General features: G+C 58.8%; 44 protein-coding genes and 1 tRNA gene (2 of these 45 running past the window's edge). 36 read left to right on the top strand and 9 right to left on the bottom strand.

From position 1 onward, the window contains the following. Positions 1-258, top strand: the end of a protein-coding gene (locus H7B67_RS25150; RefSeq protein ID WP_185122628.1) for an acyl-CoA dehydrogenase family protein. It extends 810 nt beyond the left edge of the window; the window shows 258 of its 1,068 coding nt (coding positions 811-1,068); its start codon lies beyond the left edge, outside the window; it ends in the stop codon at positions 256-258. Between the two features lie 65 nt (positions 259-323). Here the strand turns inward: H7B67_RS25150 and H7B67_RS25145 are convergent, their stop codons facing one another. Further along, positions 324-1,601, bottom strand: coding sequence for an S-layer homology domain-containing protein (locus H7B67_RS25145; protein ID WP_185122627.1), 1,278 nt, complete (start codon positions 1,599-1,601; stop codon positions 324-326). A gap of 271 nt (positions 1,602-1,872) precedes the next feature. Next, complete coding sequence (locus H7B67_RS25140) at positions 1,873-5,136, bottom strand: DEAD/DEAH box helicase (protein ID WP_185122626.1); 3,264 nt, start codon at positions 5,134-5,136, stop codon at positions 1,873-1,875. A 228-nt stretch (positions 5,137-5,364) separates the two neighbouring features. On the opposite strand from H7B67_RS25140, the gene H7B67_RS31010 reads away from it, so the two are divergent. The 10 genes from H7B67_RS31010 (at position 5,365) to H7B67_RS25090 (ending at position 18,166) form a co-directional block, all read left to right on the top strand. Continuing rightward, positions 5,365-7,527, top strand: coding sequence for a LuxR C-terminal-related transcriptional regulator (locus H7B67_RS31010; protein WP_245364008.1), 2,163 nt, complete (start codon positions 5,365-5,367; stop codon positions 7,525-7,527). Between the two features lie 181 nt (positions 7,528-7,708). Further along, a complete protein-coding gene (locus H7B67_RS25130) occupies positions 7,709-10,282 on the top strand; it encodes a chemotaxis protein CheW (RefSeq protein ID WP_185122625.1) in 2,574 nt (857 codons plus the stop codon). 45 nt (positions 10,283-10,327) lie between these two features. Next, positions 10,328-11,905, top strand: coding sequence for a methyl-accepting chemotaxis protein (locus H7B67_RS25125; RefSeq protein WP_185122624.1), 1,578 nt, complete (start codon positions 10,328-10,330; stop codon positions 11,903-11,905). Between the two features lie 21 nt (positions 11,906-11,926). Continuing rightward, positions 11,927-12,367: a chemotaxis protein CheW gene (locus H7B67_RS25120; RefSeq protein ID WP_185122623.1), complete on the top strand. Its 441-nt coding sequence runs from the start codon at positions 11,927-11,929 to the stop codon at positions 12,365-12,367. Continuing rightward, the gene (locus tag H7B67_RS25115) at positions 12,352-12,744 is read left to right on the top strand and encodes a response regulator (protein WP_185122622.1); all 393 of its coding nucleotides are present in this window, start codon (positions 12,352-12,354) and stop codon (positions 12,742-12,744) included. Before H7B67_RS25120 ends, H7B67_RS25115 begins: the two co-directional genes overlap by 16 nt. A gap of 136 nt (positions 12,745-12,880) precedes the next feature. Next, the gene (locus H7B67_RS25110) at positions 12,881-13,975 is read left to right on the top strand and encodes a GerAB/ArcD/ProY family transporter (protein WP_245364006.1); all 1,095 of its coding nucleotides are present in this window, start codon (positions 12,881-12,883) and stop codon (positions 13,973-13,975) included. Positions 13,976-13,978: 3 nt separating this feature from the next. Next, the gene (locus tag H7B67_RS25105; RefSeq protein WP_245364005.1) at positions 13,979-15,598 is read left to right on the top strand and encodes a spore germination protein; all 1,620 of its coding nucleotides are present in this window, start codon (positions 13,979-13,981) and stop codon (positions 15,596-15,598) included. After that, entirely contained in the window at positions 15,595-16,704 is a 1,110-nt protein-coding gene (locus H7B67_RS25100) for an endospore germination permease (protein WP_185122621.1), read from the top strand. The genes H7B67_RS25105 and H7B67_RS25100 overlap by 4 nt, the downstream gene beginning before the upstream one ends. Further along, a complete protein-coding gene (locus H7B67_RS25095) occupies positions 16,701-17,930 on the top strand; it encodes a Ger(x)C family spore germination protein (RefSeq protein WP_185122620.1) in 1,230 nt (409 codons plus the stop codon). Before H7B67_RS25100 ends, H7B67_RS25095 begins: the two co-directional genes overlap by 4 nt. Further along, positions 17,927-18,166: a hypothetical protein gene (locus H7B67_RS25090; protein ID WP_185122619.1), complete on the top strand. Its 240-nt coding sequence runs from the start codon at positions 17,927-17,929 to the stop codon at positions 18,164-18,166. The genes H7B67_RS25095 and H7B67_RS25090 overlap by 4 nt, the downstream gene beginning before the upstream one ends. A 5-nt stretch (positions 18,167-18,171) precedes the next feature. Here H7B67_RS25090 and H7B67_RS25085 read toward each other — a convergent pair whose 3' ends face one another. Further along, positions 18,172-18,465 (bottom strand): hypothetical protein, encoded by a 294-nt coding sequence (locus tag H7B67_RS25085; protein ID WP_185122618.1) that lies wholly within the window; start codon positions 18,463-18,465, stop codon positions 18,172-18,174. Positions 18,466-18,628: 163 nt separating this feature from the next. On the opposite strand from H7B67_RS25085, the gene H7B67_RS25080 reads away from it, so the two are divergent. Next, a complete protein-coding gene (locus tag H7B67_RS25080) occupies positions 18,629-20,497 on the top strand; it encodes an LTA synthase family protein (protein ID WP_185122617.1) in 1,869 nt (622 codons plus the stop codon). Positions 20,498-21,066: 569 nt separating this feature from the next. Here H7B67_RS25080 and H7B67_RS25075 read toward each other — a convergent pair. After that, on the bottom strand, positions 21,067-21,654 hold the full coding sequence (locus H7B67_RS25075) for a TetR/AcrR family transcriptional regulator (protein WP_185122616.1): 588 nt from the start codon (positions 21,652-21,654) through the stop codon (positions 21,067-21,069). 234 nt (positions 21,655-21,888) lie between these two features. On the opposite strand from H7B67_RS25075, the gene H7B67_RS25070 reads away from it, so the two are divergent. Continuing rightward, positions 21,889-23,361, top strand: coding sequence for a DHA2 family efflux MFS transporter permease subunit (locus H7B67_RS25070; RefSeq protein WP_185122615.1), 1,473 nt, complete (start codon positions 21,889-21,891; stop codon positions 23,359-23,361). 293 nt (positions 23,362-23,654) lie between these two features. On the opposite strand, the gene H7B67_RS25065 is transcribed toward H7B67_RS25070, so the two are convergent. Genes H7B67_RS25065 through H7B67_RS25055 form a run of 3 tightly spaced genes read right to left on the bottom strand, consistent with a single transcriptional unit; the run spans position 23,655 to position 25,920 of the window. Further along, positions 23,655-24,719 (bottom strand): PAS domain-containing sensor histidine kinase, encoded by a 1,065-nt coding sequence (locus H7B67_RS25065; RefSeq protein ID WP_425353918.1) that lies wholly within the window; start codon positions 24,717-24,719, stop codon positions 23,655-23,657. Between the two features lie 25 nt (positions 24,720-24,744). Then, positions 24,745-25,401: a response regulator transcription factor gene (locus H7B67_RS25060; protein ID WP_185122614.1), complete on the bottom strand. Its 657-nt coding sequence runs from the start codon at positions 25,399-25,401 to the stop codon at positions 24,745-24,747. Positions 25,402-25,440: 39 nt separating this feature from the next. Continuing rightward, positions 25,441-25,920, bottom strand: coding sequence for a GAF domain-containing protein (locus H7B67_RS25055; protein WP_185122613.1), 480 nt, complete (start codon positions 25,918-25,920; stop codon positions 25,441-25,443). A gap of 214 nt (positions 25,921-26,134) precedes the next feature. Between H7B67_RS25055 and H7B67_RS25050 the strand changes: the two genes are divergently transcribed. From H7B67_RS25050 to H7B67_RS24990, 13 genes are all read left to right on the top strand, one after another. Next, positions 26,135-26,704 (top strand): TQO small subunit DoxD, encoded by a 570-nt coding sequence (locus H7B67_RS25050; RefSeq protein WP_185122612.1) that lies wholly within the window; start codon positions 26,135-26,137, stop codon positions 26,702-26,704. A 155-nt stretch (positions 26,705-26,859) separates the two neighbouring features. After that, the gene (locus tag H7B67_RS25045; RefSeq protein ID WP_185122611.1) at positions 26,860-27,294 is read left to right on the top strand and encodes a hypothetical protein; all 435 of its coding nucleotides are present in this window, start codon (positions 26,860-26,862) and stop codon (positions 27,292-27,294) included. Positions 27,295-27,412: 118 nt separating this feature from the next. Further along, positions 27,413-28,453, top strand: a complete 1,041-nt coding sequence (locus H7B67_RS25040) for a substrate-binding domain-containing protein (protein ID WP_185122610.1) — start codon at positions 27,413-27,415, stop codon at positions 28,451-28,453. Positions 28,454-28,580: 127 nt separating this feature from the next. Continuing rightward, entirely contained in the window at positions 28,581-29,282 is a 702-nt protein-coding gene (locus tag H7B67_RS25035) for an SDR family oxidoreductase (protein ID WP_185122609.1), read from the top strand. Positions 29,283-29,478: 196 nt separating this feature from the next. After that, positions 29,479-31,236: a sensor histidine kinase gene (locus H7B67_RS25030; protein WP_185122608.1), complete on the top strand. Its 1,758-nt coding sequence runs from the start codon at positions 29,479-29,481 to the stop codon at positions 31,234-31,236. A 39-nt stretch (positions 31,237-31,275) separates the two neighbouring features. Beyond that, on the top strand, positions 31,276-32,772 hold the full coding sequence (locus tag H7B67_RS25025; RefSeq protein WP_185122607.1) for a response regulator: 1,497 nt from the start codon (positions 31,276-31,278) through the stop codon (positions 32,770-32,772). A 254-nt stretch (positions 32,773-33,026) separates the two neighbouring features. Beyond that, entirely contained in the window at positions 33,027-34,328 is a 1,302-nt protein-coding gene (locus H7B67_RS25020) for an ABC transporter substrate-binding protein (RefSeq protein ID WP_185122606.1), read from the top strand. Positions 34,329-34,344: 16 nt separating this feature from the next. After that, on the top strand, positions 34,345-35,286 hold the full coding sequence (locus H7B67_RS25015) for a carbohydrate ABC transporter permease (RefSeq protein WP_342592620.1): 942 nt from the start codon (positions 34,345-34,347) through the stop codon (positions 35,284-35,286). Beyond that, a complete protein-coding gene (locus H7B67_RS25010) occupies positions 35,271-36,104 on the top strand; it encodes a carbohydrate ABC transporter permease (protein ID WP_185122605.1) in 834 nt (277 codons plus the stop codon). The genes H7B67_RS25015 and H7B67_RS25010 overlap by 16 nt, the downstream gene beginning before the upstream one ends. Positions 36,105-36,111: 7 nt before the next feature. Further along, positions 36,112-37,320: a glycoside hydrolase family 88 protein gene (locus tag H7B67_RS25005; protein ID WP_185122604.1), complete on the top strand. Its 1,209-nt coding sequence runs from the start codon at positions 36,112-36,114 to the stop codon at positions 37,318-37,320. 42 nt (positions 37,321-37,362) lie between these two features. Next, entirely contained in the window at positions 37,363-41,937 is a 4,575-nt protein-coding gene (locus tag H7B67_RS25000) for a polysaccharide lyase family 8 super-sandwich domain-containing protein (RefSeq protein ID WP_185122603.1), read from the top strand. 334 nt (positions 41,938-42,271) lie between these two features. Then, on the top strand, positions 42,272-45,310 hold the full coding sequence (locus H7B67_RS24995; RefSeq protein WP_185122602.1) for an efflux RND transporter permease subunit: 3,039 nt from the start codon (positions 42,272-42,274) through the stop codon (positions 45,308-45,310). A 61-nt stretch (positions 45,311-45,371) separates the two neighbouring features. Then, the gene (locus H7B67_RS24990; RefSeq protein WP_185122601.1) at positions 45,372-46,268 is read left to right on the top strand and encodes a TetR/AcrR family transcriptional regulator; all 897 of its coding nucleotides are present in this window, start codon (positions 45,372-45,374) and stop codon (positions 46,266-46,268) included. Between the two features lie 64 nt (positions 46,269-46,332). Here H7B67_RS24990 and H7B67_RS24985 read toward each other — a convergent pair whose 3' ends face one another. Continuing rightward, the gene (locus tag H7B67_RS24985) at positions 46,333-47,211 is read right to left on the bottom strand and encodes an aldose epimerase family protein (protein ID WP_185122600.1); all 879 of its coding nucleotides are present in this window, start codon (positions 47,209-47,211) and stop codon (positions 46,333-46,335) included. 242 nt (positions 47,212-47,453) lie between these two features. Here H7B67_RS24985 and H7B67_RS24980 point away from each other — a divergent pair, with 242 nt between their 5' ends. Then, positions 47,454-48,632, top strand: a complete 1,179-nt coding sequence (locus H7B67_RS24980) for a phosphodiester glycosidase family protein (protein ID WP_185122599.1) — start codon at positions 47,454-47,456, stop codon at positions 48,630-48,632. Between the two features lie 93 nt (positions 48,633-48,725). On the opposite strand, the gene H7B67_RS24975 is transcribed toward H7B67_RS24980, so the two are convergent. Next, on the bottom strand, positions 48,726-49,334 hold the full coding sequence (locus H7B67_RS24975; RefSeq protein WP_185122598.1) for a DUF3298 and DUF4163 domain-containing protein: 609 nt from the start codon (positions 49,332-49,334) through the stop codon (positions 48,726-48,728). A 161-nt stretch (positions 49,335-49,495) separates the two neighbouring features. Between H7B67_RS24975 and H7B67_RS24970 the strand changes: the two genes are divergently transcribed. From H7B67_RS24970 to H7B67_RS24930, 9 genes are all read left to right on the top strand, one after another. Next, positions 49,496-49,571: transfer RNA gene (locus tag H7B67_RS24970), tRNA-Thr, on the top strand. A 91-nt stretch (positions 49,572-49,662) separates the two neighbouring features. Next, positions 49,663-49,992: a chaperone CsaA gene (gene csaA, locus H7B67_RS24965; protein ID WP_185122597.1), complete on the top strand. Its 330-nt coding sequence runs from the start codon at positions 49,663-49,665 to the stop codon at positions 49,990-49,992. A 173-nt stretch (positions 49,993-50,165) separates the two neighbouring features. Next, positions 50,166-51,974: a cache domain-containing sensor histidine kinase gene (locus tag H7B67_RS24960; protein WP_185122596.1), complete on the top strand. Its 1,809-nt coding sequence runs from the start codon at positions 50,166-50,168 to the stop codon at positions 51,972-51,974. Continuing rightward, positions 51,952-52,707, top strand: a complete 756-nt coding sequence (locus H7B67_RS24955; protein ID WP_185122595.1) for a response regulator — start codon at positions 51,952-51,954, stop codon at positions 52,705-52,707. Before H7B67_RS24960 ends, H7B67_RS24955 begins: the two co-directional genes overlap by 23 nt. Before the next feature lie 130 nt (positions 52,708-52,837). Beyond that, positions 52,838-54,160, top strand: coding sequence for an ABC transporter substrate-binding protein (locus tag H7B67_RS24950; protein ID WP_185122594.1), 1,323 nt, complete (start codon positions 52,838-52,840; stop codon positions 54,158-54,160). Positions 54,161-54,224: 64 nt separating this feature from the next. After that, positions 54,225-54,938: a hypothetical protein gene (locus tag H7B67_RS24945; protein ID WP_185122593.1), complete on the top strand. Its 714-nt coding sequence runs from the start codon at positions 54,225-54,227 to the stop codon at positions 54,936-54,938. Beyond that, positions 54,928-55,836, top strand: a complete 909-nt coding sequence (locus H7B67_RS24940) for a carbohydrate ABC transporter permease (RefSeq protein WP_185122592.1) — start codon at positions 54,928-54,930, stop codon at positions 55,834-55,836. The genes H7B67_RS24945 and H7B67_RS24940 overlap by 11 nt, the downstream gene beginning before the upstream one ends. A gap of 4 nt (positions 55,837-55,840) precedes the next feature. Next, positions 55,841-56,692, top strand: coding sequence for a carbohydrate ABC transporter permease (locus H7B67_RS24935; protein WP_245364030.1), 852 nt, complete (start codon positions 55,841-55,843; stop codon positions 56,690-56,692). A gap of 43 nt (positions 56,693-56,735) precedes the next feature. Continuing rightward, on the top strand, positions 56,736-57,671 hold the 5' portion of the coding sequence (locus H7B67_RS24930; RefSeq protein WP_185122590.1) for an FAD-dependent oxidoreductase. Its footprint extends 405 nt past the window's final position; only the first 936 of its 1,341 coding nucleotides appear in the window; the start codon lies at positions 56,736-56,738; its stop codon lies off the right edge, out of view.

The following is a 57,671-nucleotide window of genomic DNA, read 5'->3' as shown; positions in this document are numbered from 1 at the left end:
GAAGCGTCGGAGGCTTTCTATCATGCGGTGGATTCCGCGTGGGCGGAATTCGAGTCGGCCCGGGAGCTTCCGGAGGAGAGGTGGAAGGAGGTCGGCCGGGTCAGCCAAGAGGCTGCGGCTGTCGCGAGAAGCGGCTCGGAAGCGATATTCCCTCTGCTCGGAATGACCGCCCTTCAGCACGATCATCCGCTCAACCGTACCTGGCGCGATCTGCATACGGTGACGCAGCACTCGCTGCTGCTGCCGTTGGAGGAATAAGAACAGAGAAGGGAAGCGTTGGCGGAGGTCCCGCCCGGCGCTTCCCTTTCTTATTCGGAGACCGATTATTTCTTCTTGGCTATGGAGAAAATGACCGTCTTGTTGGCGTTGTCGATCTGAATGTCCACGTTGTCCTCTCCGATAACGGTTTTCCTCGATTCGATCGTTTTGCCGGCCGCGACCTTCGTACAGATATCCGAGAACAGCTGGTTGAACGTGGAGGCGTTGTAGCCGAACAGATAGTTGCCGAACGCCTGCACCGCTTCCCGGTTGCGAGCGAACGCGCCCTCCCGCAGCCGGATGGTGATGCCGTACGTGTCGTACTGCGGATCCAGCCAGAGCGTCGTCTCCTCGGCCGGTTCCTTCGCGCCGGAGGGCCGATCGAGCACGGCGGCCTTCTCGTCGGCGTCCTTGAACAGGCGCAGCGTCGTTTCGAAGAGATCGTGGTTCGTTCCGCGCAGGGAGCCCGCTTGAGCCAGGACGTCGTAGGCGTCGTACATCCGCTGGTCGGGGAAGACGACGACCTTGCTGCCGCCGCCCGAGGTCGGCACGGACCGCTCCAGGTTGTCCGCCGAGACCGGCACCGCGATTCGGTTGGCCGGATCGGTCAATCGGTTCAGAATGACGAGCGCCTGGGCTCTCGTGACGATGTCGCCCACGCCGAAGTAGCCGTTCGGGTAGCCTTGGATGATGCCTTTGGCGAGAGCCTCTCCGATAAATTTCTGCTCGCGGTCGCTTGCGCTGCGAATATCTCCGTAGGAAGAGGCGAGCTTCTGGCCGAACTGCTCGTCCTCCAGAAACTCCGTTTCTTTGAGAGTATAATAGATGACCTCGGCAACGTTCTGGCGGGTCATATCCGTCTGGAAGTCGGAATAGCGGCTTTTGTTCAGGAAGTTCAGGTCGCTGGCTACGTCGATGAAGGGTTTGGCCCAGTAGCCGGACGTGGAAGACTTGAAGTCGAAGTACCGGTAATCCTGCTTCAGGATCGTTTGGTTGTCGGCGCTGAGCGAATTCAGGAACTTCTGGCTCCAGCTGCGCTCGCCGTTATCGTAGAGATCCGACTCGGAGACGATCAGCATCTTGATGAATTGATCCACCTGTACCGGAGCGTCCGGCCGGAAGGTCCCGTCGGGATAGCCGTCCAGAACTCCTCGCCGCAGCATCTCGTCGATCGTTTTCTCGGCCCAATGGCCCTTGATGTCTTTGAATGACGTCGCGCTTGCCAATGTCTTGGAAGCGGTTGTCGCCGCGGCGGCCGTTCCCGCCCGGGGAACTAGTCCGTTCGCCGATAATCCGGCCCCTAATAGCGCGCATACCATGATTGCCGCCGGTAATCTTCGCATGTCTTTCCTCCCGTATGATGTAAGCGTTTCTAGTCGACATTTAATAGCTAATCATACTTGGAGCGGGATGAAATCGGGCGGAACGCCTATACGGCCGGATTCCGAAAGTCTTGATTCGAATAGGCCTAAAGGACCTGGGTCCGCGTGAGGCAAGGGGTTCGCCTTTGGCTTCGTTGAGGCGTTCATTTGAGGGACTCGCGTCGGAGCGGGGCATCGCTGCAAGAAAAAGGCAAAGCCGAGGTCATCCGTCGACCCGGGCTTTGCCTTTTCTTTATATCATCAACAGTTCGCGAATCTCCTGCTCCGTGATCGTGGACAGCGCTTCTTCGCCCGGCTGGATGACCTCCGCGATCAGATCCATCTTGCGTTTCTGCAGCTCCACCATTTTCTCCTCGATCGTGCCCTGCGTGACAAGCCGGATAACCTGCACGACGTTCTTCTGGCCGATCCGGTGGGCGCGGTCGGCGGCTTGCTGCTCGACGGCGGGGTTCCACCAGAGGTCGTAGAGGATCACCGTATCCGCGCCGGTCAGATTAAGGCCGGTTCCTCCCGCGCGCAGGGAGATAAGGAAGATGTCCTGCTCGCCGGCGTTGTAGCGTTCGCACAGCTCGACTCTCTCCTGCGAAGGAGTGGAGCCGTCCAGGTAGAAGCAGCTTAACCCTCTCAGCGCGATCTCCTCGCGGATGATATGGAGCATCGAAGTGAACTGCGAGAAGATGAGCATCCTTTTCCCGGCGCCCAGAGCTTCCTCGACGATCTCGAGCAGCTGCTCCAGCTTGCCGGAATCGCCCTCGTAGTTCTCTACGAACAAGGCGGGATGGCAGCAGAGCTGGCGAAGCCGGGTGAGTCCCGCGAGAATCTTCATGCGGCTCTTCTGGAAGCCTTCCGTCTGCAGGTGCATCAGAGTCTCCGCTTGCAGCCGCGCCAGATAGGCGACATAGAGCTTCTTCTGCTCGTCGGTAAGCTCCGACATCTGCAGGGTCTCGATCTTGTCCGGCAGCTCCTTCAGGACGTCGCTCTTCATCCGGCGAAGAATGAACGGCTTGACCCGCTTGGCGATCGCCTCCCGCGACAGCTCCGCGAATGCCCGCTTGCTTCCGAACAGCTCGGGGAACACGGCGTCGAACAGCGACCACAGCTCGTCGAGGGAATTCTCGATCGGGGTTCCGGTCAGGGCGAAGCGGTACTTGGCTTTGAGCAGCTTGACGGCTTGGGCCGTCTGGGTCGCATGATTCTTGATCATCTGCGCCTCGTCGAGAATGAGGCAGTGGAAGCGCTGCTTCGCATAGAGCTCCATATCCCGCCGCAGCAAGGGGTAGGAGGTGATCAGCACGTCTACCTGCTCCAGATCGTCCAGAATCCCGCTTCTCTCCTGTTTCGCCCCGGCGGCGATGACGGCGTTCAGGCCGGGCGCGAACTTGGCGATCTCGTTCTTCCAATTGTAGATGAGCGATGCCGGCGATACGATCAGCACCGGCAGGCCCGATTCGCGGATGGCGGTCCTCTCGGATTCGATGAAGGCGATTCCTTGCAAGGTTTTGCCCAATCCCATGTCGTCGGCGAGAATGCCTCCGAAGTGATAATAAGCGAGCGTCTTCATCCATTGGAAGCCAAGCTTCTGGTATTCGCGCAGAATGGAGCCGAGCTCCTCGGGCACGGCAAAGTCGAGATTGTCCGGGTTGCGCATGTTCTCCAGAAGCTGGCGGAGCGAGCGGCCGAACTTCACGTAATTTCCCCTGGGCTTCGCATCCATCAAGGAGAGCCCGCGCACGACGGAGAGATCGAGCCTCGATCCCTTGATCTCGGAGGCGCGAAGCTCCATCTCGTCCATAAGGCTGGCGATGTCCCGGAAGCTCTCGTCCTCCAAGGACAGGAAGCCGCCTCCGGACAGGCGGTAATAGGATTTCTTCTCGACGAGATTCCGAAGGATGGCTTGGATCTCTTGCTCGTCGATTCCCTCCATGTCGAAGCGAACCTCCAGCCACCTTGTCATCGGGTCCACGTCGAGCATCAGCTTCGGCGGAGAGAGCGGCTGCTGAAGAGCCTCTCTCATGACCGAGGTGGACGCGACCTCCGTCAGCTTCTCGAGCTGGGGAAGGAGACGGAACTGGAAGCGGTAGATCTCGTCCTCGTCGTCGAGATAGAGCTCGCTCCCGTTGTATTTGAAGTCCGCCATCTCGATCAGGCTCATGATGCGGCTCTCCGTCTCGACGTCCCGGAGCAGTATACGGTCCTCGCTCGTCTGCCGGCCCCGCTCCGGCCGCATCGGATCGATCGTAATATCGCCGTATTCGTAGGTCAGCCGGGCGAGCAGCCGTTCGTTCACCCAGTCCAGATCGAGCTTAGGGCGCAGGCGCGGGCTGATGATCCGGTCCGAGACGGCTTGCGCGATGACGACCTCTCCCATCCGCCTTAGTCCTGGAATGACCCGGTCCATGAACGGCTCGATCTGGGCGGGAGGGATGAGCACTTGCTTCGCCGATTTATAGGCGAACATCTTCTTCAGCTCATCCAACCTGCGCATGGTGGAATCGTCCACCCGGTATAAGACCGCATCCGCCGCCACATAGCCGTAGGTGTCCATGACCTGAACGCGGTCGAGCCCGTGAATATCGAGCTGGTAGCCGTCCCCGGCCGAAGGGTTGATCTGGAATTCCATCGGAAGGGGAGAATCGGCGATGACGATTCTCTCCGCTTCCCGCATCCCCTGCTCGAACCGGACGTTCGTTTGTTCGAACAAGGGGAGCAGCTCCTCCCAGGCCATCGGCGGAAGAATAAGAGCCCTATCCTGTTGCAAGGCGAAGGCGGCTCCGACATGGCGATAAGCTTCCCGATAAGCGGCCTCGCTCCGGGCGATGCTGATCAATCGGCGCACGATCGCCTCGTCTTCCGGACGGAAGAGGTGAACGCCCGGATCGTAAGTGAACAGCTTGGCGAAGGCATAGGGGAGCTGCTGCTCGATTTTGCCGAGGAAGTCCTTGATCTTCTGCACGATGTACAGCCGCTTGGGGCCTACCTTCATCTCTATGGCGAAGAGCGGGGACCGGCTGTGCTCCGAGACGATTCGGCAAGTGAACTCCGCGTCCAGGTAGACGGGCTCCGCAGCCAGCTCCCCAAGCTCCCCGGAGGAGGAGAGGGGGGTGTCGAATAACGAGATCATGTTCTTCGTGAACTGAATGTCGCGGCTGCTGAAGGCGGGGGGCTCCGCCGGACGGACGGCCGGCGCGCTCGTTTCTTGAGGCTCGCGCGCCAATTGCTCGTTATAAAGATGGATCAGGACGGCGGCGATATGCTTGCAGAAGTACTGCGAGTGACGGGCTTCGCAATCGCACCGCGCGTCTTCGATGCCGGAATCGTCCATGATGATTCGTACGGTATATCTCGCGCTGCCCCATACGTAAGCCTCGTACCTTCTGTCGGCCTCGTTGAAGTTCACCTCCATGACCCGGTGAGCTTCGTAATACTTGAGTCCTCGTTCATAAGCAATCTGGCCGCACAGCAGCTTGATCTGCTGAAGCGATAACGAACGGCTCATTCGGAGGTTCCTTCCTCGCCCGCTGAAATAAAGCGAATGTTATTAATATTTCATTATACCACAGAGTCGGTGGGATAAACGAAAGCGGCACCGGAGCGTACTCCCGCAAAATCGTATAGGACATTCCGTCTAGGAATTCCCATAACGGGTCCTTTAGGGCTATCGAATCAAAAGTTAGGTCTGTTGTATCATGGAAATAACTACCGAACAGGCAGGGAATCGGACAACATGGATAGAGCCAAACAGGGCGTTCTTCAGAATCTGCAAGATACCTATTGCGCAGCGCATAAGCTGAGCATCGCGATGGCCGATTGCCAGGGCAAGCCCTTGACGAGGCCTTCTCTGACCGAGAGCGGGGAGGCCTTGTCGCGCTTGATGCTCCAATTGGACGGGTGCGATATTTATGCCGCGCTGGAGAGACAGGCTCCTTACGTAAGGGAGATCCAGGCGGTGACGAGATACGATTACGGGACCTTCCTCAACATGAAATACATCGTCGCTCCTCTTAAGATTCCCGGCGAACCGAACGGAACGGTCTGGGCAGGACCATGGCTCGATGACGGATGGCGGGAATCCGAGCGATCGGGGGCGGATTCGTTCAGGGGGCTGGAACTGGGGCTTTCGATCTCTAACGCGCTCGAAGCCATTCCTTCGGCCCAAAGCTCGCATTCCTCCGAGATCATGAGCAGGATCGGGGAATTCGCGGAGGTGGCGGCGGCCGTTCTAAGGGATAGCGAGGAATCGGATCTCCGCGCCGCCCGCGAGTTGAGTCTTCTGCAGACGATGAACCGGTGGACTTCTTCCGCTGCCGACGCGAACGAAGAGGAAGCGCTGCGTCTGATGCTCCTGACGGCCGATTTCGAGGTTGCCGGATACGCTAGGAAAATGGAGCACGAACGGTTCGAGATCGTGTCCGCGATCGGCGAGGATCGGGGCTTGCTGCTCTTGGGACAGTCCTTTCATTCGGGGGAAGGCTGCCTGGGTCATGCCGCTCTGATCCGGAAAAGAACGATCTGGGAACAGGCCTCCGGCAAATCGGGAGGAGCTCTGTTCTCTCGATCCGGCTGCGAGCTGGAGTGGGCGGCGTGCTATCCGATCTTCGTCAAGGAGGAGGTGCAAGGCGTGCTCTTCGGCGGGATGGCAACGGCGCGGCGGCCGAGTCCGTTCGTTCTGGAGCTTGTGCAGAGCCTGGCTAACCATTGGGGGAGCCGCTTGCATGGCGCCGGGTTGCAGGCGACTCAGAAGCGGCAAGCGCTGCTGCTGTCGATGCTGAGCGAAATTCACCATTCCATCGACGCCATGCAGGATCCGAAACGAATTCTATCGATTATGGTGGAGTCGATGCATAAGCTGATCGGCGGCTCCTTCAGCGGAATCGTTCTATTCGGAGAGCCGGGGCGAACGGTAGAAGCCCAGGCGGTATCCAAGGGGCTAAGCTCGGAGCATGTCGCCCGCTATGCGGGAGAGCTCTCGGAACGTTACCTTCGTTTCGCATCCGGAGCGGGCGGACCGAAGGAGCGAAGCCCTTGCTATCGGAGGACTAGCTGGGGAGTGCCGGCGCTGGAGATTCCTCTCTACTATGGGAGCAGGGTCGCGGGGGTCCTGTCCGTCGGAATGCCGGATAGAAGGACCGAGGAGGTGGATCGGTTCTTCCTCTCTTCCCTGGCCATCATCGGGGAGATGAGATTGTTCGAGCTTTGGCAGCGGGAGGCGACTCCCAATCGAAGCAATCTCGAGCTGCTGGGCTATTCTCTCTCCTATTGGGATCCGGAAGGCTATCCCGTCCTTCTTAGGAACCGGGAGCTTCTGGACGCTCTATCGAGACGAATGGGCTTCGCTCCGGAGGCGAGGGAGCGTATCGATCAAGCCTATATGGTCAGTCGATATGAGACGAGCTTCCTATGGGAAACGATTCCTTGGCATGCCGATGCCATCGGGCTTCTGGAGGAGGCGAAGGCCGTGATCGAGCATCGCGGACAGGCGGATGCCTATCTCGCGTACGGTTACAGCCAGGAAGCGCAGGCTCTCGCCTTGGTTCTCAACCGGTCGCAGGCGGATTCGCCGATCGGGCCGGGGGGCGACTTGCAGTCCGTCGCTATCGGCGTGAGGGCGGCGTTCGAGGAGCTCCTGGAGGAGCAAGCTCCCAGCGTGAATCGGATTGCCATCGGTCCCGCGAGACTGCTTCGCGAGGACGAGGAGCGAAGTCTATCGTCCCTTACTCTGCGGGAGAGAGAGGTTCTGGAGCTTCTCATCCAGGGCTGTACGAATCAGGAGATCGCGGAGCATATGTTCATCAGCGCCCATACGGTAAAAAATCACCTGACGAAAATCTATACGAAGCTAGGCGTCGCGGACCGAACGTCCGCCATGGTCAAGCTGCTTAAGACCTGATACCGATAAAAAAGCCCTATTCCTAGAGGAAAGGCTTCCCATCCCGGAATCGAGGAAATAAGAAGGGACGAGGATAGGAAGCCGCGCCGCTTTATTTGCATAATTAATAAAGAAATGGAATTTGTACGGAAAGATGCGGCGTTCGAACTAGGACCTGCGGACGAGATGGAGGGGACAGCAAGTGCATCACGACACCATGTCTGAATATTTAGGCTTGTTCCTGGATGAATTGGACGAGCAGCTGCAAATTCTGGACGAACGTCTGCTGGAGCTCGAGAGGGATTCCGCTCAGCCGCACACGATAGGAACGATCTTTCGGGCGGCCCATACGCTGAAAGGGTCATCGGCGGCGATGGGGTTAATCCGGATCAAGGAGCTGACCCATCAGATGGAGAATATCTTCGATCTGATGCGAAGCGATCGGCTGTGCGTCAGCCAAGCGCTCATGAACGTGCTGTTCGATTGCGTGGACGAGATCAAGGCGATGAAGGGGGATATTCAAGAGGGCAGAGGGGAGAACGAGAGAGACATCGGCGAGCTGCTCGGCCGATTGACGCCGTTCTCGCTAGGCGAAGGCGCCGATGGGCGTCCGGCAGTCTCCGACGCCAAGAAAGAAGGCGGCGGCGCCGCGGGACCGGGAATCGCGATCGACGGCTTCCATAGCAAAGCGATTCTTCACGCATGGGAGAATGGCTTCCGCGCGCTGAGAATCAGAGCTCACTTTATGCCCGACGAGACCTTCGCGTACGCCAGGGCGCTCGTCGTGAACAACCTGATGCAGGAGCTGGGAGAGGTTATCGCCTCTTATCCGACGCCGGAGGAGCTGGCGGAATCCGATTCCCGGCACGCTTACGTCGAATTCCTTCTACTGACTTCGGAAGAGGAGCGAACGATCGGCCAGAGGCTGTCCCAGGTTTCCCAGATGGGCGAGTTTAACGTAACGGCCGTCGAACGCGCCGAGCTGGCCGCGGAGGAAGAGGAGCGCAAGCAAAGCGCTTCGGAGGCCTCCGCGCCGGGAGGGTCCGGCGCAAGCGCGGAAGCGAGATCGGCGAGAGGCGGCCAGACGGTCCGGGTCGACGTCGAGCGGCTGGAGAAGCTGCTTAATCTCGTGGGAGAGCTGCTGATCGATAACACGAGGCTGCACGAGGTTAGGAAAAGATTGAACGAGCAATTCGGCGAGCAGCCCGATATCAACGAGTTGGGGGATATCGCCCACCAGATCGACAAGGTGATCGGCGAGCTGCAGGACGGCATGATGAAGACGAGGATGCTGCCGATCGAGCAGCTGTTCAATCGCTTCCCCCGCATGATGCGGGACGTCGCCCAGCAGGTCGGCAAGGAGTTCGACTTCGTCATGGAAGGGAAGGAGACGGAGCTGGACCGGACGCTTATCGAGGAGATCGGCGATCCGATCATCCATATTCTCCGCAACTGCGCCGACCATGCGATCGAGCTTCCCGAGGAGCGCTTGCTTCTGGGCAAGCCGAGGCAGGGGAAGATCGTCCTCAAAGCCGCCCATCAAGACAATCATATCGTCATTACCATCTCCGACGACGGCAAGGGAATCGATCCGGCCAAGATCAAGGCCGCTTGCGTCGGCAAGGGCGTCATTACGCAGGCCGAGGCCGACAAGCTGTCCGATCACGAGGCCGTCCAGCTGATCTTCCGATCGGGGGTGTCCACCGCCCGGCAGGTGACGGACCTCTCGGGACGCGGCGTCGGCATGGATATCGTCCGGGCCCATATCGAGCGGCTGAACGGGTTGGTCGATATCGACACGAAGGTCGGGAGAGGAACGACCTTTACGATCAAGCTGCCGCTCACGCTGGCGATCATTCGTTCCTTGCTGGTAGGCGTCGGGGAGCATTCGTTCGCGCTTCCGCTCGTGAATGTCGTCGAGATCGTCCGGCTCGAGCCGGAGCAGCTGCAGAACCTGCAGGGACAGGAGGTATGCGTGATTCGGGGCTCCGTCTTCCCGCTGGTCCGGCTGGCGGACAAGCTCGGGCTTGGCGGCGCGAGAACCGAATCCGGCACGGAGGGAAGACCGCTGATCGTCATGATCGGAGTGGCGGAGAAACGGGTCTGTCTGGTCGTCGACCGGACGATCGGCAATCAGGAGATCGTGATCAAGTCGCTTGGAAGCTACGTCGGCCAGGTTCCTTATCTGGCGGGAGCCACCTTGCTCGGAGACGGCCGAGTCGGCTTGATCCTCGATGCCGCCGCTTTCTGCCGCGAGGATCATCTCGCCTTCCGGCAAGAAGAGCAGCATGCGGCTCATGCCGCCTCCGCGGAGCTCGAGGAGCAGTACGTGTCCTTCCGGATGGAACGGGAGCAATACGCGATCCGGGCCGGCAAGGTCAGGGAGATCATCACGGTGCCGCAGCTGTTCACGATCGCGGCGTCGCCCGGCGGGGTCATGGGAATGATCCAGCTGCGAGGCAGAACCGTTCCGGTGATCGATCTGAGCCGCGGACTTGGGCTTGCTTCGCGATCGCTAAAGGATTCGTCGAGAATTATCGTCATGGAGCTGGACGGCCGCGAGCTCGGGATATGGACGGACGAGATCGGGGAAATTCTCAAGATTCGCAAGAGCGAAGCGGAATCCGCGCTCGAGGTGCTTCCGTCCGTGCAGTCCGATTGGATCGAAGGAGTCTACCACGCCCGCGGGCAAATGATCATCCTGCTTGGAATCGATAAGAGGCCTCCGCGAATCGACGAGACTCTTACCTTAAGAGAGGCTTTGTTGTCTTACTAAATAGACTTCGAGAGTAAAACTATCAGGCACAAGGGGTGCGCCGCAATGAAGTTGACGATTCGCAAGAAGCTGCTTGGAAGTTTTATCGTCGTTCTGCTGCTAATGATCGTAATCACCTTAATCTCATTGAATCAAATGGATAGAATCGGAGACAACTCCAAGGAGATCAGGGACAGATGGATGCCGATCATGTCGAATATGTCGGACCTAACCACCAATGTTAACGAAGCGCAGAGACTCGTTCTTCAAATCACGATCGAGACCCAGCCCGACAAGGAAGCGGATTATAAGGAGAAGCTGGATTCCACTCTTGCTACGATAGATTCTATTCGCGAGAAGACGAAAGCTCAGGTAGCGGGGAGTCCGGAAGCGAAAGCGATTTACGATGCCTTCAGCGAAGAATACGAGATATTCGCCTCTAACATTCCGGACATTCTTGCCGCGGGAATGGGAGCGGAAGATATCTCGAACGCGAGAAGACTCGTAAGCGAGACTCAGGACAATTTCGAGAACGCGCAAGCGAAATTAGCGGAGCTCCAGGACAGCGCGTTCGAGGCCTCCAACACCGCCTCCGGCGACTCGGTGGACGCGGTCGAGTCCAGCCGCGGGACCGTGTTTGCGCTAAGCGCCGTCGCCATCGTGCTGGCGCTGCTTCTCGGTTTGTGGATCTCGCAGTTGATCTCCTCCCCGCTTCGCAAGATCGCCGGCCTGCTCTCCAAGGTAGCGACGGGCGATTTGACGGAGAAGTCCACGCTTCGCCTCAAGGACGAGATCGGCCAAGTATCCGACTCCGTCAACGGAATGATCGACAACCTGCGCACGCTGGCGGGCAATGTCTCCAGCTCCTCCCATAGCGTGGCGGCCGCCTCGGAACAGATCTCGGGCTCGTCCCAAGAGATCTCGAGCAGCGTCATGGACCAGGCTCGCAACGTGCAGAGCATCAACGAGCTGATCCGCGAGCTGTCCAGGGCGATCGATTCGGTCGCCAGAAGCGCGGAAGAAGCCGCGTCTCTCTCCGATAACACGCGTCAGGGAGCGATCGAAGGAGGCAAGGTGGTCGGAGAGTCCCTTCAGGCCATGGATCAAGTGGGAGAAGTGATGGCTCACCTGAGAGAAGATTCGGACAAGATCGGCGACATTCTCGAAGTCATCGCCGACATCGCCGAGCAGACGAACCTCCTGGCCTTGAACGCGGCCATCGAGGCCGCGAGAGCGGGAGAGCAGGGCCGCGGGTTCGCCGTCGTCGCGGACGAGGTGCGCAAGCTGGCGGAGAGAAGCTCGGCGGCGACGAAGCAGATCGGAGCCATCATCAAGGGCATGCAGGGCAATACGATTCAAAGCGTCGAGGCGGTGGAGAAAGCGATACTTCTGTCGCGGCGTACCGGAGAGGCGCTTGACGGCATCATCTCCAGCGCGAACGAGACGGCCCAGCAGGTGGCGGAGATCGCGGCCGCGAGCGAGGAGCAATCGGCTCAATCCGAGGACGTCCTGCAATCGATCGAGACGATCGCGGCGGCCAGCGACCAGGTAGCGGCGGCTTCCGAGCAGACGTCCGCCTCGACGGTATCCCTGGCCCAATTGGCGGAAGAGCTTCAGAAAAACGCGATGGCATTCAAACTGTAAGCGGAGAGCGGGGGGACGGCAATGAGCGAAACGATGGACCAATATGTGAAGCTGGAGGTTGCCGGACAACGGTACGCGATTCGGATCGAGGAGATCGGCGAGATCATTAAGCCTCAGCATGTCACGAAAATCCCCGGCAGCAAGTCCCACATCCTTGGGGTTACGAACGTGCGAGGGAATATGGTGCCGATCGTCAGTTTGAGGCATCAGCTCGGAATGGGGGAGATCGAATTCACCTCCAAGGCGAGAATCGTCGTCGCCAATTACCGGGGAGAGCTGGTCGGCGTGAAAGTGGACGGAGTATCCCAGGTCGTCACGCTGAGCTCGATTCAGCCTGCCGAAGAAGCGCAGGCGCGCAAGGAAGGCTTTAATTGCGAAGCCATCGGGCATTCGGACGAAGGGCTGGTCGGCATCTTGAGCTTGTCCAGCATCTTGGAGGGACAAGCATGGCACGAATCCTGATCGCGGACGATGCTCCTATCATGAGAGAGCTTCTGGCCAGCCTCTTGATCAAGGGAGGGCATGAGATCGCGGCGGAAGCCCGCAACGGCTTGGAAGCGGTCGAGCTCTACCTACGGCATCGGCCGGAGTTGATCACGATGGACATCACGATGCCGGTCATGGACGGAATTACCGCCATTCGGCACATCCGGGAGAAGGATCCGAGCGCGAAAATCGTTATCTTCTCCTCGCTCGGCCAGCAGAACATGATCGCGGACGCGATACGCGCGGGCGCATGGGACTTCGTTGCCAAGCCGTTCTACGAGAGCCGGGTGCTCGATGTCGTCTCGAAGGCGTTGGCCATTCCTTCCTTGACCGGCGAAACCGGCGAATCCTAAATAGAAGCAGCCATTCCCCGCACGCCGTGCGGAGAATGGCTGCTGTTTTTTTGCCGTCGCCGCCCAAGCGGGAATAAAAACTTACCAATTCAACCATATTAACGCCATACCCGCACGAGAGAAGGTTGGGACCGTCATGCAAGCAATGAGTCAAAACCAGCTTGCGGCGGCGGTCTTCCTTTTTCAGTTGGGGAGCTCGCCGCTGTTTCTTCTCGCCGGAGCGGCCAAGGGGGATGCTTGGATCGCGGTATTCATCGGCATGCTGGCCGGAGGACTGCTGCTGTTGTCGGCTACGCTTCCTATTTTTCGCAAGGAACCGAACCTCACCTTGATCGAGCTTCTGCCGAAGTATTTCGGCCGCATACTCGGGACGACGGTCGCGTTGGCTTACGTGCTCTACTTCTCTTATAAATCCGTTCGCAACGTAAGGGAGTTCGGCGATCTGCTCAATACGTTTCTGCTGCCGAATACCCCCCTTGCTTTTCTGCTGCTCGTGGCCGTGCTATTGTCCGCTTATGCCGTGTACCACGGCGTTGAAGTGTTCTTTCGCCTGATGGAGTTCCTGTTCCCTTGGATCATTCTCTTCTACGTATTCCTTTTCTCCTTCGCCTTTATGTCCAATGCGGTTCACCCGGAGAATTTGGAACCGGTTCTGGAGCATGGACTGAAGCCCGTCGTTCTCGCCGCCCTGCCCGAGCTCGTCTCGTTCCCGTTCGGCGAGATGGTACTGTTTCTGATGTTCTGGCGGTATACCGAATCCGTTCCGAAGACCGTTCGAACGACGCTGTTGTCCTTTGCGGGCGCCGGAATTTTTCTCGTTATTACGAACGCCATCATCCTCGCGGTTCTTGGCAAGCTCAGCTTCTTCGCCGTCATTCCGTTGCTGCAGGTGACCAATCTCGTACGGGTGGCAGGCATCGTGGAGAGAATGGATCCCGTCGTCCTGCTGCTCCTGTTCACGGGGGTCTATCTGAAGCAGACGGCTTATTATCTCGGGGCCGTGCTCGCTCTCTCGCAGGTGCTGGGCCGCCAATGGAGGCGCTGCATCCTTCCGATCGGCTTGCTCATCTTCGTCGGCTCGCTGGCTTTCCGCAGCTATATGGAACAAGTGAGAATCGGGTTTAAGCTGAACCTGAACTATCATTTTCCGATCTTCCAGATCGTCATCCCCTTTATCCTGCTTGCCGTTATTCTCCTACGATCTCCCCAATCCCGAAGAGCGGAGGACTAACCCATGAGATGGTTCGGGCATATGCTTCCCTTCTTCCGGCGGTCCGGCCGCGCGAAGCGCCGGGATTCGGCGTCCGGATCCAGGCAAGGTCCGAGGGACTCCGAAGACTTGACCGCGTCGTTGTCCCGCAGCTTAAAGAAGAATCTCTCCCGCATCCGCTCCCTGTTCGGAGACAGCGCCGACCTGACGGTAAGAGAGCTCGGCGGGAGGCCGGGAGACAGCGAAGTCTCGGTCCTCTATCTGGAGAGCATCGTCGACAGCGACTTCGTGAACCGGTACGTGATGACGCCGCTCGTCGAATGGACGGTAGGGCGCCTTCACGGCGATCGGATCTCCCGCCTCCGCGAAACGCTCCCGGTCGGCCGTCTCGTCGAGATGGACAAGATGGGGGACCTTCTGACCCATATCTTGAATGGGTATACGATCGTGCTCGTCGACGGAACTCCCATGGGATTCGCCGCGTCGACGACCGGAGGGGAGAGAAGATCGGTCGAGGAGCCGAGCTCCCAGACGGTGACGAGAGGGCCGAAGGAGAGCTTCACCGAGAGCATACTCACCAATATGACGCTGTTGCGCCGCCGCATCAAAACGCCCGACCTTCGGGTGGAAAGCTTCACGATCGGCCGCCAGACGAGAACCTTCGTCAATATTCTATATATCGATGGAATCGTGCTCGAGAAGCCCTTGACGGAGGTTCGGGATCGGCTGTCGCGAATAGACGTCGACAGCATTCTCGACAGCGGCTACGTGGAAGAGTACATCCAGGACGAGCTCTGGACGCCGTTCCCCCTGATGCAGAATTCGGAGCGTCCGGATGCCGTGGCGGCGGGCCTGCTCGAAGGGCAGATAGCGATCGTCGTCGACGGAAGCCCCTTCGTGCTGCTCGCTCCCACGACGTTCGTGAAGTTCTTCCAATCGAGCGAGGATTACTATCAACGGTACGATATCGCTTCTTTTCTGCGGATCATCCGGTACATCTCCTTCCTCGTCTCCATTCTGCTGCCGTCTCTCTATATCGCGGTGACGACCTTCCATCAAGAGATGCTGCCGACTCCGCTGCTGATCAGCCTCGCGTCGCAGCGGGAAGGCATTCCCTTCCCGGCGCTTGTCGAAGCCTTGCTCATGGAGCTTACCTTCGAGGTCCTCCGGGAGGCCGGGGTTCGAATGCCGCGGGTCGTCGGATCCGCGATCTCGATCGTCGGCGCACTCGTGCTCGGCCAAGCGGCCGTACAGGCCGGATTGGTGTCCGCGGCGATGATCATCGTCGTGTCCTTCACGGCCATCGCGAACTTCGTTATCCCTTCGACGAACATGTCCTCGGGCGCGCGGCTGATCCGCTTCGTCTTGATGCTCCTCGCGGGAACCTTGGGCCTGTTCGGGATCATGTCCGGCCTTATGGTTCTGCTCATCCATCTCGTCAGCTTGAAGTCTTTCGGCGTCCCGTACATGACGCCGCTCGCTCCTATCGTCTGGGGCAACATGAAGGACGTGTGGGTGCGCGTGCCTTGGCCGCTGATGAAGACGCGCCCAATCGCTCATTTTCAGCGCAACAAGATAAGACAGGGCAATTCGTTCGCCGTTCCCTCGAAACACGACCGGAAGAAGGGGGAGAAGAGTCCGTGACGCAGACCGTAACGAAGCTTCAATGCGCCGCGCTCGTCATGACGACCATCTTGCCGACGGCCGTCCTGATCTTGCCGAAGACGGTCATGAATTCCGTCGCGCAGGATGCCTGGATCTCGCTCTTGGTTTCCACCCTCGGCGGCGTTGTCGCCGCCTTCGCTTTAGGGCGCTTCGCGGCCGGGACCAAGGGCGGGGTTCCGTTTCAGAAGGGGCTGGGCGAGTCGACGGGCCGGGTGCTGGCCGCTCTGGCGGGACTCGCGCTCGCGGCGTATTACTTCTCGATCGCCTCGACTGCCTTGCACGAGTTCATCACCTTCATCTCCGCGGAGATGCTGGAGTATACGCCCAAGATCGTCCTCAAAGGGGCCGCCGTTCTCGTCTTGATGTACATAGCGGCCAAGGGCATCGAGCCGATCGCGAGAATCTCCGTGCTGCTTATGCTGACGAGCTTTCCCCTCTTGGCTCTCTCGGTCCTCTTGACCATAAGCAAGATGACGTGGCGACAAATCGAGCCCGTCGGGGAACACTCTTGGACAACCATTGCGCTCGGGGGAGTTACGCCGCTGGGATGGTTCTCCGAAGTGGCGATCGTTCTTCTCGTCGCTCCCTATATGATTCGCCCGAAGGAGGCCGTCAAGGGAGCGGTGTGGGGGGTCCTCCTCACGGGCACGGAGCTCATCGTGATGGTTCTCCAGTCCCTGTTCGTCTTCGGTCCGAATCTCGTGAGGTCGATGGAGTACTCGATGGTCGATTTGGTAGGGCTCATCGAGGTGGGCAATTTCGTCGAACGGGTGGAAGTATTCTTTATCACTTTCTGGATGTCGACCGTCTTCCTTAAGCTCGGGATCTTCCTGTTCGGAACGATTCATCTTCTGGAGACGACCTTGAAGCTGCCATTCGACCGTTCGCCGCTGCTTCTGGGGGTAGGCCTGCTCCTGTGGGCGGATACTTCCTACAATTGGCCGCATGACATGAATCAGGACCTCACCACGGGCATCACTACCGCCATGCTGCTGGTCTGCAATCTTCTGTTTCCCTTGGCGCTGGCCGTCCTCGGCCGGCTCATGAGGGCGAACAAGCAAGCCGAAGGGGGCGCCGACGCGTGAAAAAATGGGGCAAGCTGCTGGCCGCGCTCCTGCTTCTGGGGTTAACGACGGGGTGTTGGGACCGGACCGAGCTGAACGAGCTCTCGATCACTTCCGCAACGGCGGTGGATCGCCAGGGGGACCAGTGGATCGTCTCCTACCAGGTGCTGATCCCCTCCGTCGTATCCGGAGCGCTCGGCCCGATGAAGGGAGGCGCCAAGCTTCCCATTACGGTCTACTCCACGGAAGGCCCGACCATTCGGGAAGCCATCTATCAGAGCGCGCTAGAAAGTCCGCGCACCTTGTTCTTCTCCCACAACCGGGTGATGATCGTAGGGGAAGAGCTGGCCAAGAACGGGCTGGACGAGCTGATCGACGTTTATTTGCGCAATTCCGATTCCCGGGAGACGGTCGCGGTCCTGATCACGAAAGGCGAAGGACGCAAGATTCTTGAACAGCTCCTGCAGATCCAGATCATCCCCGGCGACGGAATCCGGGAGACGATGAGGACCGAGAGGAAAAATTTCTCCGTTCTGCCCTACGTCAACATGTACAAGCTGGCCATGGAGCTGACCTCGGAAGCGAGGAACGCCGTCATTCCCGAGATCTTCATTTCGGGCGGAGAACCCGTCACTTCTTCGGATCAGATGAACAAGACGACCATGTCCTCCAAGCTGAAGCTCGGAAGACTGGCCGTTCTCAAGGAAGGCAAGCTGAAAGGCTGGCTGAAGGCGGAGCAATCGCTGGGAGCAAACTTTCTGAGGGACGAGGTGAAGAGAACCGTCTTGTCCACCGGCTGCGGGGACGAGGGAGGCAAAAACCAATCGGCGATCAAGATCTTGAATTCCAAGACCAAGGTCAAGCCCGTCATCCGAGGAGAGAATGAGCCGATTCGAATGATAGTCGACGTCAAGGCGGAGGGGACATTGCTGGAGACTCGCTGCAAGATCGATCTGGACAAGCCGGAGGTCATAAGCAAGCTGGAGAAGCAAATGGAAGGGGAGATTCTTGCGATTATTAGGGACGGGTTCAAGGAGACGCAGAAGCTGAAGGCGGACATCGTCGGCTTCGCGGATCTCGTTCATCGGAAATACCCGAAGCGATGGCACGAGATGAAGTCCGATTGGCCCGAAGAGTATTCGCGGATAAAGCTGGAGACGCACGTGGATTTTACGCTCAAGAGATTGGGGCTCACGAGCAAATCTTTCACGAAGATGTTCGAGCAGGTGGAGGACGAGAAGAAATGAAGCTGCTGATGATACTGGCCGCGTTCGCGGCCGTTCTCTTCCGGGGCTGGACGAGAAGCGGCAACGAAGACGGGAAGGGCAAAGAGAAGGCGCTGTATACGGTTTTTGTCGTATACAGCGCCTACATCGTCTTGGCGGGGACGCGCCCCTGGCCATTGCTGACTCCGGTGAGACTGTTCCGGGCCTTCTTCGTCCCGCTTGGAAGATGGCTCGAGTGGGCGTTGGCCGGCGGATGAAGCCGTTACTTCAGGGCTACGACATGAACGAGCTGAGGAGAAGCGATCACTTTGATGATTCCTCTCGACTTGTCGTATTCCAGCTTGCCGGAGCCCGCTTCCGCATGCGCGGAAGACCCCAGCACGTAGAACATATCGTCCGCAAGCGTCCGGATGCAGACGTCGCGTTCCGGTTTTTCTAAGTCGTTCCATTCCTCCGGGGTCATCTCGAACGTCTCGTAGCAATCGGGAATGTCCTCGAGCGCGCGGGACAGTTCGTCAAGAATCTCGTCGTAAGGCCGCGAATAGCGGATCGTCATGGCAAACACTTCCTCTCATCGACTCATTATACCTTATTAGCCGGATTTTAAGACGTGAAGGCGGTCAAGTCAAATAAGGCTTCGCTTTTTAACGGTCGGCAAATCCGCTATAATAGGTGAGTTGCGAAGTTCGGAACGGACCTACTCACCAGGAGATGATGTTATGACGACAGGACAACGATGGAGAGCGTTCTTCTCCAAGCCGTTCGTCTTCTTTACCGTTCTTATGGCTCTCAAAATCTATCTAGCGCACTTCGTTATCTTCGAGAACGAGAATGCGCTTATGCCTCTGGTAACCGGTCTGCCCGCGATATGGTTCGTCTTCTGCCTGGTCGAGCTGGTCTTCCCGAAGAGGAAGCTGGGCGCCTACGCGATCGCCAATCTCTTAATGACAAGCGTTTACTTCGCCGTCATCATGTACTACAAGTATTTCGGCGTTATCGTCACCTATCATGCGCTTTCTCAGGTGAATCAGGTGACCGAGGTCAAAGGCAGCGTCTTCTCTCTCATGCACCCTTACTTCCTGCTTATTTATGTGGACATCGTTCTTATTTTCATAGCGTTGATTTCGAGCAAAAAGATGCGAGCCTGGGGAAGGAACGCGGCGGTACGCGAGCGGAGCCGTTACTTCGTCTCGATCGGAGTTCTCTCCTTGATCGCTTGCTTCTGCACCGTATGGCCGAATCGGGACAGCATGAACGAGATCGTGCAAGCCCGCGGCATGGGCATTCTGAATTACGAGGTTTACGTGGCCTTCGCGGCTTCGAAGGACGAGCCGGTCGATGCCGCCTCGATCACGCCGGAGTCGGTCGCGCAGCTGAAGGGCGTTCAGGAGCCGGAGGTTCCCGCCTATTGGGGAGCTGCCGAAGGCAAGAACGTCATCGTCATCCAGCTTGAAGCGTTCCAGAACTTCCTTATCGGCCTCGATATCGACGGGCAGGAGATCACTCCTAACCTGAACAAGCTGGCCGGGGAGAGCCTCTACTTCAATCGCTTCTTCCAACAGGCGGGCCAAGGGAATACGTCGGATGCCGAATTCGTCGTGAACACGTCCTTCCTGATTCCGCCGAACGGAGCGGCTTCCCAGGTATACGCGGACAAGGAGCTCCCGAGCATGCCCCGGACGTTCGGGGAGCACGGCTACGACACGGCTACCTTCCACACGAATGATGTGGAGTTCTGGAACCGCAAGGAGCTGTACAAGGCTCTGGATTGGGACCGTTACTATGACGACGAGTTTTTCGGGGACGAGGATACGGTCATGTTCGCCGCTTCGGACGAAGTGCTTTACGCGAAAACGGCGGACGAGCTCGCGAAGATGCAGGCGACCGGCAAGCCGTTCTATACCCAGGTCATCTCGATGTCCGCGCATCACCCGTTCAATCTGCCGCACCGCAAGTCGAAGATGGAGCTTCCGGAACGATACGAGGATACCTTGGTCGGCCATTACATCGAAGCCCAGAATTACGCGGACTGGGCGCTCGGGCAATTCATCGAGAAGCTGAAGGCGAACGGCGTGTGGGACAACAGCCTGATCGTCATTTACGGCGACCATCAGGGGCTGCCGATTTATTCTCTCACCTCGGACGAGAAGAAGCTGATGAAAGAGATCTACGGCCGGGAGTATAAGGTTCAGGATATGATGAACATCCCGCTTATTCTCAAGCTTCCGGCGCCGGCGCCGGGCGAACCCGCGGCGGAGCCGAAGGTGCTCGAGCAGCTGGGCGGCCAGTCCGACCTGTTCCCGACGATCGCGAACCTGGCGGGCATTCCGCTGAACGATCACGTCGTCTTCGGACAGGATATCCTGAACCAGACGAGCAACGTGCTTCCGCAGCGCTATTATCTTCCTTCGGGCTCGTTCATGAACGACGAGGGCGTGTTCGTTCCCGGCAAGGGCTTCGGGGACGGAGAGTTCGAGTCGTTCTCCGGGGAAAAGGGCGAAGGCGGCGACTTGCAGCAGTATGAGCAAGCGCTGGAGCTGCTCAGCATGTCGGACGCGTACGTCCGCTCGCTTCCGAAGCACCAATAACAGCTTCGCTAAGACCAAGGCCGTCCCATACTGGGACGGCCTTGTTTATTTGTATGGGGCAAGCCTTGATAGGTACGCGGTTCACCTTTAACGGAAGTGACGGCCGTTAAATGGGCAAGGAACGGCACCATTCGATTCTAACGGAAATACGAGCCCTTATTTTGATCAAGACGCCTGTTTTCGGGCCATTTCCCTCAAAATAGCGTCGCTCATTTCCGTTAGATACCAATTTTGCGATTATTCGACGGGATAAGGGCTGTCGTTTCCGTTAGAAGTTACTTCAGCAGTAATGCCGGGAGCCAGGCGGTCTTTTTTCTTGGTCCATAGCAGCGAAGCCCCGTCGCGTCGAGCTCTGTCGCGTAAGGCTGGCTCGTCCACCTAGCGGTCCCGCTCATGCTCATGGGCGAGCCCTTGCACTTCGCAAGGATAATCGGCGGAGGTCCGACATACTCTATTCCTGCGCGGATTGCGCGGGTGAATCTCGACATGTTCGATCTGCATCCTTGCATCCCAGTATCCTTGCATCCCAGTATCCTTGCGTCCCAGCATCCGCCATGCATCCTGCGAATTCAGGCCCGAATGAACAGCTTGCGGTAGTGCTGCTTGATCTCTTCTTTGGTGAAGCCGAGGTCGCCTTTCATCTGCAGGTAACCGACCGGATTCAGAGAGCAAAGAATCGTATGCGAGAGGAAAGCGGGGCAATCCGCCTCGTCCTCGCCGCGGAGTCTCTCTTCGACTAGCGAGGAGAGGGCGTTCTTCAGGTGAAGATAGATCGGCGAACGGAAGAAGGCCGTCGTATCCTTCTCGCTCATATACACGTTGTGCAGAGGGATCAAGAGCTGCGACTTCGCGTCGATGAAGTCCACCAGGTGATCCAGGAGCGCGCCGAATCGCTCTTCGGTCGGCGCTTCCTTAAGCTTCTCGAGAGTGGCGTCGATATCCTCGACGAGCGCGTTGGCCGTATCCTCCATCAAGTCGGAGCATAATTCCCCTTTGTGGGCATAGCGGCGATACAAAGTGCCCTGGCCGATTCCCGCGGTCTTGGCGATCTGGTGCATGCTCACTTCGTTCACTCCGTAGGTATCGAACAAGGTCTTGGCCGTCTGCAAAATAAGCTTGCGATTATCCGAGGCGTCAGCTCGTTCCCGGCATCTCATGCGTCCCCCTCCTTCAAGGCAGCTAAAATTTAACAAAGCGAGTTATTGACATGCGGACAATTGTCCGCTAACATCGAATCTAAACGGACAATTGTCCGCATATAGAAAGGCATGCCGTCTGACGGAAATCCTACGTCCTTATTTTAGCTTGATTGCGTCAAAGCGGTCAACGAATCGTAAACCGAGGATTTTCCCCGTCGGCAAGCTTATCTTAAGGGAGAGTGGTTGGAAACCATGTCAGCGCAAGTCAAGCAAGCCAGTCCGGGGTCATCCGGCTCGATTCGCTCTTTACTCGGACCTCTCGTGGCGATCATCGTCGGTCTGTTTATGGTCATCCTGGACGGAACGGCGGTCAACGTCGCCATCCCCAAACTGCAGGAGGAATTCAACGGCTCGCTATCGCTCGTTCAATGGACGGTTACCGGATACGCGCTCGCGCAGGCGGCGATCATTCCGCTGGCCGGATGGCTGTCCGATCGGTTCGGCGCCAAGAGAATCTTCCTGATCTCGGTCGGCTTGTTCACGATCGGATCTCTGCTCTGCGCATTGGCGAATACCGCGGAGCTTCTGATCCTGTTCCGCGTTCTTCAAGGGCTCGGCGGCGGAGTCGTCATGCCGATCGCCATGGCGTTCGTCTACCGCCTGTCGCCGCCGGATAAGGTCGGGGTGGTCATGGGGATGATGGGCATCCCGATTCTGCTCGCTCCGGCGCTAGGTCCGGTTCTGGCCGGCTGGCTCGTCGATTACGTCACTTGGAACTGGATCTTCCTGATTAACCTGCCGATCGGCGTGATCGCCGTTCTGATCGGAATTCGCACCCTGCCTAATATCGATCGGCAGTCGGTCGCCTCGCTGGACCTGCTCGGAATGATCCTGGCTCCGCTTGCTTTCGCTGCCTTGTCCTACGGGGTAACGGAAGGGGCTACGAGCTGGACGGAGCCTAAGACCCTCATCGGCATCGCAGTCGGGGTCGTCGCCCTGATCGCTTTCGTGATCGTCGAGCTCCGGCATAAGAATCCGCTGCTTGAGCTGCGGGTGTTCGCATCCGGCAACTTCTCGAGAGGGATCATCGTGCAATGGGTATCCCAGTTCGCGTTGTTCGGATCGTTTTTCCTCGTCCCTATCTTCCTCCAGACGGCCAAAGGCTATTCGGCTTTCGAAACCGGGCTGATCATGCTTCCTCAGGCGATCGCCTCCGGGATCTTCATGCCGATCGGCGGGAAGCTGTCCGACCGCTTCGGGGCGCGTCCGCTCGTGTTGTCCGGCATGACGCTGGTTGTGCTCGCGGCGTTCTTCTTGTCCCGAGTCGAAGCCTCCGACGGAATCATCTCGGTTATGCTTCCGCTTGCCCTGCTGGGCGCGGGAATGGGCTTGTTCATGATGCCGCTCAATACGCATCTGATTCAATCCGCCCCGCAGAACCTGGTAGGCCGCGTCACCTCGATGACGAACGCCTTCCAGCAGGTCGTTTCTTCGCTGGCGATAGCCACCCTGACGACGATCTCCGGCAACAGGATGAAGGATCTGCTCGTCGAGGCTCAGAAGCCGGCGCCGGGCGTGGAAGAATGGACTTCGGCTTTTAATTACACCTTCTTTATCCTTCTCTTTATCGGGGTCGCGGGAGTCGTGCTCGGCCTCATGCTCCGCAGGCCGAAGGTAGACCCGAACGCCGAGAAGTCCGCCGAGATTCATATGATGGTCGGATGAGATAAACCCCATAGAAATTGGTCGACCCCTGCCAGGATATCCTGCAGGGGTCTGATTATAAGTATAAGCGCAACCGCGCGATCTTTCCTGAATCACTTCACGAAGACAACGATAGCCCTACCTCTCGATCGTTCTTGCGGTTCCGAGACCGCTCCAGTTGAGAATTCGCGTTCCTTCCAGCAGCCGATTGTAATCAAGGATGTTGTGTTGGGGAAAGGGAGGAGTGTCAATCACCCAATTAGAGGAAACATCTGAGGGTCACACTTAACATAATCCCTTATTATACAGGCCTTCTATTGAGTTGTCAACAATGTCTTGGGCAGCGAAGCCTTTACAACCGTGCCTTGCCCGGGAGCGGACTCGACTTGAGCAACCCCGCCGACGCCTCTGGCCCTCTCCTCCATGCTGAACAAGCCGACCCCTTGCCTCTCCGGGAGCGGCACGAAGCCGACTCCGTCATCCTCGATTCGGGCATGGATGGCCGAATCCGTCTCCCATACCTCCACCCGGGCTTCCAGCACTTTGGCGTATTTGCCGATATTGGTCAGCGCCTCCTGCACGATGCGGTACAAGGCGGTCTCGATCTGGCGATCGAACCGGGCGGACAGCTTGCAGGACAGGCGAACCTGGATCCCGTAATGCTGCGTGAACAGCTCGGCGTAGCTGCGAAGCGCCGGGGCGACCCCGAGATCGTCAAGCACGGATGGCCGAAGCTCCCAAGCCAGGCCCCTTACGTCTTGAATGAGCGACGATACGTCCTGGCGGATGTTCGTCAGCTCTGGAGAGTGTCCGGGCTCCGCCAACAGCCGGTCGAGCTGGATCGCGAGCCCGAAGAGGCTCTGGCCGATCCCGTCGTGAAGCTCGCGGGAGAACCGCTTGCGCTCTTCCTCCTGAATGCGCATGACGCGGGTCATCATCCGTTTAAGCTCGGCTTCGGCGTTCTTAAGAGGGGTTACCTCGTTGCGGATGGCCAGGAATTGATACGGCTCCCCGTTCTTGTCGAGGAACGGGACGATGGTCGTGTACACCCAATAGTAAGATCCGTCCTTCGCTTTGTTGCGCAGCTCGCCTCTCCAGACGCGGCCGGACAGAATCGTCTCCCACAGCTCGCGGAAAAACTCTTTGCCATGATAGCCCGAGTTGACGATCCGATGATCGCGGCCGATCAGCTCGGCCCGGCCGTACTGCGAGATCTCGCAGAACTTGTCGTTCACGTATTGGATTTTGCCCCGCCGATCCGTTACCGCCACGATGGACGATTCGTCCAGAGCCAGCTTCAGCTGGGTAAGGTGCTTGAGCATCTCCTTCAGGTCTTCCCTCGCCAGCTCTTCGGAAGGGTCGTTCAGCTGTTCGAGCAGCTCGCTCGCCTTGCGTCCGATCGGATTAGGAGTCAAAGTTAAGCAGTCCCTTCTTCAGCGCGTATTTGACGAGATCGGGCCTGGTGCGAAGGCCTAGCTTCTCCATGACATGGGATTTATGCGTCTCGACGGTCTTTACGCTGATGATGAGATTCTCGGCGATTTCTTTATTGGAATATCCCTTCGCGATCCAGCCGAGCACCTGCTTCTCCCGATCGGACAGGGATTCGTAGGAGTCCGAGTTGTCCCCGTGCTTGATCCGCTCCATATATTCGTTCATGAGCCGTTTGGTCGCGGTGGGGTACAGATAGGCATTGCCCGAATAGACCGACTCGATCGCGGACAGCAGCTCCTCGTGAGGGGCGCTCTTGAGAACGTAGCCGGAGGCGCCGGCATGAATCGCCCTGAACAAATATTCATCGTCGTCGTGCATAGACAGAACAAGGACGCTGGTGTCCGGCAGCAGCTTCTTAAGCTCCGCGGTCGCGCTCAGGCCGTCCCGTCCGTGGGGCATGCTGAGGTCCATAAGGACGACATCCGGCTTTAAATCCGCCGCCAAGCGAATCGCTTCGTCGCCGTCGGCGGCATCTCCTACGACCGTCAGGCCGCTCTTGGCGTTCAGAAGCATGCGCAGCCCGGATCGTACGACGGCGTGGTCGTCCACAAGCAGGATTCGAATCAAAGAATTTCCTCCAATCGGTTCCTCTCTATCCCTATCATATCAATTATCGGGTGCCCTGACGACCGCGTTTTCCGCTTCGGATTCCGCTTCCTCCGCCCACTGTCCGAGCATCGCCGCGGCTAATTGCGTACGTTGTAGCTGCTCCTTCGAGAAGCTCCTCTCCTCGCGGGCACCCGCCAGCAGCACCCCTTCCGGGACGTCCTTCACCAGAATCGGACAGGCGATCGCGGATACCAGCTGCTCGACGTGCATAAGCGCCGATTCCTCTCTCTGCTTGCCTCCGTTCGGATGCTCTTTATCGATGATCAGCGATCTCCCGATTCTCGGAACCGCGCCTTCGATCCCTCTTCCTATTCTTATGGACAAGGAACGGAATCTCTCGTCCCGGCAACCCGAGGCGGCCCACCACTCCCACTGGCGATCGCGGGCTCTCTTCCAGGACACCGCCGCGACGTCGACTTCAAGCAGCTCCCGGAGGACGGACAGCTCCTTCTCGACGGCTTCTCTTGCCAATTCCATTGCGCTCACCCCGTTTCAACGGTTTGCCTTCATTTTAAGGTTTCCGAATCGGACTGTAAGTCGGGGAATTCCCTTATTTTCGCCTCAGGCCCGCACCGGGGAACCTCCTATGAGAAATTAAGGAATTCTTCCGCCGGAATTCAGGATTCCCCCCGATGGGAGACCCTCGGCGCCGGGGGTATGATGGAATCAAGAAGAAGGGAGAGGAAAAACCATGATGAACTGGCTCAGAAACAATAAGATCGCAGCTGGCTTGATGGTATTGGTAAGATTCTATCTGGGGTGGAAATGGCTCGACGCGGGGTGGCACAAGATCACTTCGGCGGACGGCTTCCATGCGGGAGGTTTCCTGGGCAACGCGATCAAGAATCCCGTGCTCGAGACCGGAACGCAGGACGCGCTGTATCCGAACTACGTTTACTTCCTTAAGCACTTCGCCGTCCCGAACGGGAAGCTGTTCGACTTCTTGATCCCTTGGGGCGAATTCCTGGTCGGACTCGGCCTGATCCTCGGGGCTCTGACGACCGCGGCGGCCTTCTTCGGAGTGCTGATGAACTTCATGTTCCTGCTCGCGGGAACCGTATCGAGCAACCCTTGGCTTATCCTGTTCGGAATGATAACGATGGTTGCCGGCGCTAACGCGGGACGATTCGGCGTCGACTACTACCTGCTGCCGTACCTGAAGAAAGCGACCGCCCACCTCTTCCATAAGAAAAAGGGGCAACGGCCGACGACCCCGGACACCCCGACGACCCCGGTCGGACACCATGGGGCGGCGAGCTAACCCGAACGGCGAATGATCATAGAACGACGAGAGACGGACGGCAGAATTGCCGCTCCGTCTCTTTTTTTGTTCCCTTCCGGCGGGCTTCGACTTCTTCGGCATCCCGTTTCTTCTATAATAAAGCCAAATCAAGCAAGAGGAGGCGTGGTCCTTAAATGGTTCGATTCGCCGCGGTGCTGCGCGAGCTTAGAGGCTGGCTGTTGTCGTTCCCGATTATCCGGCTGCTGGTTCCTTACACCTTGCATCTGTTGTTCGGAGGGCTTGCGGTACTGTTCGTAAGGGAGCTGTTATACGAGGCGGTTTCTTACGACGGCTACGATACGCTAAATTTGCTGTTCAACACCATTCCGCTCTATCTTGCCGCTTACTACGGCTTTTTCGCGGGGATTTGGCTTGCGCTGGTATCTCCGGGGCTCCGGTATTTGCCTTACGCGTTCTGGGGCTACGCTTTTCTGGCCTTGTTTCCGTTCCACGACCTGGGTTTGTACGACTTTGTCAGCACCGTTCTCTACGGAGTCGGGGGAGCCCTGCTCTATCGATTCGTCTCCTCGCCCGCTTCCGGCGCGAGCTCCAAAGGAACCTCCGTTTGAGAAAAGGAGCGCCGCTTAAGGATGAATGCGATTTCAAGGAAGTTGACGACCGGGCGGAGCGCTGTTAAGATAGAAATCATAAACACGCGTTCACGCAAATGAAGGAGTCGCCTCCAACGTGAGAAAGACGGAAATCAGCTCGGTCGAAATCGCGAAGCTGGCCGGCGTATCTAGAAGCACGGTCAGCCGAGTGATCAACAATTATTCGAATGTCCCTCCCGAGACCCGCGAGAAGGTCATGAAGGTCATTCGGGAGCATCATTACGTTCCCAATCTGTCCGCTCAGGTGCTGGCGGGCAAGGGAACGCGGACGATCGGCCTTTTTATGATCGAGACGGAGCAGGTGTCCAGGGATATCTTGTCCAACATGATGCTGGTCAGCATTATCGAGAACGCCTCGATCAACGGTTATTACGTGCTGACTTCGATTATCCGGGATACGGCGGATCGGGATATCATCCGCGGCGTGAAGGATATCTTCTATCAGCGCCGGATCGACGGCGGGATCTTCATCGGCGCGGCGAACGAGGAGCCGTTCATCGAGGAGCTGATCGCCGAAGGCTATATCGTCGGAGTCGTCGACCAGAGGCTTCCGGGGCGCAGCGAAGCGAATCGGGTCGTGGTGAACTTCGACAACGATTATGGGATGATGCTCGCGGTGAAGTACCTTCGTTCCTTGAATCATACGGAGATCGGCGTCGTCGCCGGCGATATGAAGCGTTCCTCCGGCGAAACCAAGCTGGAGGGCTTCAAGGAAGCCATGCGGCATAACGGTCTTCGATGGAACGAGGATTGGATCATCCCGGGCGGCTTCCACGAGTCCGACGGATATGAAGCGATGCGAAGCTTCATGAGATCGGGCAAGCGGCTGCCGACGGCTATCGTGATGGCGAACGACAGCGTCGCCTTCGGAGCGATCCGGGCGCTTAGGGAGCATGGGGTCGAGATTCCGAAGGACGTCTCGATCGTCGGGTTCGACGATCATGAGCTGAGCTCGCGGTTCCAGCCCCCGCTGACGACGATCAAGGTGGACTTCGGAGCCATGATGAAGGAGCTGACCGAGGCGGTCATCGGCCATATCGAGGACGACGAGGCGGAAGCGTTCGAGTATACGGTTCGATCCGAGCTCGTGGTGCGCGACTCTTGCCGGAAGCTCTAGATTCTGAGGATGAACTGGCGGAAGAGGCGGCGGGTTGTCTCTTCCGGACGCTTTTTAATAGGACGCTATTTTTTTATTCCATTATAAACGCGTGTTCATAAAGTAGGACATAGGGAGGCGGAACAAGATGAGATTATTGATTACCGGGGCGGGAAGAGGGCTCGGCTACGAATTGACGGAAGCGGCCGTACGGGAAGGGCATTCGGCGATCGCGTGCGTACGGGATGCGGCGCATCCCGGTCCGCAGTTGGCCGGCTTGGCGGAGAAATATCCGGAACGGGTTCGGGTGAAGGGATTGGATATAACGGACGAGGCGGATGCGATTCGGCTTGCCGGGCAGCTGTGGGAGGAGCGGCTATGTCTCGACGCGATCGTGAACAATGCGGGCGTGCTCAAAGGCCGGGAGGACGGAATCGAAACGCTGTCCCTCTCGGACGTGAGGGAGACGCTCGAAGTGAATCTGACCGGTCCGATGTCGGTTGCGAAGCATATGATTCCTCTAATGCGCGACAGCGAAGCCGGGATGGTCGTGAACGTCTCCTCCGAAGCGGGCAGCTTCTCGGGGGCCTACGGCGGAGATTATCCTTATGCGATCTCGAAGCTGGCTCTGAATATGTTCACGAAGCAGCTGAACGAAGAGATGAAGCCGAGGGGAATCCGGGCGCTCGCCGTTCATCCGGGATGGATCCGGACGGATATGGGTGGGCCGTCGGCTCCGCTATCGGCCGGCGACAGCGCTCGCGGCATATTGGATATCCTGACGGGCAGAACCAAGATTCCGGAGGAATTTATCTTCGTTGATTATTTAGGGCGTCAAATGCCGCTGTGATGGCGGCGCCGGGCTGTCTCCATCGGTCGTCATTGACCGTGGGGGCGGCTTTTTTTTGTGCGTTTGGCAGCGCAATCGACTAACGGGTGCAAGACGTCAACCGGTCCGCCTATTCTTGACAAAAAGCGGGATTAGGGATTACGATGCGACCAACTACGGCTGCATGTTGGCTGTCGCAAACGAGGTGACGTCTTCCATGTTGCGTATCGGCAAAGGATTCGGGCGATGGACGCTGCGCACCCGATTTATCGTCGTCCTGCTTCTGCTTGGCGTCGTGCCGATGACGATCATCGGCACGACCGTGTACCAGGTTTCCAGGAACATTATCATCACCCAGGCGACGCGGATCCAATCGCAGTCGCTCGAGCAGGAGATCGCCCAGATCGACCGAAAGCTGTTGGCCTTCCAGCAGCTCGCGGGCGCGTTGATCCGCGAGGAGGGCATGGCGCGGATGCTGGATCCGGACTCTTCCCCCGACGATATCCGCCGATATTTGGGCGAATGGACGGAATTCAATTCGATGTTGAACAAGAACGTGTTCGTCGAATTTAAATCGACGCCGCTGGTGACCGTCTACGGTTATAACGGCAAAGCCTTCGTGAACTGGGAAACCGGCGGCGGGGAGTCGCTGAAGAGTTATCTGAATCGCAGCGCGGCCTTCCAAGCCGTGGCGAACGCGGACCCGAGCCGGGATTTTTATTGGTCGTTCTCCCATCCGGACTTCACCTTCGCTTCGAACGGGGAGGCGATGATCTCGTATGTCGCTAACTACTATCTGCAGGGGACGGATACCCTTCTCGGTCAGATCGTCATCAGCGCGCCGGACTCCGCCTTTTTTACGGACCCTGGCATTTATCTGATTCACGCGGGCTCGGTGCGCTCGCTCGGCGGCGGAACCGTCGCCAGCCTTCCGCGGGATGTCGAAGACGCTGCGCTTGCTGCCGGTCAAGGCGGGGAAAGCGAAGTCATCCATCCGTCCGGCGGCTCGAACGACACGGTGTATTTGGCCGGACGTCTGCTAAGCGACACGGTGTACATCAAGCCCGTTCCCTATCGGTCGATGCTGTCCGGCCTCGAGAAGGTTTATCGGCTGATGCTGCTGGTTACGGCCGCCGGGGCCGTTTTGTCGATCCTCCTGGGCCATTTGTTCATCGGCCGGATCGTGAAGCCGGTCAAGCAACTGGTCAAAATGATGAAGCAGGTGGGCAATGGCGAGTGGCGGGGAGACGAGGAGATTCGGGCCGATCCGGAGCTCCGTCTGCTGCAGACGGCCTTTCGCCGGATGACGGACGACCTCGAGGGATTAAAGACGCAGATTCAGGAGGAGCAGCGGGAGAAGCTGGAGCTGGAATTCCAAGCGCTGCTGTCGCAGATTCATCCCCACATGATCAAGAACACGCTCGCGTCCATCGAAGGGCTCGCTCTCATGGGGGAGACGGAGCAGATCCGCAGCGCGATCCATTCCCTCGGGTATTTCTTGTCCTCCCGCATCTATGCCGATCAGCCGCTCATCGCGCTCGAAGAAGAGTTGACGGCGCTTGAGCATTACGTGCGCATTATGCAGATTCGTTACCCGGAACGGTTCCAGGTCATCGTCGACATCCCGCCTTCGCTACGCAAGCAAGCGGTGCCGCGATTTCTTCTTCAGCCGTTGGTCGAGAACAGCATCTATCACGGCATGGACGCGAACCGTCCGCTGCTTGTCTGGGTGCAGGCTTACGATTCGGATGGCGCCATCGTGATGGAAGTGACAGACAACGGCAAGGGCGGTTCGGTCCGCCCGCTTGACGACGCGCCGGCAGAGCGGACGGGCTCTTCCTTTTCGGGCCTGGGGCTCGTTAATATTCGCAAACGAATCCGGCTTCACTTCGGCGAAGCGTTCGGTCTATCGTTCGACAGCGAACCGGGTCGCGGGAGCCGAGTCCGGATTACGCTGCCGGACCGACCGTTATAGCAGAGGCATATCGTACATCCGACGACAGGGGGAGATTCGATGATTCGCGTACTGTTGGTAGAAGATGAATGGCTGGTGCGGGAGGCGCTTCGGATTCGGGTGCCTTGGGACAGCTACGGATTCGAGGTTGTCGAGGAATCGGCGAACGGGGAGGAGGCGCTCGAGCGGTTCGAAGCTTTGCAGCCGGACGTGGTCTTCACGGATATCCGCATGCCCGTGATGGATGGCCTGACCTTCATCCGCCGGATTCGGGAGCGGTCGCCTTCGATCCCGATCTGCATCCTTAGCAGCCATACCGACTTCGAGCTTGTGCAACAGGGAATCCGGCTGGGCGTCTTCGAGTATATGGACAAGCTCCGCCTGTCTCCCGAAGAGATCGGCGATTGCCTGCGGCGGCTTCGTCAGGCGGTAGAGGACAGAAGGAGGATACCCGAGCCCGCGAGCCGACAGAGAGACGCCGGCAAGATATCTCCGGAGCTGCAACCGCTGTCCGCCGTGCTGGACCCGATTCAATGGGTGGGCTCGCTCATGGTCGGCCGAGCCGCGAAGACGCGTTGGGTCTGGCATATCCTCCTGGATGCCGCGGTCGAGCGGGAGCGTGAATTCTCGCCCGGCGACATGGCCCGGAGGATGGCCTCGCCGGACTTGGTCGCGGAGGGTCGCGTATTTCTGGACGTGGAGAAACGAATCCACGCCGTCCTTGAACGCGGTGGAGAGGAGGAGAGGTTGCTGCTCGCGCGCTGCGCCGAAGAAGGCATCGCGGTGCTCGCAAGCTCGCCGGTAGAACTCCCGCGGGAGGCGGAGCGCGGTCTAAGAGAGGCGGAGGAGCTGCAAGAGGACTTGTTCTATGTCGGTCCGGGCAGGCTGCTCGCCCATTCGGACAAGCGGGTTTTCAGCCGGGGCGAGGCCGCGTTCGAGCCGGCTCGCGAAGATGAGCTGGCGTTTCTGCTGGCGGGCCGCCGCGCGAACGATTTCTTGGCGGCGCTCGAGGACGCCGTGCGCCGGGCCGACGCGCGCGGCGTGCATCCGAGGCGGCTGGTGCAGGAGCTGTCCTTTCTGCTGGTGAGGCATCTGCCGAAGGGGATCTGGCATGAGGACAGCATGTCCGGGCCCGATTCGTTCATCGGCAGGCTTCAAGCGAGCCGCACGGCCGAGCAGCTTGTCCGCGAGACGGCGGCTTTGCTCGTTCGAGCGACGGACGGCCGGGCGGACCCCGGGGGAAGCAGAGAGGTCGATCTGGCGCTGCGCTTCATCCGCGAGCACTACGGGGAGAAGATCACGCTCAAGCGGCTGGCGGAGGCGACGCATCTGAATGCCAATTATTTCGCTACGCTATTCCGCGAGAAGACGGGAGACACGCCCATGTCCTATATTACCGCCTATCGCATCGAACGGGCCAAGGAGATGCTAAAGCAGGAACATCTGTACGTGCAAGATATCGCCGAACGGGTCGGGCTGCCGAATCTGAGCCATTTCTCGCGCCTGTTCAAGCAGACGACGGGCATGTCGCCGACGGAATACCGCAACGGAGGTTGACCGAACGACGACGCGGCCCCAATCCGAACTGAAGATTCGCACAAAAAACTGAATCGGAGTCAAACGAATTGCCCTTTACGCTTACTTATGCCATGTTGCGTCAGATAAAATGACGCAAAATGGCAAATGTAAGCGTATTTTTATGGATAACAGCACAATTAATCTAAAGCTGGTCTAACGACTTGGCCGATGTAGACGCCTATAATGACCCTATCGATCGATTTTCCTACACAAACGAATGGGGGAACGAACAAATGTCCAACTGGTACAAAGCCGCAGCAGGATTCGCATTGGCTGCCGTCGCCCTAACGGGCTGCGGCTCGGACGGGAATGACAACGCCGCGGGAAGCGCCGGCAAGAACGGGGCAGAGCCTTCCGCCGAACAGGCGACGATCAAGTTCATGTTCTGGAGCGATTCGGCTTCTCAGAGCATGTACGAGGAGCTGAAGGCGAAGTTCGAGGAACAGAATCCGAACATCAAGGTCGACTTCCTGACGAACGACTCCAACACGTACAACGAGAAGCTGACCGTCACGCTGACCGGAGGAGGCGACGTCGACGCCTTCGCTTTCAAGGACATGCCTACCTACTACAAGCTGGCCTCGACGGGCCGGATCGTCGCGCTGGACGACGAAGTAAGCGCGAACGCCGACGCGTTCCAAGCGGTCAGCCAATACTTCGACAATGTGAAGATCGACGGCAAGCTGTACGGCCTTCCGTTCCGGAACGACGGCTGGGCGGTTTACTACAACAAAGATCTGTTCGATGCGGCGGGCGTGCCGTATCCGGACGACGACCTGACATGGGACGAATATATCGAGCTGGCGCAAAAAATGACAAAGGGCGAAGGACAGGACAAAATCTGGGGATCGTTCATGCCGAACTGGGCGCAAACCTGGTACGGAGAAGGCATGCAGCAGGGCGCTTCCTGGTACGGCGACGACCTGCAACCGTTCCTGGAAGGACTCGAGCACCGCAAGGCGCTTACCGACTCGGGCGCGCAGGCCAGCCTCGCCGAGAATACCGCCACGAACGCGCATTACCGCACGGCGTTCTTGACCGGCAAGGTCGCGATGGTATTCACCGGCACCTGGTTCCCCGGCATGCTCGAGCAGGACAAGAAGGACGGCAAGCTGAATTTCGAGTGGGGAATGACGTACTCGCCGCATCCGGAAGGCGCCGCCAACAAGACCAGCATGACCGCCGTCGTCGTCAGCGGAGTCAACAAGAACGCCAAGCACCAAGCCGAAGCGATCAAGTGGATCAGCTTCATCTCCGGCGAAGAAGGCCAAAAGATCGTCGCCAAGTACCAGACGCCAGCCTCCAACGCGGACGCCGTCCGCGAAGTATTCAAGAAGAACTTCACCAACGATTCGGTCAATCTCGACGCGATCTTCCATTTGATCCCCGTGCCGGAACGCGAAGTGCGCGCGGGCATCTCGCAGATGGACATCATTCTCGACGAAGAAGGCTCCCGCGCGCTGCTAGGCGAGATCTCGCCGCAGCAGGCGATCGACAACATCAAGAGCAGACGCGACAAAGAGATCGCGCAATAAGCAAGGAGTTGGTTAAGTGAGCGCCAAAACTCTGCAAGCGACAGCAACACGAGCGGACCCGGCGGCGAAGCCCAAGCGAGCGTTCCAGCGGTTTCTTACGCCGGAGGCACGCACGGCCTACCTGTTCATCCTGCCCAACCTGATCGGTTTCGCCGTCTTTATCGCGATTCCCGGACTGATGGCGTTCGTGCTCGGCTTCATGAACTGGGACGGCTATAACCCGATGCAGTGGAACGGCATCCGGAACTATACCCGGCTGTTCCAGGACAGCAACTTCCGAATCTCGCTGAGCAATACGCTCGTCTATACGTTCGCTTCGTGCGCGTTGGTCGTCGTCGCGGCGATGCTGCTGGCGATTCTGGTCAACGGCAAGCTCAAGGGCAAGGCCTTCTTCCGGGCCGCCCTTTTCTTCCCGCACATTACGTCTTTCGTGGCGATCGCGGTCGTATGGCAGGCCATCATGAATCCGACTCAAGGGCCGTTGAACATGTTCCTGAAGACCTTTACGGACCATCCGCCGGGGTGGCTGACGAGCTCGGACTGGGCGTTGTTCAGCCTGATCCTGATTACCGTCTGGAAGATGGCCGGCTATTACATGCTGTTATTCCTGGCGGGGCTGCAGGGAATTTCGTCGGAGTACTACGAGGCCGCTCGCATCGACGGCGCCGGCGTATTCCGGCAGTTCCGCAGCGTTACGCTGCCGATGCTCTCGCCGGTCACCTTCTTCGTCATCATCACCTGCATCATCAGCCTGTTCAAGTCGTTCGACCTCGTCTACATCATGACCGGCGGCGGTCCCGGGCGTTCGACCAAGATGCTCGTATACGATATCTATGCCATGTCGTTCCGCAACGGCGAATTCGGGTATGCTTCGGCCGAAGCGATCGTGCTCTTCCTGATCGTCTTGCTCATCACGTACTTGCAGTTTAAGGGGGAGAAACGATGGGTGCACTACTGAGCCGGGGTCTCGCGAGGACGTCGACCTACGTCGTTGCCTTGATCCTGTCGGTCGTCATGATTTTCCCGTTCGTCTGGATGGTGTCCGCGTCGTTCAAGCCTCAGGAGGACGTCTTCGCTTATCCAATCCAATGGATTCCCAAGGTGTTCCAGCCGGAGAACTATTCGGAGCTGTGGACGACGATCCCGTTCCCGCTGTACTATCTCAACTCGATCAAAGTGTCCGTCGCGGTCACTCTGGGCCAGCTGATCACCTGCTCGTTGGCCGGATATGCCTTCGCGAGACTCTCTTTTCCGGGCAAGAACAAGCTGTTCATCATCTATCTGGCGGCGTTCATGATACCTTATCAGGTCATCATGATCCCGCAGTACATGGTCGTCCGGTCGCTCGGGCTGGTCGATTCGCACTGGTCTCTGATCTTGCTTGAGAGCTTCAGCGCCTACGGAGTTTTCCTAATGCGACAGTTTTTTACCGGCATCTCGATGGAGCTGTCCGAAGCGGCGCGCATCGACGGCAGCTCGGAATTCGGCATTTTCGCCCGCATTATCTTGCCTTTGGCCAAGCCGGGGCTCGCGACGCTCGGCATATTCGTTTTCGCCTCGGTGTGGAACGACTTTCAAGCGCCGCTGATCTACATCTTCAGCGACAAGCTAAAGACGCTGCCGCTCGGCTTGGCTTCCCTCAACGGCGAATTCACCTCGGAGACGCAGCTGATCATGGCTGGCGCGGTTCTGTCGCTCATTCCGATCGTCGCTGTGTTTTTGTTCCTGCAGCGTTACTTCGTATCCGGCCTGACGGTCGGTGCCGTGAAAGGATGAATCCCATATGATCGCAGCGCAAGGAGAGCGGCTGCTCGGAGAGGAGCCGTGCGCGGCCGCCCTCGAAGACGCGGTCGCCAAAGTAAAAGCGAACTTGAAGAGGCGCGGCGACGCGTTCCCGCATATCGGGCTGGGTCGCGAGAAGGAATACCGCTGGGAGGCGAACGACGACTGGATCGAGGGCTTCTATACCGGCTTGGCCTGGCTTAGCTACGAATATACCGGGGATCCCTTCTTCAGAGAGCGGGCGGAGGCGCAGGTAAACAGCTTCGCCGCGCGTCTTGCGGCGAAGCGCGAGCTCGACCATCACGATATCGGCTTCCTGTATGGGCCCTCCGCCTTTGCCGGCTGGATCGTAACGGGCAGCGATTCGGGCAAGGAGCTCGCCCTGCGCGCAGCGGATCATCTGCTCGGCAGATGGCGAGAGCCGGCCGGCCTCATCCAGGCTTGGGGCCCGAAGGACGATCCGGACAACGGGGGACGGATCATCATCGACTGCCTGATGAATCTGCCCTTGCTGTATTGGGCTTCGCGGACGACGGGCGACGCCAGGTACGGGCAAGTCGCCAAAGCGCAGGCGGAGCTCTCGCGCCGGTTTCTGGTCCGCGGCGACGACTCTTCCTACCATACCTTCTACTTCGATCCGGCGAACGGCGCCGCGATTCGGGGAGGCACCCACCAAGGGATGAGCGACGGGTCGACCTGGACGCGCGGCCAGGCCTGGGGCATCTACGGCTTTGCCTTATCCTACCGTTATACGGGCGATCCCGCTTTCTTGGAGACCTCGAAGCGCATGGCCCGTTACTTTATCGATAGGATTCCGGAGGATGGCGTCGTCTATTGGGACTTCGACGCGGAGCGCGGCGAGGAGACGAGCCGGGACAGCTCGGCGTCCGCGATCGCGGCGTGCGGCATGCTGGAGCTGCTTTCTCTGCTCGAGCCGGGCGACGGGCAGCGCGAGGCGCTGCGGGATGCGGTCGCGCGCACGATGGAAGCGCTGAGCGGCGTCTACTCGACGGCCGGACAGCCGGAGGCGGAAGGGTTGATCGATCACGGCTCTTACCATGTCAGGGGCAACCTGGGCCTCGACGGTTATATGATTTGGGGCGACTACTATTACATGGAAGCGCTCATGCGCATCGGGCGGAACGTGCCGGGCTACTGGTACGAGAGGGGAGACGGGTACGAGCCGGCATCCTTGCAAAGGAGAAGTTGACGATTCGCAGATCCGGGTTTACCGACTTCGGGAGGGATTCTGATGAAGGCTAGTTGGCGTGTGATCGTATTGTGCGCTTTGCTGCTTGATCTCGTTGCTCCGGCGACGGGCGGCGTCCGCTCGGTCCATGCGACCGGTACGGATTACCTTAAAGTTAGTTATGACGAAGGCTCCGTGCCCAAGGACGTCAGGATGTACGCTGGCACGACTTATTCCGGAACGATCGGAACCTGGAACATCTCCAACACTCAGACGGATACGGACTACATCGCGGCGGAGCAGGGGCCGGGCAGAGATCCGGGAGACTATAGCCTTCACTTCGTCTCGACTGCCAAAAACGTTCAGACGGCCCGCAACAACCTAGGAGGAACGACCGGCCTGACGGGGAAACTGGAGCTGGACGCCTCGCTTCGCATGGGCAGCACGACGGCTAGGCGGGATATCCAGATCCGCAGCCTGAACGTCGGGTCGGCGTCCGCGACGACCAACGCCAACGTCATCTCGTTCGCGGACAACGGCTCCATCAACGGCGCGGACGGCCAGCCGCTCGGCTCTTACGCGGCGGATACCTGGTACGACGTGAAGCTGTTCGTGGACAACGCCAACGGAGTCGTCGATTACTTCGTGAACGGCGCTTACCTCGGGCGTCGCGACTTGCCTTCGGGTTGGTCCAATGTGCGTCATGTATATCTGATTCAGGCGTTCAAAAACGGACAGGAAAACCACCTGCATGTCGATAATGTCCTCCTGAGAGATTATGTGCCGGTCGAAGGGGTGACCGTGCCCTCCGATTCGCTGGAGCTGCCTGTCGGCAAGAGCGCCGCGATCACGGCCGGCGTGGCGCCGGCCGATGCGTCCGATACCCGCCTGACGTGGACCAGCAGCGATCCGGGCGTCGCCGAAGTGAACGGCGGCCTCGTGACCGGCGTCGGAACGGGGCAAGCCGTGATTACCGTCGCCTCGGCGGACGGCGGCTTCGAGAAGACCGTCTCCGTCGATGTGAAGCCGCATATCGCGCTGCAATCCATCGAGTTGCCCGCTTCGCTGACGCTCGCCGAGACGGAGTCGCAGGCCATTGCGCCGATCTTAGCTCCGGCGGATACGACGGAGAAGGAACTGACGTGGAGCTCCGACGATACGAGCGTGGCGACGGTCGACGATGCCGGCAACGTGACGGCCCTATCGGCAGGAACGGCTCATGTAACGGCGGCCGCCGCGTCGAATCCGTCGCTGTTCGGCACGACGGAGGTGACCGTCACTCCCGAAGTGAAAGTCGACAGCATCGAGATCCTCGATCATCCGGACACCGTGAGGTTGGACGATACGTTGCAGCTTAGCGCCCGGGTGCTCCCGGACAACGCGACCCGTCCGGGCGTGAGTTGGTCGTCGAGCGATCCGGCCGTCCTGGACGTCGACCGGACCGGGAAGCTGACGGCCAAGTTAGAAGGCACGGCGACGATCACGGCGGCTGCTGGCGGCCAATCGGCGACGGCCGAGATCCGGGTGCGCGCGCCGGAGCTGTCGGACCCGGAGGCGTACGACAAGCTGAGAATTCGCTGGCGGGAGACGCTGACCGGCAAGAGCACGCTGGATACGGGCGATCCGACCGTCAAGGGGATCTTGGATGCCAACGCCGCGGTCGCGCAGGACTACTGGTCGGGTATGAGTCTGTCCGGCGGCGGTGGCACGCTGTGGTCGGATCTCCCGGCTTCCGCGACGGATTCCAACTTTATTAACACGCACTACACGCGGTTGAAAGCGATGGCGTTAGCCTATGCGACGCCGGGAACGGCGCTGTATGGGGATGAGGCGCTGGGCGATGATATCGTGCAGGCGCTGGATTGGCTGCAGGCGACGCTGTACACGCCGACGGCCGCGCAGTTCGGCAACTGGTGGAACTGGCAGATCGGCGTTCCGAATCGGCTGACGGATATCCTGATCCTGATGTACGACAAGCTGACGCCGGAGCAGATCAAGGCAGCCGGGGCGAGCATCGATCATCATATTGGCGATATATCGTCTTCTTCCTTCACGCAAACGGGTGCCAACCGCTCCGATATTATGCTTATCGAGGTCCGGCTAGGCTTGCTCGAGCACAATTACAAGCGGCTGATGCAGGCGCGGGACGGCATGACCCCGCTCTTCGAATACGTGACCTCAGGCGACGGCTTCTACGAGGACGGCTCCTATGTTCAGCACGGCACCGTCGCGTATACCGGCAGCTACGGCGAAGTGCTGATCCAGGGATTGGGCAATCTGATGCTGCTCCTTAACGGCAGCGACTGGCAGCCCGTAGCGCCCGAGGCGAACCGCATTTACGAATGGATCGCCAAAGGGTTCGAACCGATCCTGTACAAGGGACAGGCGATCGACATGACGCGCGGCAGAGCCATCGTGCGGCCCGCCGGAGATGCCTACTATTCGGCGCGCAACATCCTCACCGGCATCGCGCGAATCGCCCAGACCGCCCCGGCCTCGCAATCCATGGCGCTCAAGGCGCTGGTCAAGGGCGAGTTCGCTTACCAACTGCAGCGGGGCGTATCGTACTACCGGCTGCCGTTGGATCTGGCGGACACCGTCAAGGAATGGATGAACGATCCCGCGATCGTCGCGGCGGAGGAGCTGCCGGCCCACTACGAGCTAAACGGAATGGCGAGGAGCATTCATCGGGGCGCGGACTATTTGTTCGGAGTCAGCAAAAGCTCCAAGCGGATCTCCACCTACGAGCTCACCAACGGGGAGAACCCGAAGGGCTGGTATACCGGCGATGGCATGACCTATCTGTACAATGACGACCTGTCCCAATATGCGGACAGCTTCTGGGCGACCGTCGATTGGAGCCGCCTGCCGGGAACGACGGTCGCGGTTCGCGACAGGCTAACCGGCGACTATCAGAACGGGGACGGCGAGACGACGCCCGCCAATTCATGGGCCGGAGGGGCGACGCTGGGCAGTTACGGAGTCACCGGCATGAATCTGATGCAGACCGGCACCCGGTTGAACGCCTACAAGTCGTGGTTTGCCTTCGATGATGAGGTCGTGGCGCTCGGCGCGGGCATCTCCAGCACGGATTCGTTGCCGGTAGAGACGATTGTCGAGCAGCGGAAGCTTAAGCGCGACAACTCCAACGCGTTCGAGGCGGATGGCACGGCGCTGTCGGGCACCTTCGCCGATCGGGATATCGAGAATGTCCGCTGGGCTCATTTAGACGGCAACGCGGAGGAAGGATCCGACATCGGCTACGTGTTCCCCGGCAGCCAGCCGCTGATCGTGACCCGTCAGTTGCAGGAAGGCCGTTGGTCGGACATCAGCCTTGCCAATCCGCCGTCGGCTACCGTGCCGTCCGAGCTGCTGTCGGATTATTATCTGACGATGCGCGTCCCTCACGGCACGAACCCGGACGGCGAAGCCTATCAATATGTGGTTCTGCCCGGAGCGACGGAAGCGGGGACGGCGGCGTACGCCGACTCGCCCGATGTGAGCGTCATCGCCAATACGGCTTCCGTGCAAGCCGTGCGGGATAACGAGTTGGGAATGACGGGCTTCAACTTCTGGCAGGACGAGACCGCGAAGGCCGGGGGGCTGACGTCGAACCGCAAGGCTTCCGTCATGCTCCGAGTGGACGAAGCCGCGGGAGTCGCGGAGCTGGCCGTCGCCGACCCGACGCTGGAGAATTCGGAATCCATTCAGCTCGAGCTGGATCGGAGCGCGGCCGGGCTGATCGCCAAAGACGACCGGATCGAGGTGCTGCAACTGTCTCCGACCGTGAAGCTGAAGGCGGATGTGAAGGATACGCTAGGACGGTCGCTGAGCATCTCGCTGCAGCTAGAGGCCGACGACTCGGGCGGAATGCAAGAGCCTTCGCAAGAGCCTGCTCCGACGACGTCGGGGGTTCCGTCACCTACGGCAACGCCATCCGAAGATATAAAGCCGACTCCGACGCCGCCGCAAGAATCGACGCCGTCTCCCGGCGATGGGATTTTCCTCTCCGGCGCGAAGGTCTTCGGCATCGTCGAGGCTCTGATCGCCGAAACCGAGGCGAATCCGGTTCCGCCGGGGACGCCGGCCGACGCGAAGGGTCATTGGGCGGAGAAGACGATCGGTATATTCATGAAGCTTCAAGCTTTGAAGGGCTACGGGGACGGCGCCGCGAGGCCGAATCAACCGATTACCCGAGCCGAGTTCGTATCGATCTTATCGCGGCTGATCGATGTAAGCGGCACGCAAGCCGCCCGGTTCCGAGACATCGACGGCCACTGGGCACAGCCGGCACTTGAGACATTCGCCGCTGCCGGCATCGTCGGCGGCTACGGCGACGGGACGTTCCGGCCCGATCGTGCGATCTCGCGCGAAGAGATGATCCTCGTCCTCTCGCGAATCGTTGATCTGGAAGCCGCAGCCCGAGACGGCGGCGGATCGGATCCCGAGTTCGCGGATATCGGCCGCTCGCACGCCGGGGAAGCGATCAGATCTGCCGCCAAGGCAGGCATCGTCAGCGGCCGAAGCCCGGATCGCTTCGATCCGGGGGCAAGCGCCACGCGGGCTGAAGCATTGACGGTCATCCTTAACATGCTAAACCTGAGTCCGGATTTACAAAAGCTGCTGGCGACGTTATAAAACGCTTAATAATCTTAATGAACCGAGTTTTCGACAAGAGCGGACGTGCTTTCCTTGAAGGGAGGGACGTTCGCTTTTTGCTGTTAGGCAGCAAGGGCATGAATAGGAAATAGTCGACCGCTTGTTCGAATTATTTTGAAACGCTCAAAGTATTGGCCCGTATTATCACAGGGAAAGTACTAGATGCGGGCAATAAGGTGGTGGAATTGACATTCGACCGATCGTTCGATACCATTTTGCTTATTAATGCGCTGTCTGGCGAGATTGCCCACGTCCGAGATGGACAACCTGTTCCGTAGATTACAAAGAAGAAGGGTAAAAAAGGAGTGGAGTTATGCGCAGTATCATCAAGTTCTCGTTGAACAACAAATTCGCGTTATGGATGATCACGGTCATCGTGCTGTTCGCCGGCCTCTATTCGGGAATGAATATGAAGCAGGAGAGCATGCCGAACTTATCTCTTCCTTTTCTAAGCGTAACGACCGTTTATCCGGGCGCGTCCCCGGACGCCGTCGTCGATCAAGTGACGGCTCCGCTGGAACAGAGGCTTAAGAACGTGGAAGGCGTGAAGAACGTCACCTCGACCTCGCTCGAGAACGCCTCCTCCATCATGATCGAATTCGATTTCGGCCAAGACATGACGACGGCCACCAATAACGTGAAGGAAGCGATCGACGGGGTCGACCTGCCGGACAGTGTTAACGTCCCTTCGGTCGCCAAATTCTCGATCAATTCCTTCCCCGTTATCTCGCTGAGCGTTGCCGGCGGAGAGAGCCTGGAGGAGCTGACCAAGCTCGTCGAGAATCAGATCGCTCCCGAGCTGGAAGGAACCGAAGGAGTCGCTTCGGTCGCCATCTCCGGCCAATTCGTCAAGGAAGTTCAGCTTACTTATAAGAAGGACAAGCTTGCGCAGCTGGGGCTGACGGAAGATACCGTCACGCAGCTTATCCAGGCGGCATCCGTCAAAGTTCCGCTCGGGATCTTCGAGCTCGGCAAGACCGAGAAGTCCATCGTGGTGGACGGACGCGTCGCTACGATCGACGATCTTCGCAACCTGCCGCTGCCGGCCGGAGGCGCTCCTCTGAAGCTCAGCGACGTGGCCGATATTGAACTGGTCGGCGACGCGGAGTCGATCTCCCGCACGAACGGCAAGGAATCGATCGGCGTTCAGGTCGTCAAGGCCAACGATGCCAATACGGTCGACGTCGTTAATGCCGTTAAGGACGTAAGCAAGGAACTGCAAGACAAGTATTCGAATATCGATGTCGAAGTGATGCTCGACCAAGGCAAGCCGATCGAGGATTCGGTCAAGACCATGCTGGACAAAGCGATCTTCGGCGCGCTGTTCGCGGTTATCATTATTTTGCTGTTCTTGCGCAATATCCGCTCGACGATTATCTCGATCCTGTCCATTCCCCTGTCGCTTGTCATCGGCATCCTGGTGCTGAAGCAGTTCGACGTGACGCTTAACGTCATGACGCTCGGGGCGATGACGGTCGCGATCGGACGCGTCGTGGACGACTCGATCGTCGTAATCGAGAACATATACCGTCGAATGTCCCTGGCCGGCGAGAAGCTGAAGGGCAAGGAATTGGTGCTGGAAGCGACTCGCGAGATGTTCCTTCCGATCATGTCCTCGACGATCGTCACGATCGCCGTCTTCCTGCCGCTTGCGACGGTCAGCGGCCTGGTCGGCCAACTGTTCATGCCGTTCGCGCTCACTATCGTGTTCGCCCTGCTGGCCTCGCTGCTGGTGGCGATTACGATCGTGCCGATGATGGCCCATTCCCTGTTCAAGAAGGGAATCAAGCCGGGCAAGGCCGTTCACCACGAAGACAAGCCGGGCAAGCTGGCTTCCGGCTATCGCCGATTCCTGGCGGCGTGCCTTCGCCATAAAGTCATTACTTCCGTTACCGCCGTCGTCGTCCTGCTGGCCAGCTTCCTGCTCGTTCCGGTCATCGGAGTCAGCTTCCTGCCGGCGACCGAGGACAAGTACATGGCGATCACCTATAGCCCCGCTCCGGGTGACCGGGTAGAGGACGTCGAGGAACGCGCGCTGGTCGCCGAGAAGTACCTGCTTGAACAAGAAGACGTGACGACGCTGCAATACTCCATCGGAGGAAGCGGCAACCCGCTGCAGCAAGGCTCGAACAAGGGCGGCTTGTTCTACGTCCTGTTCGACGATGACACGAAGGATTTCGCGGATAAGAAAGAAAAAATCGTCGCCGACCTGCAATTGCAGATCAATGTCGGCGAATGGAAAGAGCTCGATATGTCCGGCGGAATTGGAGGCAACACCTTCAGCTTGAACGTCTACGGCGAGAATCTGCAGGACATTCAGCCGGTCGTGAACCAAATCGCCGAGCTGATGGAGAAGAGCGATTCGTTCGAGAAGGTCGACACGAGCCTCGCGAAGACCTATGAGCAATACACGCTCGTCGCCGATCAGCAGAAGCTGAGCCAATACGGCTTGACGGCCGGCCAGCTGGCTATGGCTCTGGCCCCGACTTACGATCGGCCCGCGCTGACGACGGTCGAGGATGAGGGCAACGCCTACAACGTTTACGTGCAGACGGATAGCGCCGTCTACGACTCGATCGAGGATATCGAGAACAAGACGCTTCTATCCCCTATGGGCACGGCGGTTCCGATCAAGGACGTCGCGACCGTAGAGGAAGGAACGGCCCAGAGCTCGATCGCGCGCGAGAACGGCCGGATGGTCGTCACGGTCGAGGCGGAAGCGACGGGGGCCGATGTGTCCAAGGCTTCCTCAGAGCTCCAAGACCAAATCGACAAGCTCGATATTCCGGATACGGTGGAAGTCAGCTTCGGAGGCGTTACCGAACAGATCAACGAGACGTTTACGCAGCTCGGCATTGCCATCGTCGCGGCGATCGCGATCGTTTATCTCGTGCTGGTTCTGACCTTCGGAGGAGCTCTCGCTCCGTTCGCCATCATGTTCTCGCTGCCGTTCACGATCATCGGCGGCCTGGTCGCCCTCTGGCTCGCCGGAGAGACGCTCAGCGTATCGGCTCTGATGGGAGCGCTCATGCTGATCGGCATCGTCGTCACGAACGCGATCGTGCTCGTCGACCGCGTCATTCACAAGGAGAAAGAAGGCCTGTCTACTAGAGAAGCCATTCTGGAAGCGGCGGGCACCCGTCTTCGTCCGATCCTGATGACGGCTCTCGCCACGATCGGCGCTCTGCTGCCGCTTGTGCTCGGCTTCGAGGGAGGCTCCGGCATTATCTCACGCGGCTTGGGAGTGACGGTTATCGGCGGTCTGGTCAGCTCCACCTTGCTGACTCTCGTTATCGTGCCTATCGCGTACGAAGTGCTGATGAAGCTTCGCCGCAAGAAGGCGGCCGAATAAAGAGATCGAATAAAGAGGACGAATAAAGCGAAGAAGCGCTGCCGAATCGGAGGGCGAATCCATGAACGATAAGAGGAAGCAGATCATAGAAGCGGCGATGCGCTGCTTCTCCCGCAAGGGAGTTCAGGCCACCTCCATCCAGGACATCGTCGACGAGCTAGGCATGGCCAAGGGATCGCTGTATTTCTACTTCAAATCCAAAGACGAGCTGGTCGTATCCGTATTCTCCCATTTCGCCGATCTGGCTCTCTCGGGCTTGGCGGAGCAGCCGCAGGAGAAGCTGCTCCCTCCCAAGGAGCGGCTGCGGCTGCAGCTTCAGCGAAGCATCGAGCTCATCGTTCGGAACCGGAACATCCCGCTTATGCTGGCAAGAGAGCCGCTTGAGCTGAAGTCCGGAATGAAAAGCATCATGGAGGACGTGCGTTCGCGCCTGTACCGGTGGTATCGCGACTATATCGAGGAGATCTACGGACCGGAGTCGCGGCCTTACGCTTGGGACGGGGCCGCTCTGCTCAGCGGGATGATGCTGGAATATTACCGGGTGCTCCTGATCGGGGAGCCTTCCTTCCATGCCGAAAACCTGTCTCGTTTCTTCGTGAATCGGTTAGACGATCTCATGAAAGGAATGATTCGGGAGCAAGGAGTTCCGCTGATGGGATCTCAGGATCTGATGGGAGACTCCGCGTGCGGAGAGGGAGAAGAGGACTCCCGGCCGGACAACGCATACGTCCTGCTGCGGGAGCTGCGGCGCCAGACGGAAGCCGAAGGGAGGGGCGATCTGCCCCGGGATCGATACGAGGATATGCGGGCCGCTCTCTCGGTCTTGGAAGACGAGCTGGGGAAGCCCGTTCCGAACCGGATCCTCGTCCGAGGCATGCTCGCTTTCCTGAAGGAGACGCCCGGCCCTTCGCGGCTGAACCTGGTGGAGCAGCTGGAAAGCCGAATTCTGCCGCAATAACGATTAACGAGAAGAGACTGTTCGCCAAGCTTCGCGCTTGCGAACAGTCTCTTCTCCGTTCCGTTCATGAATAAGAAATCGAGAAATCAAGCTTCCATTCTTCCCGAGGCTTAAGCAAACGGAGACCTTCCTTGCGGTTAAGCGCCTCGTTCAGGGCCGTCCAGGGCTCCACGCAGATAAACGGCTTGCCCTGCACGCTCCAGAGAACGATCTTGCCGAAGTCTTCGCTGTAATCGAGCCGAACGGTTCCCTTCTCCCCAAGGGGGAAAGAAATCGAAGGGGTCTTCGCGTCGAGAAGAGCGACCGATTCGACCAATGCCGCGAGATCCACTTCTCCTTGGAAGGGCTTGGTCGCTCCGTCGTTATAATCGAGGTATTGCGTCGCGTCCGAGGCGTAGCGAAGCTTCTTGCCCTCCCCCGTCGCGAAGTAAGGATGGAAACCGGTTTGCACGGGCATGTCCCGCTCCGAGAGATTGCGGTAGGATTGCTCGATGCGGAACCTTCCTTCGGCGAGCCGATAGGTGAAGCGCAGCTCGAAGTCGAACGGATAGGAGCTTCGGGTCTCTTCGCTGCTGCTTAGCACGATCGTCAGCGCCGCTCCGCTCTCGGTGCTCTGCCCCGCGACCTCCCAGGCGGAGGTGCGGGCTACGCCGTGGTTTTTCATCGAATAGACGGTGCCTTCCCATTCGTATTGTCCGCCGACCAGCTGCCCGCAGATAGGGAACAGAATCGGAATGCCGCCGCGGATGTTCGCCGCAGGGTCCAAGAAGGTGGCCCGATCCAGATAGAGAAGCTCTTGGCCGTGAAGCTTGCAGCCGATGACGATGCCGCCTCTCCCGGGACAGACAAGAACGCGCGAATCCGTGGACTCGTCCGTCAGCTCATAAACGCGGTATGTATCTTCGTAGCTGGAGATTCGGTAACGGGATGCCGTGCTGCTCAAAGCGAACGCCTCCAAAATATCAGAATCCTAAGATAAGGTGCCCTTATTATACCAGTTTGAGAAGCTTCGGTCGAAAAAAAGAGGGGTAAAGGGACAGAGTTCGGATAGTGTCGAACCGTAAGAGCTTCTGCGGAGCGGGTGGGCGCAAAGCCCTGTTTTGCGAAATTTTTAGAAACAAGTCGGGCGGATGCGTCGTTATAGATGGTGTAGAGACGCAAGATAGAGAATAGGAGTGTGCAAGGATGCCGCCTTTAACGACCCCGTCGCCAGCTTCCGACCCGGGGCCGACTACGACGGGAAGCCCGGGCAATGGGGCGAAGCCGCTTAGCCGGACCAAAACCGCGAATAAACGCCGCAAGCGACGGATTGGGCTTTTTGTTTTTCGTACGTTTACGTTGCTGCTCCTGCTGGGCGCGCTCGGTCTCGCCTGGTTTTTCCTCACTCCCTCCGGAACTTCGTTCCGGTATCGGATGGCGGACACGCTCATCACGACGCAACACCGGCATTGGGCCGCTTACCTGGTCGGGGAAGAGGGCTTGAAGGAGAGAGTGGCGCAATACGCCAAGCAATTCGAGCAGATGGGCGAGGAGCGGGACACCCACGTGATCGACCTGCCCGGGGAAGACGAGCAGGAAGAAGCTCAAGCCGAGCCCGTTCCGCTTACGCAGATCGAGCCGATCGACGGCAAGGGATACCACGGCTATCTGTTGACGGTCAGCGACCCGACCAAGGTTAGGCTGGTCGTCACCAATACGAAAGGCAAGGGCGAGAAAGTCACGAGCATGGTGAAGAGAACCGGAGCGATCGCCGGCGTGAACGCCGGAGGCTTCGCGGACCCGAATTGGAAGGGCAACGGGTTCCAGCCGATCGGCCTGGTCATCTCTCAGGGCAAGGTGTTCTACCGCGATATCGGCATGGATCAGAACACGCAGATCGTCGGCATCGACAAGGAAGGCAAAATGATCGCGGGACGCTACACGATCAACGAGCTGCTGGACCTGGGCATCTCGGAGGCCGTCAGCTTCTCGCCGCGCATCATCGTGAACGGCAAAGGGCTGATCAAGAACCACAGCCAAGGCTGGGGGATCGCTCCGCGGTCGGTCATGGGACAGAAGGAGGACGGCTCGATTCTGTTCCTGACCATCGACGGCCGCCAGCCGGGCTACAGCATCGGGGCCGATCTGTACGACGCGCAGGAGATCATGCTGGAGCACGGTGCGGTCATCGCGGCGAACCTGGACGGAGGCTCGTCCACGGTGCTCGTGTCGGAAGGCGGCGAGATCGTGAACAAGCCGTCCTCCGCCCATGGGGAGAGGTATCTGCCGACCGCCTGGCTCGTATTCGAGGATCCGTCGGCGGTGACCGTGAACAACATCTGGTCGGGATTGACGTCCAAGGACATCGACCCGGCCAAGTGGTGACGCGGCGGCCCGGAGAGCTGGCGCAAAGGTAAAGCAAGAGCCCCTTCGCGAATGAAGGGGCTCTTTATTTACGAGCAGTGGGATGCTTGTTCGTCAGTACATCATCATTCCGAGCGGCCCGTTCTCGTCGATGATGTCCTCGATCTCGTACACGGAGATGGGGAAGTACGGGAAGCCCCAAGCGTAGGGAACGATGGCGTACAGAGGGAAGTAAACGACGAGCGACTTGTCGGCGATGTAGAAGTCCTGATCGTCCGAGATGCCGGGATAATCGCCGAGCAACGGGAGCTTGCGGGCTTTGATTTGCGCTTGAATGATGTCGTTAAGGCGCTTTTTGTAATTGCTGTCCGGCTTGAACAGCTCGCTCAGCTTGTAGCTCTTCCCGTTCTCCACATCGAAGGTGAGCGACTTCTGCAGCGTATTGCCGTGCGCGCCTCCGGTGAACGTATAATTCAGCAGAGACAGGCTGAGCACTCCGCGCTGGTTGTTCTTCACCTCGAAGGTGCCGTCCATCTCCTGAATGTCGGGATTCGGATAGCTCTGATCCTTCATCAGCTCGTGAACGACCTTCAGGATGTCGTCATTCATCTTTTTCCGCGCGGCTTGATTCGTTCCTCCCGATACGACGGGAACCCTTACTTTAATATTCGGCTCCGTTATCTGATGAACCTCGATCGGAACCATTAACGTCTGACCGTTCATTAGCGCTCCCCTTTGCCTTGGGCTATTGTCTTTACAGCGTATGCTCATGGGCGAATCGGGGTGAGAACGAGCGTCAAACCGGCGAAAAAACTGACAAAAAATACAAGCTTCAAAAGTGTTGACTTTGTCCGCGAAACTAAGTAATATATAGAAGTCGTCGCGCTGATGTAGCTCAGCTGGTAGAGCAACGCATTCGTAATGCGTAGGTCGGGGGTTCGAATCCCTTCATCAGCACCATTTAACTTTACAAGCGCAATGCGGTTCCTCCGACGAGGACCGCATTTTTTGCATACATGGGTTAGTTTGAAAAAAAGGAGTGAATTCGTTCGTGGCAACCATAGAGGATTTCGCGAAGCTGGATATTCGGATCGGAACGATCGTTCATGCGGAGCCTTTCCCGGAGGCGCGCAAGCCGGCGATCAAGCTGCGGATCGATTTCGGGGAATTGGGCGTGAAGCAGTCGTCCGCCCAGATTACGAGAAGGTATGAACCCGAGTCGTTGATCGGCAGTCAGGTGGCCGCCGTCGTTAATTTTCCGCCGAGGCGGATCGCCGGCTACGAGTCGGAAGTGCTTGTGCTAGGAGGAGTTCCGGAGGAAGGCGACGTCGTGCTGCTGAGGCCGGACGAGCCGGTGAAGAACGGGACTCCGATCGCGTAATCATAAACCTGTCGAGCGGCTCTTCGAACTTCGAAGGGCCGCTTTTTCGTTGTTGCGGCGGCATGCGCGTTGAAAATAAATCGTTGCGGAATCCAATTTCGATGAAGTAAACTTTTCTTACATTTCGGGGACGCGCCGAGGCACAGAAGATCAGCCCCAAGAAGGAGAGCGTTATGTTCGCGAGGATGAGCTTGCGTTGGAAGCTTCTGCTGCTCAGCATTTTCATGATTACGGTGCCGCTGAGCTTGCAGGGAGTCGTGACTTACAAGGAGTTTTCGTCGTCCACCGAACGAAGAGCGACCGAGAACACCATGCAGATTACCGAGCAAATCAACCGCAACCTGGACCGGACGCTGGCGGAGATGCAGCGCTTGTCACTTGCTCCCCTGTACGACCCCAACGTGCTGGCCATTCTGAACAAATACGGCGGCGCGGATTCCGATGCGGCCATTCCGACGATCGAGGAACGCGAGAAAATGTTCCTGTATATCTCGGGCGCGGCCTACGGTCTGCAGGAGGTCAAGGGCATCCAGATCATCGCCGGCAACGGCTTTATCTTCACGAATGTCGATTCCACCCTGATGCGGTTCGCCGATTCGGACGCGCTCGATTGGAGCGGCAAGGTGCGAGAAGCCGACGGCGCATGGACGCTGATCCCCCCTCACCATCTCCATCATTATATCCCCGGAGATCCGAACGAATATTTCTCCGTCGCCCGCATGCTCAGAGAGCCCGGAAGCAACCGCCAGCTGGGAATGATCGTCATCGATCTCAAGCTGGACGTATTCCGCACTATTTTGGCCAACTATCGCTTCGAGGAGAACGGGAACCTGTTCGTCGTTAACGGCGCCAACGATTTATTCTTCGAGAAAACGAGCGGGGATACCGAGCCCTCCCTGATCGGCGATCTCAGAGCGGTCAGCGCTTCCTTCGGAAGCGGCGTGTACGAGAGGGCTCCGAACGGGAAGCGGTACATCACCGTCGTGGACAATTCCGCTTATTCGGGATTGAAGGTAATCGCTTACATCCCCGAAAGCGTGCTGCTCAAGGAGACGAAGCAGCTGCAGAACTTCACGATCGCCATCGCCATCCTGTTCGTCGCCGCCGCGGGGGTGATCGCGATTTTCTTCGCTTACCGGATCAGCCAGCCCCTCGTCAAGCTGAAGCAGAAGATGCTGCTGGTCGAGACGGGGAACTTCAAGCAGAGCGTACCCGTGGAGACGCAGGACGAAATCGGGCAGCTGGGAAGAGGCTTCAACCGGATGTCCGAGGAGATCAACCGTCTCGTCAACGAGGTGTACGCGGTGGAGCTTCGGGAGAAGGAAGCGGAGCTGGCCAACCTGCAGAGCCAGATCAATCCCCATTTTATTTACAACACGCTCGAATCGATAAACATGATGGCTCTTCAGAAAGACAATTACGAGGTGTCGGATATGGTGACCGCCCTTGGGGGCATGCTGCGGTACGCGGTGACGCAGAACGCGAGGACGGTCGCGCTGGAGGAGGAGCTGGCATCGGTCGGCGCCTATTTGAAAATCCAGCAGCTTCGGTACGGGGATCGGCTTCGCGTCGCCTTCGACGCGGAACCGGGGACGGAGGGGCTGCACGTTCCCAAGCTTCTCCTGCAGCCTCTCGTGGAGAACGCGATCTTCCACGGAATCGGCGACCGGGAGGAAGGCGGAGAGATCTGGATCAGCGCGTCGAGATTCGAGGACGAGCTGCTCATCTGCGTGCGGGACGACGGCGTCGGAATGGACGAGACGCAGATCGAAAGGCTGCGCCAGTCGATGCTCTCGCCCGAGCCGCCCGGCCCGAGAAGGCGGGGGCTGGCGCTGCGCAATATCGCGCATCGGCTTCGCCTGATCTTCGGCCCGACGGCCGAGCTTCATATGGACGGGAGCCCCGGAGGGGGCATGGCGTTCACGATTACGATACCGGCGATAGAGAGGAGCCAGGGCGATGATCAAACTATTGCTGGTTGAAGACGAGGAGACGATCCGCGCGGGCATCCGCAGCGTCATTACGGGATTGGCCGACGGGTTCGAGATCGCGGAAGAAGCGGGGAACGGCAAGGAAGCGCTGGGCTACCTGCAGTCCAACGTCCCCGACGCCATCCTTACCGATATCCGGATGCGGGAGATGGACGGCCTGACGCTGATCGCCAAGGTAAGGGAGAGGTATCCCGACATGCCGCTGGTCATCATTAGCGGATACGGGGATTTCGAATACGCCCAGCAAGCTTTGCGTTATGGGGTGACGGATTACTTGCTGAAGCCGATCGACCGGGCTTCGATGCTCAAAGCGTTGGAGCGAATCCGGAGTCTCGTCGATAAGGGACGGGGCAAGTCCCATCGGACGGAGAGCGAGGAGAAGGAGCTTCCCCCGGGAGACGGCAGGAAGCTGATCCGCAAGCTTAAAGCCCATATCGACGGCCATCCGGACGGGGATCTGCGCCTGCAAACCCTGGCGGAGCTCGTGCACCTGAGCCCGGTTTATCTCAGCAAGCTGTTCAAGCAGGAGACAAGCGACAATCTGTCCGACTACATCATGGCGGCTAGGCTTGCCCGGGCTAAGCATTTGCTGGCGAGCACGGAATTGAAAATATACGACGTCGCGCGCTTGTCCGGCTACCAGAGCCCCAAGCATTTCATGCTCGTGTTCAAGAAAGCGACGGGCGTCTCTCCGGGGAGTTACCGCGAGGAACACGGCGTTTAAAGCCGGGCCGTTCGCCGCAACTGGCTAATAAAACGTACCAAATGTGTATGTCGCGTGATATTTTGTAACATGGACTTTCCCTACAATTAAAGGCGTAAGACAGAAACAACGCGAATCGGGAGGGAAAGAGATGAGAAAATCGTTATTGGCCATGACTCTCGCCGCGGTGGCGGCGTTCACGGCCGCATGCGGCAATTCCGACAACGAGGGAAGCTCTCCGGAGCCGGCGGCGTCCGGATCCCAGCAGGCTGGAACGACGAGCGGAGAGAACGTCGAGCTGAAGTTCATGACTTGGGGCAACCAGCAGCACTTGGACATGTACCAGACGCTGTTGGCGAAGTACAAAGAGACTCATCCCAACATTACGGTGACGCTGGAATCGGTGCCGTTCGCCGACTATCAGCAGAAGGTATCCGTGCTTGCCGCCGGACGGGAGCTTCCGGACCTGGCTTGGATCTCCGAGCGGATGGTGCCGCAATTCATGTCCAACAACATCCTGGCGGACATCTCCGACATCAAGAACGACGCCGAGTTCGCCTTGAACGACTTTATCCCGTCCACCCTGGAGCTGTTCTCGAACGAAGGGGGGCTGTACGGCCTGCCGTTCTCCACGCCTCCGAGCGTTATTTTCTACAATGCGGACCTGTTCGAGAAAGCCGGCTTGCCTACGCCTAACGAGCTGGCCAGCAAGGGCGAATGGACATGGGACAAATTCGTCGAGACGGCGAAGACGCTCACGTCCGGCTCCGGAGCGGACAAGACGTACGGCGCGACCTTCTTCCGCGACTGGAAGACCTGGATCATGCTCCCGTCCTATTCCTGGTCCAACGGCAGCGATATCTTCAACGACGACATGACCGAGTTCACCTGGAACGATCAATACGGGGTCGAATCGCTTGAAATGCTGAAAAAGATGATGTTCGAGGACGGTTCCCATCCGAAGGCGGGCGAACAGATCAGCTTCGATACCGGCAAGCTGGCGATGTACTTCGACGGCTACAGCTACATGTCCAAGGCCCGGGAGATCAAGGATTTCAAATGGAGCATCGCCCCGTTCCCGTCCGGTTCCCTGGGTTCCGCTCCGATGATGGGCCAGGCCGGCTACGTCATCTTCGAACAGACGAAGCACCCGGAAGAAGCGAAGGAGCTTCTGAAGTTCCTTGCCAGCCAGGAGGGCGTGCAGGCTACGTCGACTTACTTCGTGCCTCCTCGCCAATCGGTGCTCAATTCGGATTCGTTCCTGAATAAGCCGAACAACCCTCCGGCCGAGCACATCAAGCAAGCGCTTATCGACGAGATGCCGAAAGCCATCGTGCAGCCGGGCCACGTTCAGTGGACCAAAATCGACAACGAGATCCTGCTCGGCTTCGACCGGCTCTTCGCCGAGTCCGCTTCTCCAAGCGACATTCTGGCCAAGATGAAGCAAGCGATCGATCCGCTGTTAACCAAATAGCCCGAAGCGGGACGACGGTTCGCTTATCCGCGAACCGTCGTCTCCTTCGAGAGGAGGAACCATCATGAATCGTTTAAGCCAATCGCTGCGAAGCGGCAAGCTTCAATTGTTCGTCAGCCTGCCCGCCAACGACGCTAAGCTGGCCGAGGCGGCGGTTCGGGAAGGCGCGGACGGCCTCAAGGTTCACCTGAACGTCGCTCACCGGGCCAGCGGCAATAGCTTCGGGCCTTTGGATTCCTACCGGGAGACGTTCGCCGCCATCCGTTCTCTGTTCCAAGGACCGCTCGGCGTCGTTCCGGGGGGATCGGCAGCCGACGTGAGCCGGGAAGAGATCGCGGCTCTGCCGGAGGCGGGCTTCGATTTCTACTCGATTTACGCCTGGCATCTTCCGACGTTTATGCTCAAGGCGCAGGGGCTTGCCCGGACGTTCGCGATCGACGACAAATTCGACCTTCGTCTGCTCGAGGCCGCGGGAGCGTTCGGCATCGACGCGCTGGAAGCGTCGGTCGTGCCGGGAACGGAATACGGCTCGCCGCTGACGCTGGCGGACCTACTCAAATACCGTTGGCTGGCGGAGAATTCCGGCCTTCCGGTCATCGTGCCTACCCAGAGGAAGGTCGTTCCGGAGGACATTCCGCATTTGATCGATTGCGGCGTCAAGGCGCTGCTGGTCGGAGCGGTCTCCATCGGCGCGACGGAGGAATCGATCGCCCGGGCGGTGAGCTCGTTCCGCGAGGCGATCGACAAGGCGGGAGGAGAAGGAAGCCATGAGTGTTAAACGACGCGGCGGCTCGCGGAATCCGCTCGCCCGGGACGCGAACCTGACCGGCTGGCTGTTCATCTCGCCGATGGTGCTCGGCTTTACCTGCTTCCTGCTGCTTCCGATGGGGATGGCGTTCTACATGGGCTTTACGGACTGGCCGCTGCTCGGGGATTCCTCGTTCGCCGGATTCGATAACTATAAGAACCTGATGGACGACGACATCTTCTGGAAGGCTCTAGGCAATACCGTTTATTTCTCGGCGGGGCTCGTTCCTCTCAATATCGCGCTTGCCCTGATGCTTGCGCTCCTTCTGACGAGAAGCCTCCCGTTCATGGGCTTGTTCCGAACCGCGATTTTTACTCCGGTCATCACGTCCTTGATCGTCTGGTCCATCGTATGGAAGTACATGCTGGCTACGGACTCGGGCTTTATTAACCAAATATTGCAAATGTTCGGAATTCAAGGCCCGACTTGGCTGTACAACCCCGATCTGGCGATGCCGGCGGTCATCGTGACGAGCGTGCTGAAGAACGTCGGCCTGAACATGGTGCTGTTTATCGCGGCCTTGCAGCAGGTGCCGGCGCATCTGTACGAAGCGGCCAAGCTGGACGGCGCCGGACGGACCCGGACGTTCTTCCAGGTTACGCTGCCGATGATCACGCCGACCGTCTTCCTGACCGTGATCATGACCGTTATCGGCTCCCTGAAGGTATTCGGGCAGATCTACGTCATGACCCAGGGCGGTCCGAGCAATTCCACCAAGGTACTCGTCTATTACATTTGGGAAACGGCGTTTAAGCTGTTCGATCTCGGCTACGCTTCCGCTGCCGCCACGATTCTGTTCTGCATTATCCTGGCGTTCACCCTGATTCAGTGGCAGCTTCGCAAAAGGTGGGTGTTCCATGAAAGCTGAACCGATGATCAAGCCGGCGCCCCGCGTTCGGCTCCGTCCGGGCGTGCTTCTTCATTATCTGATTCTGACGCTTATCTCCGTCATCATGATCCTGCCGTTCGTCTGGATGCTCTCGACCTCGCTGAAGGAACCGTCGGACATCTTCGTCTTTCCGCCGCAATGGATTCCTTCGCCGATCCGCTGGGAGAACTATTCGGAAGTCCTGCAGGCCATTCCGTTCGGCCGGTTTTACTTCAACAGCGTCTATATCGCCGCTCTTGTCACCATAGGGACGGTGCTGTTCGCCTCCTTATCCGGATACGCGTTCGGACGCATTCCGTTCGTCGGGCGCAACCTCGTGTTCCTTATCCTGCTGAGCACGATGATGATTCCGCATGAGGCGACGTCGATTCCGATGTTCCTGTTCATGCGCGACCTGGGCTTTATCAATACGCATTTTCCGCTTATCGTCGTGCCGATCTTCGGCGCCGGAGGCGTGTTCGGCGTGTTCGTCATGCGTCAGTTCTTCCTGACGCTGCCGAAGGAGCTGGAGGAAGCGGCGATGATCGACGGCTGCTCCCGGTTCGGCATCTATTGGAGAATCATGCTTCCGCTCGCGGGACCGGCGATTTCCACGCTGACGATCTTCACCTTCTTGACCTGCTGGAACGAATTTTACGATCCTCTGATCTTCGTGAACAGCCGCGAGCTGATGACGATTCCGCTCGGCCTGTCGCTGTTTACCGACGAAGCGGGCACGTCGTGGCATCTGCTGATGAGCGCCTCGGTAATGGCCACTCTTCCGCTTCTCATTATTTTCTTCTTCGCGCAGAAGCAGTTCATGGAAGGCGTGGCGATGACCGGGCTGAAGGATTGACGGGAGCATAAGATTTCAATTAGAAAAAGGGGCGCGATGGAAGATGAAAAAAACGTTTGAGGCGGATGTCGTCGTCGTCGGCGGAGGCCCGGCAGGCATTATCGCGGCGATCGCGGCCGGCCGGCAAGGAGCCCGCACCGTGCTTATCGAACGGTACGGATTCCTCGGCGGAATGTCGACGGCGGCGCTCGTCTACCCGTGGATGACATTCCATACCGAAGCGGGAGAACAAGTCATTCGCGGCATTCCGCAGGAGCTGGTGGACCGTCTGATCGCCTGCGGCGGCTCTCCCGGCCATCTGCGCGACACGGTCGGCTTCGTCAGCACCGTGACTCCGTACCATCCGGAGCTGTTCAAGGTGACGGCGATCGATATGCTGATGGAGGCGGGCGTGAAGCTGCTGCTTCACAGCTTCGTCGACGATGTCGAGGTGCGGGAGGGTCGGATCCGAAGCGTGACGTTGACCGGCAAGTCCGGACGGATCCAAGTGCAAGGCTCCATGTTCGTCGACACTTCGGGCGACGCGGACGTCGCGAGCTTATCCGGAGCGCCCACCCGGATCGGCCGGGACGGCGACCGGCTCACCCAGCCGATGACGATGAAGTTCCGGATGCGCGGCGTCGACCTGGGAGCGGTGAAGCGCGCGATGATCGACAATCCGGACAACTTCTATCGCAAGACTCCGTTCGCCGATCTGGAGCGGATCCCGCTCACCGGCATTCAAGGCTTCTATGCGGAATGGAAGGCGGCGAACCTGCCGATCAACCGCGACCAGGTCTTGCTGTTCGCGGGGCCGGCGGAGGACGAGGTGCTGGTCAACTGCACTCGGGTTCAAGGGCTGGACGGGACCGACGTCGAGGACCTGACGAAGGCGGAGGAGGAAGGCCGCCGCCAGGTGCTGATGATGGCGGAGTTCCTGCAGAAGAGCGTGCCCGGCTTCTCGCGCGCTTCGATCTCGGCGGTCGGCGCGCAGATCGGC

It is taken from the genome of Cohnella thailandensis, assembly GCF_014212135.1.
Classification (GTDB): Bacteria; Bacillota; Bacilli; order Paenibacillales; family Paenibacillaceae; genus Cohnella; species Cohnella thailandensis.
This window is presented reverse-complemented; position numbering and strand designations above follow the sequence as displayed.

Coding starts and splice junctions, on each gene's coding strand:
- H7B67_RS25145 (WP_185122627.1), bottom strand. CDS start 1,601: ATGCGAAGATTACCGGCGGCAATCATGGTATGCGCGCTATTAGGGGCC.
- H7B67_RS25140 (WP_185122626.1), bottom strand. CDS start 5,136: ATGAGCCGTTCGTTATCGCTTCAGCAGATCAAGCTGCTGTGCGGCCAG.
- H7B67_RS31010 (WP_245364008.1), top strand. CDS start 5,365: ATGGATAGAGCCAAACAGGGCGTTCTTCAGAATCTGCAAGATACCTAT.
- H7B67_RS25125 (WP_185122624.1), top strand. CDS start 10,328: ATGAAGTTGACGATTCGCAAGAAGCTGCTTGGAAGTTTTATCGTCGTT.
- H7B67_RS25120 (WP_185122623.1), top strand. CDS start 11,927: ATGAGCGAAACGATGGACCAATATGTGAAGCTGGAGGTTGCCGGACAA.
- H7B67_RS25115 (WP_185122622.1), top strand. CDS start 12,352: ATGGCACGAATCCTGATCGCGGACGATGCTCCTATCATGAGAGAGCTT.
- H7B67_RS25110 (WP_245364006.1), top strand. CDS start 12,881: ATGCAAGCAATGAGTCAAAACCAGCTTGCGGCGGCGGTCTTCCTTTTT.
- H7B67_RS25105 (WP_245364005.1), top strand. CDS start 13,979: ATGAGATGGTTCGGGCATATGCTTCCCTTCTTCCGGCGGTCCGGCCGC.
- H7B67_RS25090 (WP_185122619.1), top strand. CDS start 17,927: ATGAAGCTGCTGATGATACTGGCCGCGTTCGCGGCCGTTCTCTTCCGG.
- H7B67_RS25085 (WP_185122618.1), bottom strand. CDS start 18,465: ATGACGATCCGCTATTCGCGGCCTTACGACGAGATTCTTGACGAACTG.
- H7B67_RS25080 (WP_185122617.1), top strand. CDS start 18,629: ATGACGACAGGACAACGATGGAGAGCGTTCTTCTCCAAGCCGTTCGTC.
- H7B67_RS25075 (WP_185122616.1), bottom strand. CDS start 21,654: ATGAGATGCCGGGAACGAGCTGACGCCTCGGATAATCGCAAGCTTATT.
- H7B67_RS25070 (WP_185122615.1), top strand. CDS start 21,889: ATGTCAGCGCAAGTCAAGCAAGCCAGTCCGGGGTCATCCGGCTCGATT.
- H7B67_RS25055 (WP_185122613.1), bottom strand. CDS start 25,920: ATGGAATTGGCAAGAGAAGCCGTCGAGAAGGAGCTGTCCGTCCTCCGG.
- H7B67_RS25050 (WP_185122612.1), top strand. CDS start 26,135: ATGATGAACTGGCTCAGAAACAATAAGATCGCAGCTGGCTTGATGGTA.
- H7B67_RS25045 (WP_185122611.1), top strand. CDS start 26,860: ATGGTTCGATTCGCCGCGGTGCTGCGCGAGCTTAGAGGCTGGCTGTTG.
- H7B67_RS25035 (WP_185122609.1), top strand. CDS start 28,581: ATGAGATTATTGATTACCGGGGCGGGAAGAGGGCTCGGCTACGAATTG.
- H7B67_RS25030 (WP_185122608.1), top strand. CDS start 29,479: ATGTTGCGTATCGGCAAAGGATTCGGGCGATGGACGCTGCGCACCCGA.
- H7B67_RS25025 (WP_185122607.1), top strand. CDS start 31,276: ATGATTCGCGTACTGTTGGTAGAAGATGAATGGCTGGTGCGGGAGGCG.
- H7B67_RS25020 (WP_185122606.1), top strand. CDS start 33,027: ATGTCCAACTGGTACAAAGCCGCAGCAGGATTCGCATTGGCTGCCGTC.
- H7B67_RS25010 (WP_185122605.1), top strand. CDS start 35,271: ATGGGTGCACTACTGAGCCGGGGTCTCGCGAGGACGTCGACCTACGTC.
- H7B67_RS25005 (WP_185122604.1), top strand. CDS start 36,112: ATGATCGCAGCGCAAGGAGAGCGGCTGCTCGGAGAGGAGCCGTGCGCG.
- H7B67_RS25000 (WP_185122603.1), top strand. CDS start 37,363: ATGAAGGCTAGTTGGCGTGTGATCGTATTGTGCGCTTTGCTGCTTGAT.
- H7B67_RS24995 (WP_185122602.1), top strand. CDS start 42,272: ATGCGCAGTATCATCAAGTTCTCGTTGAACAACAAATTCGCGTTATGG.
- H7B67_RS24990 (WP_185122601.1), top strand. CDS start 45,372: ATGAACGATAAGAGGAAGCAGATCATAGAAGCGGCGATGCGCTGCTTC.
- H7B67_RS24980 (WP_185122599.1), top strand. CDS start 47,454: ATGCCGCCTTTAACGACCCCGTCGCCAGCTTCCGACCCGGGGCCGACT.
- H7B67_RS24975 (WP_185122598.1), bottom strand. CDS start 49,334: ATGAACGGTCAGACGTTAATGGTTCCGATCGAGGTTCATCAGATAACG.
- H7B67_RS24960 (WP_185122596.1), top strand. CDS start 50,166: ATGTTCGCGAGGATGAGCTTGCGTTGGAAGCTTCTGCTGCTCAGCATT.
- H7B67_RS24955 (WP_185122595.1), top strand. CDS start 51,952: ATGATCAAACTATTGCTGGTTGAAGACGAGGAGACGATCCGCGCGGGC.
- H7B67_RS24950 (WP_185122594.1), top strand. CDS start 52,838: ATGAGAAAATCGTTATTGGCCATGACTCTCGCCGCGGTGGCGGCGTTC.
- H7B67_RS24945 (WP_185122593.1), top strand. CDS start 54,225: ATGAATCGTTTAAGCCAATCGCTGCGAAGCGGCAAGCTTCAATTGTTC.
- H7B67_RS24940 (WP_185122592.1), top strand. CDS start 54,928: ATGAGTGTTAAACGACGCGGCGGCTCGCGGAATCCGCTCGCCCGGGAC.
- H7B67_RS24935 (WP_245364030.1), top strand. CDS start 55,841: ATGATCAAGCCGGCGCCCCGCGTTCGGCTCCGTCCGGGCGTGCTTCTT.